General features: G+C 42.7%; 48 protein-coding genes, 2 tRNA genes and 4 pseudogenes (1 of these 54 cut by a window edge). 32 read left to right on the forward strand and 22 right to left on the reverse strand.

Features of this window, described 5'->3' with window-relative positions; genetic code table 11:
• Nucleotides 1–8 precede the first annotated feature (8 nt).
• On the reverse strand, nucleotides 9–392 hold the full coding sequence (locus V7K46_RS11935; RefSeq protein WP_335113267.1) for a DUF4359 domain-containing protein: 384 nt from the start codon (nucleotides 390–392) through the stop codon (nucleotides 9–11).
• 124 nt (nucleotides 393–516) lie between these two features.
• Here V7K46_RS11935 and V7K46_RS11940 point away from each other — a divergent pair.
• The 3 genes and pseudogenes from V7K46_RS11940 to V7K46_RS11950 all read left to right on the forward strand — a co-directional run bounded on the left by V7K46_RS11940 (nucleotide 517) and on the right by V7K46_RS11950 (nucleotide 6,705).
• Nucleotides 517–589: transfer RNA gene (locus V7K46_RS11940), tRNA-His, on the forward strand.
• Between the two features lie 308 nt (nucleotides 590–897).
• On the forward strand, nucleotides 898–4,647 hold the full coding sequence (locus tag V7K46_RS11945) for a PAS domain S-box protein (protein ID WP_335113268.1): 3,750 nt from the start codon (nucleotides 898–900) through the stop codon (nucleotides 4,645–4,647).
• Nucleotides 4,648–5,024: 377 nt separating this feature from the next.
• Nucleotides 5,025–6,705: pseudogene (locus V7K46_RS11950) on the forward strand (glycosyltransferase).
• Between the two features lie 128 nt (nucleotides 6,706–6,833).
• On the opposite strand, the gene V7K46_RS11955 reads toward V7K46_RS11950, so the two are convergent.
• From V7K46_RS11955 to V7K46_RS11995, 9 genes are all read right to left on the reverse strand, one after another.
• Nucleotides 6,834–7,382 carry a peptidoglycan-binding domain-containing protein gene (locus tag V7K46_RS11955; protein ID WP_335113269.1) on the reverse strand — a complete coding sequence of 183 codons (549 nt, stop codon included), beginning with the start codon at nucleotides 7,380–7,382 and terminating at the stop codon, nucleotides 6,834–6,836.
• Nucleotides 7,383–7,614: 232 nt separating this feature from the next.
• Complete coding sequence (locus tag V7K46_RS11960) at nucleotides 7,615–7,779, reverse strand: hypothetical protein (RefSeq protein WP_335113270.1); 165 nt, start codon at nucleotides 7,777–7,779, stop codon at nucleotides 7,615–7,617.
• A 75-nt stretch (nucleotides 7,780–7,854) separates the two neighbouring features.
• Nucleotides 7,855–8,346 (reverse strand): DUF4174 domain-containing protein, encoded by a 492-nt coding sequence (locus tag V7K46_RS11965; RefSeq protein WP_335113271.1) that lies wholly within the window; start codon nucleotides 8,344–8,346, stop codon nucleotides 7,855–7,857.
• A 221-nt stretch (nucleotides 8,347–8,567) separates the two neighbouring features.
• Entirely contained in the window at nucleotides 8,568–10,301 is a 1,734-nt protein-coding gene (cobJ, locus tag V7K46_RS11970; RefSeq protein ID WP_442939834.1) for a precorrin-3B C(17)-methyltransferase, read from the reverse strand.
• Nucleotides 10,302–10,631: 330 nt separating this feature from the next.
• Entirely contained in the window at nucleotides 10,632–11,033 is a 402-nt protein-coding gene (locus V7K46_RS11975; RefSeq protein WP_335113273.1) for a hypothetical protein, read from the reverse strand.
• 586 nt (nucleotides 11,034–11,619) lie between these two features.
• A complete protein-coding gene (locus tag V7K46_RS11980) occupies nucleotides 11,620–12,021 on the reverse strand; it encodes a VOC family protein (RefSeq protein ID WP_335113274.1) in 402 nt (133 codons plus the stop codon).
• Nucleotides 12,022–12,141: 120 nt separating this feature from the next.
• The gene (locus V7K46_RS11985) at nucleotides 12,142–12,639 is read right to left on the reverse strand and encodes an SRPBCC domain-containing protein (RefSeq protein WP_335113275.1); all 498 of its coding nucleotides are present in this window, start codon (nucleotides 12,637–12,639) and stop codon (nucleotides 12,142–12,144) included.
• Nucleotides 12,629–12,973 (reverse strand): ArsR/SmtB family transcription factor, encoded by a 345-nt coding sequence (locus V7K46_RS11990; RefSeq protein ID WP_334794659.1) that lies wholly within the window; start codon nucleotides 12,971–12,973, stop codon nucleotides 12,629–12,631. Before V7K46_RS11990 ends, V7K46_RS11985 begins: the two co-directional genes overlap by 11 nt.
• Nucleotides 12,974–13,180: 207 nt before the next feature.
• On the reverse strand, nucleotides 13,181–14,683 hold the full coding sequence (locus tag V7K46_RS11995) for an acyl--CoA ligase (protein WP_335113276.1): 1,503 nt from the start codon (nucleotides 14,681–14,683) through the stop codon (nucleotides 13,181–13,183).
• A 261-nt stretch (nucleotides 14,684–14,944) separates the two neighbouring features.
• Here V7K46_RS11995 and V7K46_RS12000 point away from each other — a divergent pair, with 261 nt between their 5' ends.
• The 10 genes and pseudogenes from V7K46_RS12000 to V7K46_RS12045 all read left to right on the forward strand — a co-directional run bounded on the left by V7K46_RS12000 (nucleotide 14,945) and on the right by V7K46_RS12045 (nucleotide 21,289).
• Nucleotides 14,945–16,087 carry a BMP family ABC transporter substrate-binding protein gene (locus V7K46_RS12000; RefSeq protein ID WP_335113282.1) on the forward strand — a complete coding sequence of 381 codons (1,143 nt, stop codon included), beginning with the start codon at nucleotides 14,945–14,947 and terminating at the stop codon, nucleotides 16,085–16,087.
• Between the two features lie 400 nt (nucleotides 16,088–16,487).
• Nucleotides 16,488–16,658, forward strand: a complete 171-nt coding sequence (locus tag V7K46_RS12005) for a hypothetical protein (protein ID WP_335113284.1) — start codon at nucleotides 16,488–16,490, stop codon at nucleotides 16,656–16,658.
• Between the two features lie 32 nt (nucleotides 16,659–16,690).
• Nucleotides 16,691–17,038 carry a hypothetical protein gene (locus V7K46_RS12010; RefSeq protein WP_335113286.1) on the forward strand — a complete coding sequence of 116 codons (348 nt, stop codon included), beginning with the start codon at nucleotides 16,691–16,693 and terminating at the stop codon, nucleotides 17,036–17,038.
• 139 nt (nucleotides 17,039–17,177) lie between these two features.
• Nucleotides 17,178–17,876 (forward strand): annotated as a pseudogene (locus V7K46_RS12015) (efflux RND transporter permease subunit); the annotation flags it as partial.
• A 173-nt stretch (nucleotides 17,877–18,049) separates the two neighbouring features.
• Nucleotides 18,050–18,328, forward strand: coding sequence for a hypothetical protein (locus tag V7K46_RS12020; RefSeq protein WP_335113287.1), 279 nt, complete (start codon nucleotides 18,050–18,052; stop codon nucleotides 18,326–18,328).
• A 622-nt stretch (nucleotides 18,329–18,950) separates the two neighbouring features.
• A complete protein-coding gene (locus V7K46_RS12025) occupies nucleotides 18,951–19,148 on the forward strand; it encodes a hypothetical protein (RefSeq protein WP_335113289.1) in 198 nt (65 codons plus the stop codon).
• Entirely contained in the window at nucleotides 19,123–19,332 is a 210-nt protein-coding gene (locus tag V7K46_RS12030) for a hypothetical protein (protein WP_335113291.1), read from the forward strand. Before V7K46_RS12025 ends, V7K46_RS12030 begins: the two co-directional genes overlap by 26 nt.
• A gap of 12 nt (nucleotides 19,333–19,344) precedes the next feature.
• Nucleotides 19,345–19,755, forward strand: a complete 411-nt coding sequence (locus V7K46_RS12035) for a class I SAM-dependent methyltransferase (protein WP_335113442.1) — start codon at nucleotides 19,345–19,347, stop codon at nucleotides 19,753–19,755.
• A gap of 452 nt (nucleotides 19,756–20,207) precedes the next feature.
• Nucleotides 20,208–20,804, forward strand: a complete 597-nt coding sequence (locus tag V7K46_RS12040) for a Uma2 family endonuclease (RefSeq protein ID WP_335113294.1) — start codon at nucleotides 20,208–20,210, stop codon at nucleotides 20,802–20,804.
• Between the two features lie 152 nt (nucleotides 20,805–20,956).
• The gene (locus tag V7K46_RS12045) at nucleotides 20,957–21,289 is read left to right on the forward strand and encodes a hypothetical protein (RefSeq protein ID WP_335113296.1); all 333 of its coding nucleotides are present in this window, start codon (nucleotides 20,957–20,959) and stop codon (nucleotides 21,287–21,289) included.
• Here V7K46_RS12045 and V7K46_RS12050 read toward each other — a convergent pair.
• The 4 genes and pseudogenes from V7K46_RS12050 to V7K46_RS12065 form a co-directional block, all read right to left on the reverse strand.
• Nucleotides 21,255–22,376, reverse strand: a pseudogene (locus V7K46_RS12050) (peptidase domain-containing ABC transporter); the annotation flags it as partial. The gene V7K46_RS12045 and the pseudogene V7K46_RS12050 overlap by 35 nt on opposite strands.
• A 122-nt stretch (nucleotides 22,377–22,498) precedes the next feature.
• Entirely contained in the window at nucleotides 22,499–22,714 is a 216-nt protein-coding gene (locus V7K46_RS12055) for a hypothetical protein (RefSeq protein WP_335113298.1), read from the reverse strand.
• A 220-nt stretch (nucleotides 22,715–22,934) separates the two neighbouring features.
• Nucleotides 22,935–23,684 carry a cobalt-precorrin-6A reductase gene (locus V7K46_RS12060; RefSeq protein WP_335113300.1) on the reverse strand — a complete coding sequence of 250 codons (750 nt, stop codon included), beginning with the start codon at nucleotides 23,682–23,684 and terminating at the stop codon, nucleotides 22,935–22,937.
• Nucleotides 23,681–24,097: a DUF1636 family protein gene (locus V7K46_RS12065; RefSeq protein ID WP_335113303.1), complete on the reverse strand. Its 417-nt coding sequence runs from the start codon at nucleotides 24,095–24,097 to the stop codon at nucleotides 23,681–23,683. Before V7K46_RS12065 ends, V7K46_RS12060 begins: the two co-directional genes overlap by 4 nt.
• Before the next feature lie 340 nt (nucleotides 24,098–24,437).
• On the opposite strand from V7K46_RS12065, the gene V7K46_RS12070 reads away from it, so the two are divergent.
• The 3 genes from V7K46_RS12070 to V7K46_RS12080 all read left to right on the forward strand — a co-directional run bounded on the left by V7K46_RS12070 (nucleotide 24,438) and on the right by V7K46_RS12080 (nucleotide 26,796).
• Nucleotides 24,438–24,511 (forward strand) — tRNA-Val (locus tag V7K46_RS12070).
• 88 nt (nucleotides 24,512–24,599) lie between these two features.
• On the forward strand, nucleotides 24,600–24,740 hold the full coding sequence (locus tag V7K46_RS12075) for a hypothetical protein (RefSeq protein ID WP_335113305.1): 141 nt from the start codon (nucleotides 24,600–24,602) through the stop codon (nucleotides 24,738–24,740).
• Between the two features lie 133 nt (nucleotides 24,741–24,873).
• Nucleotides 24,874–26,796 carry an RNA-binding domain-containing protein gene (locus V7K46_RS12080; protein ID WP_335113307.1) on the forward strand — a complete coding sequence of 641 codons (1,923 nt, stop codon included), beginning with the start codon at nucleotides 24,874–24,876 and terminating at the stop codon, nucleotides 26,794–26,796.
• A gap of 85 nt (nucleotides 26,797–26,881) precedes the next feature.
• On the opposite strand, the pseudogene V7K46_RS32025 reads toward V7K46_RS12080, so the two are convergent.
• Nucleotides 26,882–28,027, reverse strand: a pseudogene (locus V7K46_RS32025) (ISH3 family transposase).
• A 211-nt stretch (nucleotides 28,028–28,238) separates the two neighbouring features.
• Between V7K46_RS32025 and V7K46_RS32030 the strand changes: the two are divergent.
• The 3 genes from V7K46_RS32030 (at nucleotide 28,239) to V7K46_RS12100 (ending at nucleotide 31,173) form a co-directional block, all read left to right on the forward strand.
• Nucleotides 28,239–28,616, forward strand: a complete 378-nt coding sequence (locus tag V7K46_RS32030; protein ID WP_442939833.1) for a helix-turn-helix domain-containing protein — start codon at nucleotides 28,239–28,241, stop codon at nucleotides 28,614–28,616.
• A 39-nt stretch (nucleotides 28,617–28,655) separates the two neighbouring features.
• The gene (locus tag V7K46_RS32035) at nucleotides 28,656–29,114 is read left to right on the forward strand and encodes an IS630 family transposase (RefSeq protein WP_442939835.1); all 459 of its coding nucleotides are present in this window, start codon (nucleotides 28,656–28,658) and stop codon (nucleotides 29,112–29,114) included.
• A gap of 862 nt (nucleotides 29,115–29,976) precedes the next feature.
• Nucleotides 29,977–31,173 (forward strand): acyl-CoA dehydrogenase family protein, encoded by a 1,197-nt coding sequence (locus tag V7K46_RS12100; RefSeq protein WP_335113314.1) that lies wholly within the window; start codon nucleotides 29,977–29,979, stop codon nucleotides 31,171–31,173.
• Nucleotides 31,174–31,249: 76 nt separating this feature from the next.
• Here V7K46_RS12100 and V7K46_RS12105 read toward each other — a convergent pair whose 3' ends face one another.
• From V7K46_RS12105 to ssuD, 5 genes are all read right to left on the reverse strand, one after another.
• On the reverse strand, nucleotides 31,250–32,281 hold the full coding sequence (locus tag V7K46_RS12105) for an ABC transporter substrate-binding protein (RefSeq protein ID WP_335113316.1): 1,032 nt from the start codon (nucleotides 32,279–32,281) through the stop codon (nucleotides 31,250–31,252).
• A gap of 379 nt (nucleotides 32,282–32,660) precedes the next feature.
• Nucleotides 32,661–33,608: a D-2-hydroxyacid dehydrogenase gene (locus tag V7K46_RS12110; RefSeq protein ID WP_335113318.1), complete on the reverse strand. Its 948-nt coding sequence runs from the start codon at nucleotides 33,606–33,608 to the stop codon at nucleotides 32,661–32,663.
• A 375-nt stretch (nucleotides 33,609–33,983) separates the two neighbouring features.
• Nucleotides 33,984–34,754 (reverse strand): ATP-binding cassette domain-containing protein, encoded by a 771-nt coding sequence (locus tag V7K46_RS12115; protein ID WP_335113320.1) that lies wholly within the window; start codon nucleotides 34,752–34,754, stop codon nucleotides 33,984–33,986.
• Between the two features lie 140 nt (nucleotides 34,755–34,894).
• A complete protein-coding gene (gene ssuC, locus V7K46_RS12120; protein WP_335113322.1) occupies nucleotides 34,895–35,719 on the reverse strand; it encodes an aliphatic sulfonate ABC transporter permease SsuC in 825 nt (274 codons plus the stop codon).
• Nucleotides 35,720–35,852: 133 nt separating this feature from the next.
• Nucleotides 35,853–37,001 carry an FMNH2-dependent alkanesulfonate monooxygenase gene (gene ssuD / locus V7K46_RS12125; RefSeq protein WP_335113324.1) on the reverse strand — a complete coding sequence of 383 codons (1,149 nt, stop codon included), beginning with the start codon at nucleotides 36,999–37,001 and terminating at the stop codon, nucleotides 35,853–35,855.
• 1,072 nt (nucleotides 37,002–38,073) lie between these two features.
• Between ssuD and V7K46_RS12130 the strand changes: the two genes are divergently transcribed.
• The 3 genes from V7K46_RS12130 (at nucleotide 38,074) to V7K46_RS12140 (ending at nucleotide 41,691) form a co-directional block, all read left to right on the forward strand.
• Nucleotides 38,074–39,642, forward strand: coding sequence for a hypothetical protein (locus V7K46_RS12130; RefSeq protein WP_335113326.1), 1,569 nt, complete (start codon nucleotides 38,074–38,076; stop codon nucleotides 39,640–39,642).
• Between the two features lie 214 nt (nucleotides 39,643–39,856).
• A complete protein-coding gene (locus V7K46_RS12135; RefSeq protein ID WP_298906841.1) occupies nucleotides 39,857–40,567 on the forward strand; it encodes a TVP38/TMEM64 family protein in 711 nt (236 codons plus the stop codon).
• Nucleotides 40,568–40,674: 107 nt separating this feature from the next.
• A complete protein-coding gene (locus tag V7K46_RS12140; RefSeq protein WP_335113328.1) occupies nucleotides 40,675–41,691 on the forward strand; it encodes a glycosyltransferase family 2 protein in 1,017 nt (338 codons plus the stop codon).
• Nucleotides 41,692–41,724: 33 nt separating this feature from the next.
• Here V7K46_RS12140 and V7K46_RS12145 read toward each other — a convergent pair whose 3' ends face one another.
• Nucleotides 41,725–43,473: an iron uptake porin gene (locus V7K46_RS12145; protein WP_335113330.1), complete on the reverse strand. Its 1,749-nt coding sequence runs from the start codon at nucleotides 43,471–43,473 to the stop codon at nucleotides 41,725–41,727.
• A 1,076-nt stretch (nucleotides 43,474–44,549) separates the two neighbouring features.
• Between V7K46_RS12145 and V7K46_RS12150 the strand changes: the two genes are divergently transcribed.
• The 3 genes from V7K46_RS12150 to V7K46_RS12160 are packed head-to-tail and all read left to right on the forward strand — an operon-like array spanning nucleotide 44,550 to nucleotide 47,819.
• Nucleotides 44,550–46,175 (forward strand): FAD-binding protein, encoded by a 1,626-nt coding sequence (locus V7K46_RS12150; RefSeq protein ID WP_335113332.1) that lies wholly within the window; start codon nucleotides 44,550–44,552, stop codon nucleotides 46,173–46,175.
• A complete protein-coding gene (locus V7K46_RS12155) occupies nucleotides 46,172–46,501 on the forward strand; it encodes a 4Fe-4S dicluster domain-containing protein (RefSeq protein ID WP_273764792.1) in 330 nt (109 codons plus the stop codon). The genes V7K46_RS12150 and V7K46_RS12155 overlap by 4 nt, the downstream gene beginning before the upstream one ends.
• A gap of 19 nt (nucleotides 46,502–46,520) precedes the next feature.
• Nucleotides 46,521–47,819, forward strand: coding sequence for an ABC transporter substrate-binding protein (locus V7K46_RS12160; RefSeq protein WP_335113334.1), 1,299 nt, complete (start codon nucleotides 46,521–46,523; stop codon nucleotides 47,817–47,819).
• A 2-nt stretch (nucleotides 47,820–47,821) separates the two neighbouring features.
• Here V7K46_RS12160 and V7K46_RS12165 read toward each other — a convergent pair whose 3' ends face one another.
• A complete protein-coding gene (locus V7K46_RS12165; RefSeq protein ID WP_335113336.1) occupies nucleotides 47,822–48,136 on the reverse strand; it encodes a hypothetical protein in 315 nt (104 codons plus the stop codon).
• Nucleotides 48,137–48,210: 74 nt separating this feature from the next.
• Between V7K46_RS12165 and V7K46_RS12170 the strand changes: the two genes are divergently transcribed.
• The 7 genes from V7K46_RS12170 to V7K46_RS12200 form a co-directional block, all read left to right on the forward strand.
• Nucleotides 48,211–49,692: an amidohydrolase family protein gene (locus V7K46_RS12170; protein ID WP_335113338.1), complete on the forward strand. Its 1,482-nt coding sequence runs from the start codon at nucleotides 48,211–48,213 to the stop codon at nucleotides 49,690–49,692.
• Between the two features lie 123 nt (nucleotides 49,693–49,815).
• Nucleotides 49,816–51,297, forward strand: a complete 1,482-nt coding sequence (locus tag V7K46_RS12175) for an amidohydrolase family protein (RefSeq protein WP_335113340.1) — start codon at nucleotides 49,816–49,818, stop codon at nucleotides 51,295–51,297.
• Between the two features lie 200 nt (nucleotides 51,298–51,497).
• Nucleotides 51,498–52,679 carry an acyl-CoA dehydrogenase family protein gene (locus V7K46_RS12180; protein ID WP_335113343.1) on the forward strand — a complete coding sequence of 394 codons (1,182 nt, stop codon included), beginning with the start codon at nucleotides 51,498–51,500 and terminating at the stop codon, nucleotides 52,677–52,679.
• An 86-nt stretch (nucleotides 52,680–52,765) separates the two neighbouring features.
• Nucleotides 52,766–53,587: a class I SAM-dependent methyltransferase gene (locus V7K46_RS12185; protein WP_335113345.1), complete on the forward strand. Its 822-nt coding sequence runs from the start codon at nucleotides 52,766–52,768 to the stop codon at nucleotides 53,585–53,587.
• 597 nt (nucleotides 53,588–54,184) lie between these two features.
• A complete protein-coding gene (locus V7K46_RS12190; RefSeq protein WP_335113347.1) occupies nucleotides 54,185–55,291 on the forward strand; it encodes an aliphatic sulfonate ABC transporter substrate-binding protein in 1,107 nt (368 codons plus the stop codon).
• 37 nt (nucleotides 55,292–55,328) lie between these two features.
• Nucleotides 55,329–56,192 (forward strand): TauD/TfdA dioxygenase family protein, encoded by an 864-nt coding sequence (locus tag V7K46_RS12195; RefSeq protein WP_335113349.1) that lies wholly within the window; start codon nucleotides 55,329–55,331, stop codon nucleotides 56,190–56,192.
• A gap of 406 nt (nucleotides 56,193–56,598) precedes the next feature.
• Nucleotides 56,599–57,671, forward strand: partial view of a sulfonate ABC transporter substrate-binding protein gene (locus V7K46_RS12200; protein ID WP_335113351.1) — the 5' portion only. Its footprint extends 16 nt past the window's final position; the window shows 1,073 of its 1,089 coding nt (coding positions 1–1,073); the start codon lies at nucleotides 56,599–56,601; its stop codon lies off the right edge, out of view.

The raw sequence follows: 57,671 nt of genomic DNA on the forward strand, positions 1-57,671 counted from the left end.
TGCTTGTCTTATTCTTTTTTGGCAGTGTAAGTATAAAATTGATTAAAGGCTCCCACCGTTTCAAATTTGTAAGAAGGCATCCAAGAATTTATTTTTAAATCTGTACGATAAATGCTAAAAATCATGTAATTTTGTCTTTCTGTAGTCCTGGCAATAATTTCTTGGATTTGCGGGTTAGCCGAGTCAACCAACTTATCACAATTAAAACGAATTAAATTTTCGATAATATTCGTGGTTTTTTTGCATACATCAGTTTTTAAGTATTCTGTTAGCCGTTGCACTGCATATTCTTCATATTCAACCTGACTGGGATTAGTCTTTGCCATTGTCACACCCAATGCAGCGAGTCCTGCTGCTGCTCCAGTATATGCAATGATGGTTAGGGGTTTCATATTTGCCAAGTCAAATTCCTTGTAATCGTTAGATTTCAGAGACTCTAAATCAACTGAGTCCGTTCCTTGAACAAAAACTCTTGATCGCTTGCCAAATAATTGCTATAATTCAAATTGTTGAATGGCGAGCGTAGCCAAGTGGTTAAGGCAGTGGTTTGTGGTACCACCATTCGTGGGTTCAATTCCCATCGTTCGCCCTAAGTAATTTAATATCAATATTATGTATACTCCTATAAAAGGTGGGTTGCGTCGTGTTAACACTCATAACCATCACTTTAACAAGGATCTGTCATTTATAGCTTTATAGACTTGAAGATTGCAAGGCTACTATAATTGATTAGCTTATCAGCTTATCTTATAAAAAATGATGCATATAAGCAACATCTCTCGTTAGGATAAGACAGGAGGCAGGAGGCAAGAGGGTTTTAGCCTCGTTTAAGCCTATCGAACGAGTTCTCAATCCCTACTGCTCGATTACTTTGGCGGAGCATGAGCGAGGGAATGGATGCTGAATTTTCAAACCTTATTTGAATCGATACCGGGATTGTATATCGTCTATTCACTCGACTTTGTGATTGTCGCGGGAAGTGATGCTTACTTCCGGGCAACGAAGACAAAACGAGAACAGGTCGTTGGTCGTCCTTTCTTTGAAGTTTTTCCAGACAATCCCGACGATCCAAATGCGAACGGCGTTCAGAATTTACGTGCCTCGTTGTCAAATGTAATCAAGCATCGCTTGCCTCACACGATGGCAGTGCAGAAGTATGACATTCGCCGCCCGGAATCAGAAGGGAGTGGCTTTGAAAAGCGGTACTGGATGGTAACCAACTCGCCAGTCTTTGGTGAAAACGGTGAGATGACGCACATTATTCACCGAGCCGAAGATGTCACCGAGTTGGTGCGGGTGCAGCAGCAGCAAAATGAACAGCGTCAACTAAATCAATCACTCCAAACTCGTAGCGAGCAGATGGAGATGGAAATCTATGTCAGAGAGCAGGAGTTAAAGCAGGTCAACGAACAACTACAAGCCAACGAACAGCAGCTAAAACTTGCCCTTAAGACTAGCAAACTCGGCTCTTGGCAATTTGATCTCAAGACACAGGTTCTGTCTACTTCTGACCAGTGCAAAGTGAACTATGGTTTACCCATTGACGCTGATTTCTCGCACCAAGTTTTGATGGAGCGGATTCATCCAGAGGATCGGACTTGGGTGCAAGCAGCAATTCAAGACTCGATTACCAACCGTACCAATTACGATGTGGAGTACCGCAACGTTTGGGACGATGGCAGCACGCACTGGGTAATCGTTCGGGGTTGTATAATTCACGATGAGGCGGGCAATCCTGAGCGCATGGTCGGGATTTCACTCGATATTACCGATCGCAAAATTGCCGAAGCTGACCTACGGGAAGCCCATGTGCAATGGGAGTCCGTTTTAGCGGCAGGAGCGATTTACACATGGCGGTGGAAGATTCCCGATAATCTGGTGATCGTGAATGCAGCCTTTGCTCACTTGTTTGGCGTTGACTCAGCGAAGGCGACGATCGGCTTACCAATTGAACTATTTATACAGGCGATGCACGAAGAAGACCGCCCAAGAGTGGTTGCAGCCATTAACCAAGCGATTGAAACCGGCGAAGGATACGTAAGTGAGTACCGCATTTATACGGCAGTGGGCGAGGAGCGCTGGGTTGCGGCACGCGGTTGCGTTGAATATGATGCTGATGGCAAAGCGATCGCTTTTCCTGGGGCACTGGCAGACATAACTGAACGCAAACAAGCCGAATCCGCTTGGCAACAGATTTCTGCCGAACTCGAACGACAACTGCGAAAGTTCGATGCGATCGCTTCTTCCGTACCCGATTTTATTTATACATTCGATCTGTCTGGACGGTTCACTTACATCAATCAGCCGTTGCTCGACCTCTTACAGAAAACGTCGGCACAAGCCCTCGGCAAAAACTTTTTTGACCTAGATTATCCAACCGATTTAGCAACCCGACTTCAAAATCAGATTCAGCAAGTCATCGAGACGCGCCAACCGCTCAAAGATGAAACGCCGTACACAAGTGCATTAGGCATACACGCCTATGAATACATTTTTGTCCCGCTTTTGGGCATAAATGGGATGGTAGAAGCGGTGGCAGGTGTAACGCGAGACATCACTGATCGCAAAGAGTCGGAACAAGCCTTGCAAGAACAAGCAAAGTTAATGCAAGTCATTCTGGACAGTATTGGCGATGGTTTGATCCTGGCAAACCCACAGGGCAAGTTTGTGCTGTTTAATCAAGCGGCTGAAAGAATCTTTGGTCGGCTATCGAATGAGGAATCGTGTGATGAATGGTCGAGAACCTACGGACTATTTTTACCAGATCGACAAACACTCTTCCCCGATGAACAACTCCCGCTATATCGAGCAATCCAAGGAGAATACGCCAACGATGTAGAAGTCTTTGTGCGTCGCGCTCCGGCTTTTGAAGGACGGTGGGTCAGTATCAGTGGTTTTCCCGTCATGGATATGAGTCGCAAAATCACAGGCGGAGTGATTACCAGTCGAGACATCACCGATCGCAAACAAATTGAAGCGACTGTCAAAGCCAGCAATGAACGGCTCACACTGCTTTCACAGGTCGCCAACGATCTCTTGCTCAACGAAGATCCCAAGGCATTTTTAGCGACTTTATTTGAAAAGGTTTCGACTCATTTGGGACTCGAAGTTTACTTCAATTACTTATTTCAAGAAGACCAGCAACGTCTTGAACTCAATACTTATGGGGGCATATCAGAAGACGTTGCTTTATCCGCTAAATTTTTGGAGTTAGGGCAGGGGGTGTGTGGTTATGCGGTGCAACATCGCAAGCCAGTTATCGTTGAAAATGCCCTCTCAACGACCGATCAACTTCCTATTCCAGTTGAGTCAAGCGGCATCAGAGCTTATGCTAGTCATCCGTTAATCGTGGGCGATCGCGTTTTGGGCACTTTGGGACTGGGAACTCGTCAACGCGATCGCTTTACCCGTAACGAACTCGACCTCATGCAAACGGTAGCCAATCAAGTCGCGGCTGCCTTAGAACGATCGCGCCTATTTGCAGAGTTACAAGCACGCGCCGAAGCGTTAGATCAAAGTAATCGCATTAAAGATGAGTTTCTGGCGGTTCTCTCCCATGAGTTGCGTACTCCCCTGAATCCAATTCTGGGATGGTCAAAATTGTTGCAGCAGAAAAAGCTGGATGCTACAAAAACAACTACTGCGCTTGCCACCATCGAGCGCAACGCCCAACTACAGGTGCAACTGATTGATGACTTACTGGACATCTCCCGAATTCTGAGCGGCAAAATGAGCTTATCAACCTCACCCATTGACCTGAATGCAGTAATCTGTGCCGCGCTGGAAACGGTTCGGCTAGCCGCAGAAGCTAAATTAATCCAAATCCAGGCGACCGTCTCGCGCGTTGTCGGAGTGGTAGTCGGGGATGCAGGACGATTGCAGCAGGTTGTGTGGAATGTTCTGTCGAATGCCGTGAAGTTTACTCATATTGGGGGGCAGGTCACAATTGCGCTATCCCAAGTTGAAAATCACGCCCAAATTCAAATCACCGACACTGGAAAAGGGATTCGTGCCGATTTTCTGCCCTACGTGTTTGAGCATTTCCGGCAAGAAGATAGCGCAACCACCCGCAAATTTGGCGGGCTAGGGTTGGGACTGGCGATCGTGCGCCAAATTGTCGAGATGCACGGCGGAACGGTTACAGTAGACAGTCCAGGTGTTGAGCTAGGAGCAACATTCACAGTTCAAATTCCGCTTGCACCTCAATTAACTGAAGCACCAACCTTAAAACAATCACCCGTTAAGGAGAGTGATTTGAGCGGCATTCACATTTTAGTCGTCGATGATGAAACAGACTCGCGCGAGTTCATCGCTTTTGTTCTAGAGCAACATGGCGCGATCGTCACTGCTGTTGCATCCGGGGCTGATGCACTGCAAGCATTTACTCAACCCATTCCCAACATGATCATCAGTGACATTGGGATGCCAGAGATGGATGGTTATATGCTGATCCGGCAAATTCGCGCCCTTCCACCTCAGCAAGGGGGACAAATTCCCGCTATTGCCTTAACAGCTTATGCGGCAGAACTGGATCAGCAGGAAGCGATCGCCGCCGGATTTCAACGTCACGTTGCCAAACCCATTGATCCAGAAGTTTTGGTGGCGATCGTCATCGAAATGTGGACTTGTATATATTCCCTAAGTTGAATATGCCGGTAAAACTATGAGCAGATAAACAAATTGCTGATGCTGACAACCAAACTAGGAGTGCAGGCGGTAATTTGCCGATGTTGTACAGCACTTGATGAAGATTGGTAAGCCACTTCTCTGTGATTGTTTTAATCATAATTTAATTGTCATATTTTTGACTGAGCGTTAATAAATCAATATAGTGTTTTCTTATGATTACTTAAGATTGCTATAGCAATGATTAAAAAAAATAACTGGAAACAAACATGTAAATATTTTGAAGAAACTGGTGTCAAATTTATGCGAGTTCTTTGGTGCGATAATGCTAACATTTGTAGTTCAAATATTTAAAGTATGCTGTAACAATGCAAACATCATCTACTACTGAAGTTGCTATGTCTGAATTGCTTCAAGCAGTCTTAGATAGTGAAGAAAGAAGTGATTTGCGTTCTTTCATTAGTGAATTACGCCAACAAGAAAAGAAGTACTTGCTGCGGAACGACATACTTAATATATATAGTGAGTATTGCTCAAAATCCCAGAAACCTGAGGATTTTTCCACTTCCTCTGAGTTAGGCAAACTTATTTACTATACTCAGGAAATTATTCAAGAGGACTCAAACTTATGTTTCATCATCCGTTCTAAGATTGCCAGCCAAGAAGTTTATTGGTTGACATCAGACTTGAACATTGAGCCGATGACAGTACAGGATCTGCTGGATCTGCGCGATCGCTTGGTGAACAAATTTCATCCTAACGAGGGTGGCCTGCTAGAATTGGATCTCCCGATTTGAGTTTTGGCCTTATCTAGAAACCTACGCCATTGACTCCGAAAGAGAACTGCGGGCAGAATTTCAAGGCAGACCTGACTTAATAGTTGGTAACTATTCCGATGGAAACTTAGTGGCGTTTTTGCTGGCGCGGCGGCTGAAAGTTACCCAATGCAACGTTGCCCATGCGTTGGAAAAATCTAAATACTTGTTCAGTAATCTGTACTGGCAAGAGTTGGAGGATAAATATCATTTTTCTTTACAATTCACCGCCGATTTGATTGCGATGAATGCAGCCAATTTCATTATTAGCAGCACCTACCAAGAAATTGTCGGTACACCGGATAGTGTGGGACAGTATGAGTCTTACAAATGCTTCACCATGCCGGAGTTATATCATGTGACTAATGGGATTGAATTATTTAATCCCAAATTTAATGTCGTACCGCCTGGGGTAAACGAGAATAATTACTTCCCTTACTCGCAGACTAAAGATAGAGTAGATAGCGATCGCCAACGACTTGCAGAAACACTCTTTACTCTGGAAGACCCGGTGCAAATCTTTGGCAAACTCGACGATCTTAACAAGCGTCCTCTGTTCTCAATGGCGCGTCTTGACCGCATCAAAAACCTCACAGGTTTAGCTGAATGCTTTGGTCAAAGTCGAGAATTACAGGAGCATTTCAACTTAATTTTGGTGGCGGGTAAGTTGCGCGTCGAAGAATCAGGTGACAACGAAGAACGTGACGAAATTATCAAACTCTACCAAATCATTGAGGAGTACAATCTCCACGGGAAGATTCGTTGGCTGGGTGTGCGCCTGACTAAAACTGATTCTGGTGAAATTTACCGAGTAATTGCGGATCATCAGGGAATTTTTGTCCAACCAGCTTTATTTGAAGCATTTGGTTTGACAATTTTAGAGGCGATGGTTTCAGGATTACCTACTTTTGCTACACAGTTTGGTGGCCCACTGGAGATTATTCAAGATCAGGTTAATGGTTTTTACATTAACCCAACTAATTTAGGCGAGACATCTGCAAAAATTGTGGATTTTGTCATTAAATGCGAACAGAATCCTAACTCTTGGAATGAAATTTCCCAGCGAGCAATTAACCGAGTTTACAGCACCTATACTTGGAAAATTCACACTACGAAGCTGTTATCATTAGCACGAATTTATGGCTTCTGGAACTTTACCTCCAAGGAGAATCGGGAAGATTTGTTGCGTTATCTTGAGGCTTTGTTCTATTTAATTTACAAGCCAATATCTCAACAGCTATTAGAGCAGCACAAGTACCGATAATAAGTTAGGAGTGAGGAGTTAAGAGTGAGTTAATTATGAAAATTATAAATTTTCTTAACTCCAAACTCATGTACAGACGCGATTAATCGCATCTCTCCAAACTCATGTACAGACGCGATTAATCGCGTCTAAATTGTCAACGCCCCCCAAGTACGTTGACCAACTATTCCATCTGTTGCTAAATTCCGCTGGTTTTGAAAGGCTTTGACAGCAGTCTCTGTCAGTGCGCCAAAATCCCCATCTACTCTTACGCCATAACCGTTAGACACTAAAAGCCGTTGTAAGGCTCTGACAGCAACACCAGAGCTACCGAAATTAAGAGTAGGTAGTTGGCTACTAAACTTCTGGAACCGTCCTGTAGCCTTTGCACGGACTTTACCTCCAGACTGAGAATACTTCTTAGACTCACCTAACTTAGAAGAAGCTAGGAACTGATTCTTTTTACTGATTTTCTTAAGTATGTGTTCTTTATCCACTGCGATCACACAGGGAGAAGCCTGGTAAATTCCATCTGTCTGGATGAATTCAGGTGGTGTGGCTTGAGCCGTTATCTCTAACTGACTCCGTTTTGACTGCTTTACGTCATTTTCCATCTGAAATAATTGCTGCTGTGGCAAATTGGCCCCAGATGCTTGTCTTATTGTTAACACGTCCATCATCAGGCCAATTTCAGTCATTGTAGTTCATTTTAGGGACTTCCAAATAAAAAAATATTCCAAAACTGACGCAAAAATCCTCTTTATTTCTCTTCTCTGTGTTCTCTGCGCGGCAGTCGCTCATGGGGGAAACCCCCAAGACCGCGCTGCCTTGTCTCTGTGGTTCGTTTATTTGTACATTAGTAGAGGCGCAAGGCCTTGCGCCCCTACTACTAATTTTTTCAGATAATATTGAATTCCCTCCTTAACCGCTTTAGCAGCGCTGCCCCCTCTCCATAGCGAACATTTCTTGGGTGATAGCAACATTCTGGTAAGCGGACACCGCTTTGGCATAGTGGGGATTGAGTAAAGTTAATCCCTGATCATACACAGAAATCGCTTCTGTGATATTGTTTTGAGCTTGGTAAACCTGACTCAATACGAAGATGCGAAGAAAAACCTTATTTTTATGCCTACACTTTGAAAGGGCTAATCTTAACTACAGCAATTCTAGTTACTTTCGGCCTCGCTTTTGCATTTCTTGCTGACGCATGGGCATAGCGTCAATTTCCTTAAAAATTGCTGTCGCCTGGACTGGTGTAGCATCACTGCGCTTAACACCACCATCTTTGCCCACCAAAATCACGCGGAAATTTCCTTTGTCAACCCCAAAGCGATCGCGCAACTTGGCAGCAGAAGACTCATCTATTGGCTGTCTGTTGGCATAGCTTTCATCTGTTGCCAAAACTTGAACAAGAACTAAATCCCGATCTGCAAAACCGCTGTTATGCTCTTGCAATAGTTGCATTTGCTGCTGATAGGTATGGTTATCAATAGACGGTGCAAAGACTAGTAGGACGCGGTTTTTCCATTTTTGGGAACTGAGGTTAAATGAAGACATTTTGATGGCATGATTGGTTGAACCTTGGGCAATATCAGCTTTGCTAACTGGTGACAGGATTATACATGCTAATAGGGGTAAGGCAATTAATATTGAATTCTTCACAATGGGTTGTTACTTGTTTTCTATCCTTTCAAGCTATCATTGGTTTCCCTACTTTTCCTCTATCTGTTGATGGTTTATCTTCGTATTAGGTTTGGTGAAAAGGTGGGTGAGAATTACTCAAACTATAGCAGGCTGATGGTTTATTAAAATCTAGCCTGAAAACTTATCCTGCCTCTCCAACAAAAGAGAAGTTTTGCTTGTGTTTACAGCGCTGATTATGCCTATTGTTCGGGATAGCGACGCGGCGTATAAACCCAGATATTACCATCGCGGCGCTTGATGGTTCGGGTTTTTGTGGAACCAATGAGAATAATTGTCCGCATATCAGCGGTTGCTGGTGTTAACTGGTCAAGTGTGATCGCTTTCACCGTCTGTCCTGGTCTGCCGAGATTTTGCGCCAACACTACTGGTGTATCTGGTGTTCTATATAGCAGCAAAATCTTTCTCGCTTCTGCCAGTTGCCAGGTACGCTCTTTGGAAACAGGATTGTAGAAAGCAATTACGAAATCAGCTTTAGCAGCAGCGGCAATTCGTTGTTCAATTGCAGACCAAGGCTTCAAGATGTCAGAAAGGGAAATAGCACAGAAGTCATGCCCAAGAGGCGCACCAATCGCTGCTGCTGCTGCCTGCATTGCTGAGATGCCTGGTGCTACATGAATGTCGATACTATCCCATTCGGGTTTGGCATAGCGATCGCATACTTCAAAAACCGCTGTTGCCATTGCATAGATACCGGGATCACCAGATGAAACTACAGCTACATATCGCCCAGATGCTGCCAAATCAAGGGCCATTTTTGCCCGTGCTTCTTCTTCGCGGTTGTCGGACTCATGCCGTTGCTTACCATCAGCCAGAGAACCAACTAAATCTAAATAAGTTTTATAACCTACTAAATCAGTTGCGGACTTGAGTATCTCCTTCACTTCTTTTGACATCCATTGCGATCCACCAGGGCCCGTGCCTATAATCGCTAACCGTCCGCGTGGCTGACCGATGGTGTTGGGGTCAATTGGTTGAGGGGCAATGGCGATCGCCAAATAGGGAGATGAGGGAGATAAGGGATATGTGCCTGTCGCGGCGATCGCTGCCGCTTGGGCGGGGCTATAACCTGCTGATAGCTGGACTTCTAGCTGATTTGGGGTAAAAAAGCGGGCAGGCACTCCCAAGGCGCTAGCTACGGCGTGGATTGCTGGATCGGCAGCAGCGGTGATCGGTGCAAATATCCCGGCGACTGATGCTCTTTCTAGTCTGGCATCAGCTAGTAGCTGCTGTACTAAAGCGACTGCATCATCTGCATAGCCAATCATGCCACTAATTGCGATCGCTATAGTTGCAGGGTGGTAGATAAGGCAGTTGGCTCTATGAGTCACCAAACGTTCGGTAACTTGGATAGTCAAATCTCCCTTTGGATCTATGGGCAGTTTACTATCGCTCAACCAAGCTGCTATACCTTCTAATTTGACTTGCGCCCCGGCTAGCAAATCTGAGATAAATTTCTTCGCATCGTCTGGGTTTGCTAAATGGTATCCAGGGGGAGGAAACAATAGCGTTGTGCCCAAACGGAGGTCACCCGTGGTCGTAATTGCAGGCTTGACATCAAGCGCTTCGGCAATGCGGCAGGCCAAATCGTTTACTCCAGCAAGTCCGCCCAAGAGGGGTACAACAGCACTACCATCTTCAGCCACAGCTAGCACTGGTGGTTCCTGTTGTTTATCCGAGAGTACGGAAGCTAGCGTCCTAATTAGAATGCCGGCGGCACAAATGCCAATCAGTGGCGTTCCTTGGGCAAATAACTCGCGCAACGTCTTGCCAAAATTAGTAAAGGTGACGTCAACTCCTGATGTGCGACCCGCTAGACCGTATAGCGTCGCCCCTGGTAGGACAGTGATTATTTTGCGTGCTACTGTCACACTATTTTGACCTAGTACTACAATGGCAGGTGCAACATTGATCATCATAAGTAGATATCTTGCAAAATTTGATATCCTTCAAATGAAACCACAGATTTAGACATGTAGCGACTTCGTGTGAAGTGCGTAAGTACAACCCGTGTAGACATCGCTTGATAATAATAGGACTTACGCAAAATATCTCTCAAACTCTGATTTCTCCGTGCCGCGCCAGTTGCTTCTCCTAAGGGAGAAGACCGCGCTGGCTTACCGCTGTGTATCTACGCATTTGGGTCATTAGGGGTGCGATCGCATTTTCTTAAAAAAGGCGACGCCGATAGCGTAGCGTTAGCGACGCAGGAGCGTCACAGCCCGTCATAGACATCGCTTCTTGTTTCAACTAGCTTTACGCTCTTTGAGGACTTGATCTAGCAAATTTCTAGCAGGTTGTGCTTTAGTCAACGCTGCTTGATGGTCATTATAAGCACGAACAAGGCGAGAAAGACTGCTCACACCTACCTTGAGTTGCTCAAGTTCTTCACCAGCAACCACTTCCCCATCAAGCATCCGCCCGATCAACGGTTTGATGTCGCCCACTTCCTGCCGGACTTTTTGCAGCTTTTCTAGGTTACTCAGTAAGCTTTTGAGTGAGTTCAAGATGTCGTCAATATCCTGGACATCTTCCACTGGTTCGGCCGAATCTTCAGGCAAATCTTCAATTGTCACTGTATCTTTATCTGAAATTGTCGGCAATTCCTGTACAGATGTTTCATTTTTAACCCCGTTTGACCGTGCCATCAACGCTTCCTCAAGGAATTTTCCTTAGTGTATCGCTTATTCCAAGTTAGTAAAAATAGTATTGTTATAATTCGTTAAACTTAGTGAGTATTAATACAGTCCAGAATCAGGTTCACTTTCAATCGTTCAACAAATATGGAGGGTTAAATCTACTTCTGTTGCCGAAGAATCCACGGTTTTCTTATTCAGTTATATATCCCTGTTATCAAAAGTATTTCTGTTTCTTATAATAGGCAGAAAAAACTCCTATTTTCTTTTTTAAAAAACTCAGTACAATTTTAAGATACTTCTTGAATGTTGCCTATTACCTGCCTATGCAAGTAAGTTTAGAGGGAGCATCCCAATTTGGCAAAAATAAAAGAAGAAAGATTATTCGCGAGTTTAGATCACGAATAATCTGGGGATTCAATCTTGTGGTTCTTCCTCCTCTTGCTCAGATCCAGAAGTAACAACAGATGATCTCCAAATGCTGCCCTCAGCGGTCACTCAGGCAGCATAACGCCCCAGTTTAGCCGACGTTTTGCCGTAGCAAAGCCTAGGCAAGACGGTCGCCTGGAGCGCGCATTGTGTCATTGCATTTTCAACCTTAATTTATTGCGCTTGGCTCCATATAGATAATTTCCCAAATATGGCCATCTAAGTCACTAAAACCATGTCCGTACATAAAACCGTGGTCTTGTGGTTCATTGTAGGTTGTTCCGCCGGCGGTGACTGCCTTACGAACCATTTCATCGACTTTTTCTCGGCTTTGGGAAGATAAACACACAAGCACTTCTGTGCTTTTCGTGGCATCAGAGATTTCTTTGGGAGTAAAAGTCTTGAATTTTTCGTGAGTCAATAGCATGACGAATATGTCATCGCTCACGATCATGCAGGTAGACGTCTCGTCAGTAAATTGGGCGTTAAAACTGAAGCCAAGTTTAGTAAAAAACTCGACAGACCGATTGAGGTCTTTTACTGGGAGATTCACAAAAATTTTAGTAGCCATGTTTTCTCCTTTTGAAAGCTCATTTATGTGTATGAAGTATCGGCTTGCCGATATTAATGTTCCGCTTGAGTCGTTTCATGCAGACCGCTAGTTGACCGTCTCATCCGTGGCAAGGAAGACTCAAACCTTCGCCAATAACTCGTCGAGGCAGTCAAAGCTGGAGTTCCAGCCTTCGATAACCCCCATCTCTTCATGCTTGCGACGGTCCTCGGCAGACTCATGCATAATTCGGAGTGTGAGTTTGGTATTACTGCCCAAATCCTCGAAAACCGCCGTCGTAACCATTCCCCTTGGCAGATCAGCGTTCATGACCTTTTCAAAGCCTTCATCAAATTCATCGCTGGTAACAATCCGTTCATAGGGCACGATTTCGCGGAAGACACCTTTGACCGGGTACTCCGTGCCGTCTGGACCAATCATGACGTAGCGCCATTTACCGCCCGGACGCAGATCCAATTCAGTTACCCGAGTCGTAAAGCCTTTTGGTCCCCACCACTGCACTACGTGTTTCGGATCAGTCCATACCTTAAACACGAGTTCGCGCGGTGCGTTGAAGACGCGGGTGATGACGATCTCGCGTTCCGATTGAGCATCAGTGGAATCATTTTCATTGCTCATTTTGTTTCTCCTGGGTTTGTAATTCGTGCAGGTAATCATCCAGCCGATCAAGACTCTCTTCCCAGAATTGGCGATATTGATCGATCCAATCTGCCGCGTCCTTGAGCGGCTGTGCTTCGATCTGGCAGGGTCGCCATTGAGCCTCACGACTCCGCGTGATCAGTCCGGCACGCTCCAGCACCTTCAGGTGCTTAGAAATTGCAGGCAGACTCATCTCGAAGGGCTTGGCTAACTCAGTGACCGATGCCTCACCCTTGGCGAGGTGAGCCAGGATCGCACGCCGTGTGGGATCGGCAAGGGCGGCAAAGATGACGCTCAGTTGATCGCTAGACATTTTTATTTAACCGGCCGGTTAATTAAGCATTAGTTTAAATGTACTATTGAAGAATGTCAAGCACTGACTTAACTTTTCGTTTGAACTCTTACATTGAAATAGGGTTGCCTTGTAGCCCATCAAGAAGACAATATCTTCTGGTATGCATACAATAAGCGTCCATTGACCGAAGCTAGTCGTAGATGTAACAAATGATTGCTCATCTTACTACTGCCCGATGTTAAGCAATTTTGCCATAGCCAACCGTTGCAGTTTCCCGGTAGCACCACGAGGTAGTTGATCCAAAATGTGAACTTGTTTGGGAACTTTGAAATCTGCCAGCATGGTTGAACAGTGGGCTAAAAGTTCTTTTTCGCCAGCTTCTGCCTTAAGGACAACAGCGGCGTGGATATCTTCTCCTAAAGATTTGTGGGGGACGGCAAAGGCCAAGGCTTCGGCAACAGCGGGATGGCGCAGCAAGATATCATCCACTTCTAAGGGAGAAATTTTTTCCCCACCCCGGTTAATCAATTCTTTAATGCGTCCAGTCAAGCGGAGGTAGCCGTCTGCATCCAGTGTGCCCTGATCCCCTGTGCGGAACCAACCGTTTACAAAAGCTGTGGCGTTAGCTTCTGGGTTGTTTTCGTAACCATCTATGACATTAGGTGCTTTTACCACCACCTCACCCAAGCTTCCTTGAGATAGCAGATTGCCTTCAGAGTCCATAATGCCGACTTCCACACCGAAGCCATAACCTACAGTACCTGGTTTGCGAATTTTTGGCGGTAGAGGGTTGGTGGTCATTAAGTGAGATGCTTCAGTCATACTGTAAGATTCCACCACGGGAGCATTAAGAGTTGCCTCTAGTTGTTCAATGATAATTGGGGGCAAAGAAGCGCTACTAGAGCGAATGAAACGAAAGCGATTAGCTTTGACAATTTCTGTATTGCGGGTAGCGCGGACCAAAATTGTCTGGTGCATGGTTGGCGCTGCGGAGTACCAGCTAGGTTTGTAGGTATCTACCAGTTTCCAAAACTCTAGGGCATTAAAACCATTGGGACAAATTAGTGTACCGCCCGATGCTAGGGTTGCCAGCAAACAGCCCACCAATCCGTGAATGTGGAACAGGGGCATTAGGCAAAGTGTAGTGTCAGCTGCTGTGAGTGAGTAAGCACCAATGATATTGCCGGCTGAGGCGATTAAGTTGCGATGACGAATCGGCACACGCTTGGGACGACTGGTGGTGCCGCTAGTGTGGAGAATCATTGCCAGATCATCGGCGTTGGGGGCTACGGGATTCGAGAATTCTGCTAGTTCTGAGCCTGTTTTGACTAATTCAAAGCTCAATGTGCCGTCAGTGTTTACCTTGGCATTAATCAGCATCATGTCGGATGTGACGGCGGCAATGGCTGCTTCTGGCCCCTCAGACAACGTAATCAGTGCATTTGCTTGGGTATCTTCGTAGTAAAAGGCAAATTCTTCTTGCTTGTATTTGGGATTCAAAGGTGCAGCAGTGCCACACAGGGCGGCAGCCAAAAAGGTAATAGCCATTGGTGAACCGTTAGTCATGGCAATGGCAATGCGATCGCCCCGTTTCAATCCAAAGCTGTTGAGTTGGGATACTAGTCCAACAACATTCTCGCGCAATTGCTTATAGGTTAGCGATCGCCCCCCAGGTGTAACTAAGGCTGAATGATTGTCTTCCCCTGCTAAAAGCTCAAATAAGTTCATTAAAAACCTCCAGTAAACCGCATCCCTTTGTGGGAGTTGTTAGTAAAAGGGACTGGGCATTGGGAAAGAAACTCTTTCCTTGTCCCCCTTATCCTCCTTGTCCACATTCCCCATGCCCAATGCCCAATTCAACCATTATTTGCTTTCTTTTGTCAGTAACTTGATGGCAAAAAACAAGAGCTAAAATTAATTAAATAGAGTATCTATCGTTACTAGAAATCAGAAAAATCTTTTTCAGCAACTAAACCCCATCGATAAAATATGGATCGTCGGAATTTTCTAAAGTATGTCACTTTAGCAGGATCTAGCTTTGCCTTAACGAGTTGTGTTCAAGGCAAAAATTCCAAATCGCAGGGTGAGGTGTCTCCCTCAGCGTCGCCTGTGGCGGTAAATGAACCTCTCAAGGTGGGATTTGTTTATATGGGGTCTGTGGGTGATTTTGGCTGGACTTATGCCCATGATTTAGGTCGCAGAGACATGGAAGCCAATCTTAACGATAAGGTAAAAACTACCTTTGTCGAAAATGTCAACGAAGGTGCTGACGCCCAAAGAGTGATTCGCCAACTAGCATTAGATGGTAACAAGTTGATTTTTACAACTTCCTTCGGGTACATGAACCCAACAATTAAAGTTGCCAGGGACTTTGGTGATGTTGTCTTTGAACAGTGTACAGGATACAAACGTGCTGCCAATGTTGGCACTTATCTGGGACGTTTTGAACAACCGCGTTACTTAACTGGCATGATTGCTGGCAAAATGACAAAATCGAATGTAGTTGGTTTTCTTGGCGCATACCCAATTCCAGAAGTGATTCGGGCAATCAGTGCATTCACTCAAGGAGTGCGGCTAACAAATCCTCAAGCAAAAGTTAAGGTACTTTGGGTACAAAGTTGGTACGATCCAGCTAAAGAAAGAGAAGCGGCTCAAGCTTTGGTCAATTTAGGTGCGGATGTACTAACGCAGCATACCAACTCTAGTGCCGTTATCCAATTGGCACAGGAAAAAGGCATTTATGCTTTTGGCTACAACACTGATATGAGTAAGTTTGGTCAAAAAGCCCACCTGACATCAGTTATTTACAAATGGGGCAAATTCTATACAGATAAAGCCTTGGCTGTAATGAGTAATACTTGGAAGTCGCAAGAAGTTTGGGATGGCATTGGTGAAGGGATGGTGGATATTTCCCCAATGAATCAGGCGATTCCGGCGGATGTGCAACAATTGGTGAATGCGAAGCGCGATGAGTTTATTCAGGGTACTGCACATCCTTTTGATGGCCCGGTGAAAGACCAAAAAGGAGTGGTGCGAATCCCAACGGGTAAGGTGTTGGATGATCAGGGACAACTGGCGATGGATTGGTATGTTGAGGGAATTGAAGGGTCGATTCCTAAGGGAAAATTATAGTAAGCAATTCAAACCAGTTATTACCCGACAACGATTTGAATCCAGATTAGTAAGAATTGCTTGACCTAGATTAATCAGAAGTCGCCAAAATCCGATCAAGCCGGTGGCGATATTCGACGTAGTATTAATCCAGAGATTTATTCAAAGATGAGTTTGTTTGATGTAAAGCCGCGATTGTGACGAAAGATGTATCTAATGATCAACAAAATATCTAAACATCTAGAAAATTTACTGCGGTAAAGCTGGAGTTGTTAAGCCTTCTCAAGCCAAGGGAGTGAGACGGAAAAATTATGCAGTGTATAAATTTAGCCGCTCAACATTTTGTTTCATATTAAAACGTTATTTTCTACTTAAATACTTAAGCGTATTACTTGCAAATCCAGTATTAGTTAGCATACTAATGCTCGCAGCATTGACAAGTGCTTGTCAAAACAGCGATCCGGCAGCAAAGGCACTCAGCCTCCCAGCATTGCCGGTGAAACTTCAGAAAATTGATGCAGGCACGCTCGAAGAAAGTTCTGTATTTGTAGGAACGTTAGAGGCACAGCAAAAAGTCACGCTTCAGCCATAAACTCAGGGTAGAATCGAATCGAATCGATTCTCGTGTCTAGCGGTCAGCAGGTGCAGCAAGGTACAGAAATCGCATCGTTGAGCTTGGATCAGACGCAGGCAAATGTTGCGAGTTCGATCGCTGCGGCTAGTTCAGCCCAAGCAGCATTGGGAACGACTCAAGCACAACTTCAACAAGCCGAAGCCCAGCGCATTAAAGCCGCTGCAAATGTTCAGCTGCAACGGACACAATTCAATCGTAACCAACAATTAGTCAAGGAAGGAGCCATAGCCAGGCAAGAGTTAGACGTTGCCAGAAATAATTTACAAGCAGCGATCGCGGATTTGCAAGCCGCAAACAAACAAGTTGCTGCATCAGGCGCAGCGATTCGGCAAGCATAGGCAAATGTGCGCTCTGCCCAAGCCAGTACCGCTCTGCCGCGCATGTTAGACCGTTTCAAGCGTCGATTGAGGCAATGGATGAACTCACTGGAGCGATCCTTGCAACGTCGCTTGTGTTGATGGCGGTGTTTATTCCAGTATGTTTCTCACACTTGCCGCTCAGTATGAAAGTTATATCGATCCCACGATTATTTTATTGACCGTACCGTTAGCGTTGTTGGGTGCGTTGAGTGCGCTGGCGTTGCGCGGTTTGGTAAACGATGTCTACACGAACGTGGCGTTGGTGATGCTGATCGGACTCGCCTCGAAAAACGCCATTTTGCTCGTCGAGTTTGCTAACCAAGCCTATAAACAAGGCATGACGATTCCACAGGCAGCCTTGACCGCAGCCGAAGAGCGGTTTCGACCAATCGTCATGACTTCGAGTGCTGCACTGCTGGGATTTTTCCCTCTGGTAATCGCTACAGGAGCGGGTTCTGCCTTGCGCTGGTCGTTGGGAACGGCGTTGTTTGGGGGGTTACTCGTGGCAACGATCTTAAGTTTGCTTTTTGTTCCAGTGCTGTACGTAATCATCAAGACTTTGGAAGATCGCTTCTTGAAGCACAAACCTTCTAATCGCTCCCAACCGCCTGCCTCAAATGCAGATGAGGATGCACAATCAACAGCGATACCTTCTCCTGTCGGAGACGGTGCGCCAACGGCAACGTCTTCTCCTTCTCCTATCAAAGACGCTGCGCGAACGGAGACGCTAACGCGAACGACGAACGCTGATCAACATTCATCTATAGTTGTGAAGCGAAATGTTGATGATAACAGACCCAATGATTCGAGTAATTGAAAAAGGGAATAGGGAGTTGGGAGTTATTATCTTCATTTCCCTCATCCTCCTCATTCCCCACTCTGCCTTCTATTACAACAGGTAAAGATTAAGTTACAACTTTGGGAGCTGCTGAGACAATGTAGAGTATCTTCTAATAATTTAGCAAAGTTATAAGCTTTGGAGGAAAGTAAATGAATGTTAGACTAATCGCTTTCTCTGGCTTTGTGACAGCATTTGTGGGTGCAGGAATTGGTTTTATTGCTGCTGATTTATTTCCTTGTCCCTACACAAGTCAAATGTATAAAGACTTGGATCAAAAATATGCCATTGTCGGTGCAGTTACTGGTTTGGTGATTGGTGCGAGTCAGGAAATGATTCGAGAACTCAAGCAAGAGCGGGATGCGGAAGAAGACTTGCTGCGGGATTTTAACAAAGCTATTCACTCAAGTAGAGATAAAAAAAATTACTGATTTGTTAGTGCAAGACATAGTTCTTTCAAAAGACTTCCCTACTACAACACACTACTGTGGTGAAAGAAGTTGAATAGTTGTGCTGCCTAAATTTCCGTCTAAAAAGTTGATACACAAGGGGGCAAGAGTCAAATTAAAAACGCTCTTGTTTTCAATACTTAATACTGCTTAGAGTTTAAGCGAACTGTATTGGCTCGAAAGCGGAGTGGCTCAGACTGCGCTCAGTTTCTGTCTGGGTTTAAATAAAAGCCTGAAACTCTCTTCACTTCTCTACGAGAGGCTGCGCCAACATAACGCTGCGCGGAAGATTTTGAATTTTGAATTTTAAATTGTTAATGGTGTTGTGCATCTAATGCGATCGCAATTTGCATTTCCGGTCGCTTTTTGCAATCACGTGTACCAAGTTAAAAGAGAAGTATCAAGCTGACTTTTTACACTAACGATGAACTATCTGAGAAGACTAACAGGGCACTTCAGGCGCATAATCAGCCTGACATCGTAATGAGTAGCAGTGCTGAAAGGGAATTGATACCGCTTTGGCATCTTAGCTGATTTAAATTTAGACCGAATAGATCAGATTGTCCGAGAACGTACAGGCTTAGGTAATAGTGGTGAAACTTATTTGGTTGGTTCTTTAGTAACCAAAAATGCTTTTATTTCTAAAGAAAAAGGTAAAACACCGGACTTTTCTAAAGGAGTTAGCAGCCAAGGTATTGATGCAGCAATGAGTGGAATTAGTGACCAAGGACTTTATCCAAACTATGCCGGAGTGCTAGTAATTGGCAGTCGGCGGGGTGGATTATATTACCAAACCTTTTAGTGAAGAAGAGGTTTTTGCCCGTGTAGAAAATAATTTGACTATCCGAAAGCTACAAAAGCAACTGACTGAGCAAAATGTCCTCTTGCAACAGGAAATTAGCGATCGCCAAAAAGCAGAATCAGCACTGCGGTTAAGCCAATTTTATTTAGACTCTTTTAGTAGCTGCTCTAGAGTTACTGTTTGATGTCCCAAGTTCATTACTGATGTTTCGCCTTACATGCTGGTGATCAGTCAGCACAAGTTTAACAAGGTTGGATTTAGTGAGCGGGCTGAGTTTGAGCAGGTGGACGCTCGTCACACTGGCTACCCTGACAACTCCTTTGATCTTGTCACGTCATCACTACTCTTGCACGAGACGCCTAAAGAGTGGACGCCTAAGATTCTTAAAGAGATGTACCGGATTACCAAACCCGGAGGTTGGGTACTATACGCTGACACCTATCGGGGTGAATACGCCTTGAGTGCTTCTTTTCAAGAACCGTGGTTGGATGACTTTATTCATTTCAACTTCGAGTCCGAGTTTGCGAAAGCAGGTTTTACAGAACTCAATTACATCCCCTATGCCGTGGGTTTGTGGTATATGGTTGGCCGGAAGTTGGAAATGTGAGGATAAAACAAGCGCTTTAAGGCAGAAGAGTTTTAAAAGTTTGCCTGTCGTCGTAGAACTTGTGACAAAGATTCAGATCCAACTTGAAGACAAGATTTTAACGAGGGAGTAGAGAGTAGGGAGTAGGGAGTAGGGAACCAGCTACTTAAAAGTAAGGGATTTAATATTGACGTTTTGTGTGTCGGGCTAATTCCTATACTCCCAAATTTTCCCATCTTTCCATGAATAAATTCGGGGGCTTCAAACCACCTGGGAGTAGGGGACTTTCGTCTTTCCTCTACTCCCTACTCCCTTACCCCTACTCCCTGTTCTGGTGATGTATAGGTTCTGTAACCCAAGAAACGCAGGAATTTCTATCGATCGCGATCATATCTCTCAATGCAAGTAGAATAATGAAACGATCGCCCTCCAAACCTGATTATTTCTAATCTGGAAACAAACTGGAGACTCAAATGACCCCAGCAACGATAGCAACACCAAAAAAAGAATCACCTCTTCTGTTTGAGGGAATGACCTGGAGAGAGTTTAAAGCAGTTGAGCAATTGTTAGACCGTCCAGGATATCGGCTCTCTTTTCTGGATGGAGTTCTGGAGATACGACGAATGCCTGGAGAACCCCACGAAACTGTTAAAAAGAGGATTGCTGCATTATTGGAACTTTACCTGCTCATGGCAGGGTTCGACTTTACTCCAACTGGCTCAATGACTCTGGAAAGTGAAACAGTCGCCGTCAAGCGAGAGGCGGATGAATCTTATAAACTTGCTCCTGGTCGGATGCTACCCGATCTGGCGATCGAGGTGGTGTTTTCCAGTGGCGGCATCAATAAACTGGACGCATACAAGCGGTTGAAGATCAAGGAAGTGTGGTTTTGGGAAGATGGTGTGTTAGAAGTCTATCATCTGCGAGGAGAAGGCAATACACTTCACTATGAAAAGGTTTCTAGTAGTGAAGAGGTGAAAGGAATCGATCTAAATTTGTTGTTACGTTGCATCAATATGGTGAATCACGTAGAGGCGATCAAGACTTTTCAACAGGCCCTTCAGAAATAGGCGATCGCTCGTGACCAAGTAGATGTCTGTTGTAAAAGTACTGGTTGATCAAATTTATATTGAATATTCATAGGTCAAAGTGCTGTGTTCTATGTTCTAAGCCTGAGTTTCCAAGTTATAATCTCGACATTTCGAGTTCTGAGGTTGAGGTTTTGAGTTCTGAGGTTGAGGTTTTGAGTAAAAAGGTTGAAGTTCCAAGTTCAAAAGTCGAAGTTCCAAGTAAAAAGGTCGGAGTTTTGAGTAAAAAGGTCGAAATTCCGAGTTCAAAGGTCAAAGTTCCAAGTTCAAAGGTCGAAGTTCCAAGTTCAAAGGTCAAAGTTTTGAGTTCAAAGGTCGAAGTTCCGAGTTCAAAGGTCAAAGTTCCGAGTAAAAAGGTTGAAGTTCCGAGTAAAAAGGTCGAAGCAATAATATTTCCTCCTAACTCCTGCCCCCTGCCTACACTTTCGCTTCTTATTGCTGATACAAACAGTAGTAATAACCTTTGAGCGCCATCAATTCTTCATGAGTTCCCTGTTCTACCACAGCACCTTGATCCATCATCAAAATGACATCGGCATTGCGAATTGTGCTGAGGCGATGAGTAATGAAAAACACTGTTTTATCTTGGAAAGCTTTCGCTAAGTTACCGCAGACTTGGGCTTCAGCATTGTAGTCCAACGCACTAGTAGCTTCATCAAGAATCAGTAATTGCGGATTTTGCAGAACAGTACGAGCGATCGCTACTCGTTGGCGTTGTCCTCCAGACAGTCCCGAACCTCGTTCGCCCACACGAGTGTTATAGCCACTGGGTAGAGACATAATAAAGTCGTGGGCAAATGCTACCTTAGCGGCGGTAATAATTTCTTCATCGCTAGCATCAGGATATCCCAAGGCAATATTTTCGCGGACTGTGCCATCGAATAGTAGGGTATCTTGTAACACCATACCAATTTGACGACGTAAGGAATAGAGTTCTACTTTACTGATATCGTAGCCATCAATCAAGATTTTGCCGGACTTGGGTTCATAAAGTCTGGGTAATAATTTTAGCAGTGTGCTTTTACCGGAACCGCTTTGACCAACAATTCCGATAAAGGAGCCTGTAGGAAAATCTAAATTAATATTAGATAGTTGCATCGGCCCATGTTCCGAGAAACTGAAGCTGAGATTTTCAAAGCGGACACTACCTTGAATACTGGGCATGAGGATATTTTGACAGTTGCCGATTTCTGTTTCTTGGGGAGTGTCTAAAATATCAGCAAGGCGTTGCAGAGATAAAGCGGTTTCTTAGAAGTTCTGCCAAAGTTGCATCAGGCGTAACAAGGAACTGGTGACATAACCAGCCAGGATGCGGAAAGCAATGAGTTGTCCCAAGGTGAGTTGCTGATTGAGGACGAGAAAAGCTCCCACCCACAGCACTAACATACTAGAAAACTTGTTGAGAAAACTGCTAACAGAACTGGCGGTAGTTTGGGTAGAGACTGTTTTGAAACCAGCGCTGATGTAACGAGCATAGCGTTCTTGCCATTGCCAACGCGATCGCATTTCTAAATTTTGCGCCTTGACTGTCTGCATTCCCCCCATCAATTCGGCGGCGGCGGCGCAAAATTGCAGAGATATACTACCTTTGTGTTCGTGCTGCTTTATCAACACCCGTCCTAGTGTATCTCTGCGCCAGGAAATATTAAAGTATTGGCTTAACATCTGGAAGCAAGCTAGGGAAGCATCGCAGTTTCAGATGGAATACCCCGTACATGACTTACCCAACCCAAAACCTCTCCTGGTGAGAGTAACTTCAGTGTCGCCGGATTTTGTGCTTGGGAATTGTAGCTTAATAAACGCGCTTGTCCTTGGTAAATAATGCTAATTTGATCGGGCATAGCTTCCCGTGCTACTATTACCTGACCGATCCGGTAGCGGAAGAATTGCACCTTGAAAAAGTCTTATAACTCACCGTTCGCGTCATTGAGAATGAATTTAATGAAATAAGGGATGTGTGAACAATCAGGCGAAAGCTTGCGTGAGGCGATCGCTTGACGCTACTTTGGCCAGAAACCATAGTCCCTTACAATCAGTGGTAGTTCCTGTACTTTCCATTGTCTTGTTGACCACTAAATTTTTGATGCGCGTGTGGGCTGCTGTACAGTGTCTTTAATTATGAATTATTCGGTCAAATAGCCATGCCAAAGCACCATCAACATCAGTAACCTGCTCACCTGGCGGTATGGCTGGACGATTTACCATAACAACCTTCACGCCCAGTTCTCGTGCTGCAATAATCTTGGGCTTTGTTGCATCACCACCGCTATTTTTACTCACTATGGTATCAATCTTGTGATCAATCAGGATTTGCCTTTCATTATTGAGAGTAAAGGGCCCGCGATCGCACAATATCACTCCCGGTGGCACTAAAGCATCATCGGTAGGAGGGTCAATCATCCGCATCAGAAACCAAATTTTCTCGCAATAAGCAAAGGCGGCGAGTTCTTGCCTCCCGACTGTCAAAAATACGCGCTGTGCTTGGTTTGCTACAGATGCGGCGGCGGCTTCAATACTGTCAACTTCAATCCAGCGATCGTCACTTCCTTTTTCCCAAGGCGGGCGGATTAACATCAGACGGGGTACTCCGACTTCAGTTGCAGCATCTGCCGCATTCAAGGATATCTGAGTAGCAAAAGGATGAGTTGCATCAATTAATAAGTCGATTTGCATTACTCGTAAATAGGTAGCCAATCCAGCTACACCACCAAAGCCTCCAACCCGTAAATCGCCCAATGGAACTGATGGTTCACGGGTACGCCCGGCTAGAGACGTGATTGCTTCTAACCCTTGGATAGTCGCCACTCTGGCTGCTAGTTCTGCGGCATCTCCCGTCCCACCCAGAATCAAAACGCGGATCATTGAGATAAAGGTGGAATCTTTGCCAAAATGCCCTTCTTCAGAGCTTCTGGACGCTCTGACCAAGGCAGTAAACCATCTGCTTTAACATAGTATTGACTAGCACATTCTAGTACCGCAGATGCACTACTATCGACGGCTAAATCACCAAATAAATATGTTAATTTGCCTTTGGCAGCAAAAGCAACTACACAGGAACGATTACAAGCACTCATGCATTCAACTTCCTGAATTGGGAATTGATCTCGTAAATCCCAATCTTGTGCAAGCTGCTGAAGTTGGTGTAGAAGTTTTTGACCACCACTTTCACCTAAGCGTTTTTTATCTTGCCAAACGCTAGCACAAGTTTTGCAAACAAATAAAGTATGGTCAGCAACACCCAAGGGACTAGTTGGGGAAATATTTTCAGTAGTCATCTGTACCTCGCACATATGTGGAACTGATAAATCTATTTCGGCGGACATCCTGACTCACTCAATTTGGGATTTCCGATTACATCTCAAATTGGTTCACAGTTGCTCCCAAGCGCCGGATTTGCACCGAACTTTAAGAGTTACCTCTGGTAGCTGCTCCCTACCAGAACCGAATAACCTTATTGATCATACACTAGGCTCATCTAGCAAAAGGATATTACCAATCCTAGAAACCCGTTGTTGCTACAGGTGCAAGATGTCAAATTATAGAGTTAGCCTGATTTTGGTCTTTATCTTGCCCTCTCAGAGGAATATATGCTATTATTGATAATTGTGTGGTTAAGGACGTATAGCTCAGTTGGTTAGAGCGCTACGTTGACATCGTAGAGGTCACTGGTTCGAATCCAGTTACGTCCATTTGTGTCCATATTGACAGATAAATGTCCGCGTTGACAAATTAGTTGTACAGTGACTAATTATTTGTCATCTGCGGCTTCAACCTAATATGCAAAACCAAGTTGTAGCTCGTTTTCGTCACCGTAGTGATGCAGAAGCTCATCTACAAGTTTTACACCGACTAATCCCAAATGTGAGTTTTACACTAATTTTCAATGTAGTGCTGGAACAGCAAGACCAAACCGCATAAAATACTACTTGCAAAACTTAATACCTTCCTCAATTGCCGAAATGCCGTTTAGTAGCGATCGCCACTGTTAATATTGACTAACAGATTCTTACAGAATTGGTGTGGGTATATTTTGGCAGTTTGAGGATTCACGATGGCAAGCCTATCGATACTGGACATCGAAGAACTAGCAGAGGGCTGTGACGTTGAGGCCAAACGGGCATCAGGTAGGGATGGACAAGGTGAACTACCTAAAAGTTTCTTTGAGTCTTATTCCGCAATGGCTAACACCTACGGTGGTGTTATTTTTTTAGGTATTGAAGAAAAACCTAAAGGGAAATTTAGTCTCACAGGTATTGCCGTTCCAGATCGCGTCCTCAAAACCCTTTGGGATGGGCTTAATAATCGCCAGCAAATCAGTATTAATTTGCTGACTGATAAAATGGTTGAAGTAATCGCAGTACAAGACAAGCAAGTAATTCGCATTGCCGTTCCGCGAGCCAAGCGATCGCAGCGTCCAGTGTATGTAGGGCAAAATCCTTTAACAGGTAGTTATCGAAGGAACTACGAGGGAGATTACCTTTGCGATGAAGAAACTGTTAAACGGATGCTCGCAGAACAAGTGGAGGAAGTGCGGGATGCTCGGTTACTCGAAAACTACGGTTTTGATGATATTGACCCGAATACCCTTAAAGCATACCGAAATCAATTTAAAGCTACTAAACCCGATCATCCTTGGCTCGATCAAGATGATAAGGAATTTTTACAATCGATTGGGGGTTGGCTACGCGATCGCCAAACAGGCAAAGAAGGATTGACTGTAGCAGGCTTGTTAATGTTTGGCAAACTCCCGTCAATCCTTGAGGGAGTGCCTCACTATGTAGTGGATTATCAAGAACGTCCAGAGCCAAGAACAGAGGCTCGCTGGGTCGATCGTGTCACTACAGATGGAACATGGTCAGGAAATTTGTATGATTTTTACCGTCGAGTTATCCAAAAACTGTTTTCAGACCTCAAAGTTCCTTTCAAGCTTAAAGGAGCAAAACGAGTAGACGATACACCAGTACATGAAGCCTTACGTGAAGCGTTAATAAACACACTAATCCATGCAGACTATACAGGGCGAGTGCCAATACAGATTATTAAACTCCCCGATATGTTCTTATTTCGTAACCCTGGAGTAATGCGACTGCCTCTTGAAGATGCATTACAAGGTGGTACAAGTGATTGCCGTAATCGTAAATTGCAGAAAATGTTTCAGCTTATTGGTTTTAGTGACCAAGCAGGTTCAGGTATTCCCAAAATTTATTGGAATTGGAAACGAGAACATTGGCGATCGCCTGATTTGTTGGACAAAGTTGAACCCGATCAAACAATCTTGAGAATGCTTATGGTAAACGTGTTACCAGAAGAAACCCTTAAAGAGCTTGATGAGCGTTTTGGCTCTTCATTTAGAGAGTTATCTCATGACCAGCAACTTGCTTTAGCAACAGTGGCAATTGAGGGCAAAGTTACCCATACTCGACTCAAGTCGATGACAACAACTCATCCCCATGATTTAACAAAGGCTTTATGTGCGCTAGTAAAAGATGGTTTACTCGGCTCTGCTGGTGCTACTCGTGGCACATTTTACTTTTTTCTGGGGGAAGCATCAGACGCGGAAGTTGATTTGGTTGCTCAAAGCTATAGGTTAGTAGAACAAACCAGTCCGGATGATTTTTTCTCAGAACTAATAGCGGATGAAACCACCTCCGATGATTTGCCGTCAAGCTCCGATGATTTGGGGTTAAGCTCCGATGATTTGCCGTCAAGCTCCGATGATTTGGGCTTAAGCTCCGATGATTTGTCGTCAAGCTCCGATGATTTGGGCTTAAGCTCCGATGATTTGCCGTCAAGCTCCGATGATTTGGGCTTAAGCTCCGATGATTGGGAATTACTAATGGCGATCGCAGCAACTGTAAGAAATAAGGGCAAGGTATCAACAGATATAGCAGTAGCCATATGCGTTAGGACATATAACAGTAAACCAAAAAGTTTTTCCTCAAACAGCGCTCACTACAACCTTTGTAGCTTATGATACTTGGGAATACAGGAAACTCTAACAAGCAGACAGAGTACGTATTAAGATTACTTATAATTAGCTGATTGATGTTTTGTTAATGCTAACCAGATGGAATATAAATGCTTTCAACCAATTGATATTTACGCTGAATAGCTTGACATAAGAAGGCTAACATCTGTTTGAGTACAAAAACTGTGCGATAAATTAATCGACTACCTTTTCTCTTGCGACTGATTCTGAGCCAAAGAAGACTCACCCAGATATTAACTAGAAGAAAAGATCTGCCAACGAATAATAATCTGAAGACTGGATTTTTATTATTAGTTTTAATTCGACAAATATTTTGGAGTCGATAACTAGTTTCAATACCAAATCTTTTTCTATAATCTTGATAGATGTAATCTAGATTTGTTTTGACATTGTGAACAACATAAACAAAGTATTGAACTCCATGCTTTTTCCCCTTACCCTTCCTATATTTGCAGATAATCCATCAGTTAAATGTGACTGAATCATCTTGGTTTCTTGTAATCGTATAGGTAGTTTTATAACTTGTTCTGCCCTTTAAAAATTGTTTAATCCCCCCCTTTTTTCCCGTTTTAATAGCAGGCATCATAAATGGAATATCTAATGCTTGCAACCATCTAATTACAGAAGTATTAAAAAATCCCCTATCCAAATAGAGTTTTTTTACATTAATTTTAAGGGATTCAAGTTCTGCCAATAAATAAGTAATTATCGCAACACTGGTATCTAGTCGGCGAACACCCCTAACTGCAAAGGTTACACGCTTATTTTTGTTAATAACATATAAAGTTGCATAGGCATAAAATGAATGAGTACCAGATTTGGCTTGACTTCGATATATGTAGGGTAATTCTTCTGATGTTGGCTTACCATAATAGCAAATTAAATTTAAATCAATCGCTATTTTTAAACACCCTTTTTTTAATCATAAAGGAATTCGACTTTTTAAAGATTGATTTATTTGCGTTTCTAATTCATCAAAATTATTGATTTTATTGAGATGATATCTAATATCGTTGGCTGTAGGAACGTTCTTTAATAATTTGGCTGTATTCTCAATACTATCTCCACTGCTAGCAGCATGAGTCAGAATCTCAAACAAAGTTTGCTGGTCACATCTCCCCTGAGTTTCAATGGAGAAATTTTCTATTAAACACTCAATAACCTCATCAAGGGTTTCTGAGGCGGTTATTGCTAGTTCTTCTGATGAAACGATCAATTTTTTTAGTCAATATGCTACACACTACTCTCATCATTTCATTTTTGGAAATCTTTCAGGATGCTATAAGCATAGTTCATATTTTAAGTATTATATAGCACTTAATAACACGTAAGCTGAATTAGCGATCGCTCTTTGGGAAAAACTTTTTGGTTTACTGATAATATGATTAGCAGTGTTAAATATGTAGTTGAAATCTTTGCTCGATATTATGGCTAAATCCTATAGTTATGATTTCCGTCAAAAAGTGATTCAAGCAATTGAACTAGACGGCTTGAAAAAAAGCGAGGTGAGTGAACTGTTTAATATAAGTCGTAATACAATCAATTTATGGCTAGAGCGCAGGGCTAGAACAGGAGATTTTCAAGCAAACAACAAAAAAACACTCAGAAGCGATCGCAAAATAACTGATTCGCAGAAATTTCGTTCTTTTGTAAAAATGCATGGAGATAAGACCCAGAAAGAAATGGCTGAACTTTGGGAAGATGATATTAGTCAGAGGACTATCTCAAGAGCATTGCACAAAATTGGATTTACGCGAAAAAAAAGACTTATGGTTACAGCGAACGCGATGAACTCATGCATATAAAAGTTTTTAGAACAATTAGCTACTTGGTGTTCAACAGAAATAGTTTACGTAGACGAATCAGGAATGGATAACCGTGATGATTACGGTTACGGGTGGAATGAGCGAGGTGAGCGCTTTTATGATTTAAAATCGGGACAACGCAAAGGAAGAGTTAATATAATTGCTGCTTTGTGTAACCAACGCTTATTCGCACCATTTACTGTAGAAGGAGCCTGTAACCGAACAGTATTTGAGACTTGGCTCCAATCATGCTTAATTCCGAGCCTAACTCCTGGACAGGTTGTGATAATGGATAATGCAACTTTTCACAAAGGAGGAAACATTGAAAATTTAATTACAACAGCTGGATGCTTCCTTGTTTATTTACCTCCCTATTCACCTGACTTAAACAAAATTGAAAAATGTTGGTCATGGCTCAAGAGTCGAATTCGCAAGCAGATAAAAAACTTCGATAGTCTAGGAACTACAATAGAGGATGTCTTGCGTTTAGCGTCCTAATCTATCTGGCTACTGCTATATCTTGGAAACAACAATTCTCAAGCTTTGTCAAGGAAGGTTTTTGAACCATAAACAACTGAAAGAATTGTTAAATCGTTCACATAACACACTACGCCTTGGCTACCTGAGCAAGATGCAAAAGAAAGGTCAACTGGAATTACGATACCCTGAGAAACCTACTCACCCCAATCAGGGATATCGTACCAAAAAGTCAAGCAGTAGTGATTTTTAGGACTTAAGCACTTTTTTGTTACTTAGCCATCTCTGCAAACGGTGTTCGATACCTATGACAACACCCATCCTCCCATAAAGCTGGTATCTTAAACCTAGCCTCACACTTAGGATACTTGGAAAGTAAACGCAAATTGTGGCGATCGCATCCCCCCATTTCCTATAGATTCTCGTGTTAAGCTCTGGAGCGATCGCTAAATCCTCTGGTTGGCTTGCTCTTAGAAAGCTGTTTGTATCATACTTACAAAACTTACTAATTACTAAATTCCGAGCGACTTTAAGTAGTATACTTAAGGTTGACCAGAAGACCTGAGTTTGAGGTCAGAAACTGAGGAAGAAAATAAAGCAGGATTTAGGCTATAAGTAGTTGCGATCGCTTAACTCCAATGGAAGCATCTCAAATTTGTAAGAACATCAAATCTTCTGAAGATGGAGTCTCGTCCATCTTCAGAAGATTTGAGTTTACTCTCGGCTACAAAGTTATGTCCTTCAAAGGCGAGGTAAAAATTCAGATACATTCAAAGAGATGAAAAATTAGAGATTAAAAGAATTCTTTCCCAGTCCACAATCCCTTTTTATTGCAAAATATTTCTGATTCAGTAGTAGTAAAGTGAGTTTTGAAGGAGTATTTATGTCACAGTTGGAGCAAGCAGTGCCAGACACCTTTGTAGCCAAAGGCTTAGAAATCCCCAATATTTTCGACCGGGTTGAGGTTCTGGCCAAGGACTTTGCCACCCGTGCAGGAGTACACGACAAAGATGGTTCCTTTCCCTTCGAGAATTTTACAGCTTTACATAAGGCAGGATTACTCAGCCTCACCATTCCCCGTGAATTAGGTGGTCAAGGTTTAGGGCTACCAATTATCTGCCGAGTGATTGAAGGGATAGCGCGTGGCGATGCTTCGACCGCGTTAGTACTGACAATGCACTATCTCCAACATGCTCATGCCGCCCACAGCCGTCGCTGGCATCCAGAAGTATATAAGCGGCTGTGTCGTGAATCGATTGAAGGCATTGCCCTGCTCAATGCGGCCCGTGTCGAACCTGAGTTAGGGACACCAGCTAGAGGCGGATTGCCTGCCACAATTGCCGAACGGACAACAGAGGGTTGGCGTTTAACAGGCCACAAGCAATACACCACGGGCAGTCCTATCCTCAGTTACTTTGTTGTTTGGGCCCGGACAACTGAGGATGAACCACAAGTTGGGAGTTTTCTGGTTCCGCGCGATCTGCCCGGTTTGCAAATTGTCGAAACTTGGGATCACTTGGGGATGAGAGCTACAGGCAGCCACGATCTCATTTTGGAGAATGTATTAATCCCCTCAGAGTATGCCTTGAATATCAGCCCCATATCTGCTGCGCCATCCTTTGATCCACTGATTTCGACTTGGGGCAGTTTGACAGTGAGTGCTTTATATCTCGGTGTTGCTACTAGTGCGCGAGACTGGCTTGCTAAGTATCTTTGGGAGCGATCGCCTTCTAATCTCAAAGAGCCACTGGCAACTCTGCCACGCTTCCAAACTGCCGTGGGTGAGATAGAAGCACTGCTGTTTGCTAACAATAGATTGATTTATAGTTTGGCTGAAGATATCGACAAAGACGAGTATCAGCCTAACGTAGGATTACAGGCACAAGCTGTTAAATATCTAACTACAACTAACTCGATTCGGGCTGTGGAGATTGCCTTAGAACTGACAGGTAATCCTGGTCTATTAAAAAGGAATCCTTTAGAGCGTCACTACCGTGACGTTCTGTGCAGCCGTATCCATACACCGCAAAATGATGTTATTTGCCAATCATTAGGTAAGTCGGTGCTGAAAGTCAAGTGATTGGAGATCGAGGATTGGGGACTGAGTAAGAGTTTTAGCAGTCCCCAATGCCTAAGCCTCGATACCTAGTACTTTGTCAAATACTGCACTTAGCAATCGCATCATTAAAAGTAGTGTCCCACAGAGGTTTCACCCTAACCTTAGCTGGGAGGACGCCAGCTTCGGCAAAGGTGTCAGCTACTTCTTGCTGTGAGGCGATCGCTTCATCGGAGGTAGGGAGAACCTGAACATGGCGTTGTTTTTCTTCCTGCTTTGCTTGTTCTAGGACAATGCTTTCATCTATGCCGATAGCTGAAGCATAACTTTTTGCCCAGGTTTCCAAATTCGATTCGCGCCAAGCTTGCGACTTTTTAATCCTACAGAGGAAGTCAGCAATCGCAGCATTTTTGCCTGGATCTGCGATCGCGCTGGGAGCGGCTACAATCATGAAGTTACCACTCAAGATATCCTTTGCAGACTTCAGTTCCCTGGCACCATCCTTTTTAGCTTGGGGGATCGAATAACCGTAGGTAGCCCAGCCATCTAGATCACCTTTCCTGAAGGCAGAAAGTCCGTCGGGGATCGAGAGAGCGATCGCATCAATATCCTTCAAAGTCAGACCAACTTCCTTCAACATCTTGATTAAGAAGTAATGGGCTGTCGTAGCTTTGATGTAAGCAACTTTCTTACCTTTGAGGTCTGCGATCGTTTTAGCTGGAGAATTCTTTGGCACAAGCACAGTTTGTCCGATAGTTGGGCCTTTAGTGGCTGCAATAATCTTCACCGCATCCTGAGTCCCGATCGCAAAAATCGGTGGAGTCTCACTACACGATGCAATATCAATGGCATTGGCATTGATTGCCTGCACCATAAGATTACCTCCAGTAAACTCCGTGAACTGAGTTTTGTAGGGAAAATTATCTAGTCCAGCTAACTTCAACTGGAGATCCCAACCACCCTTAAACTTAGCAATGTGGAGAGTCACCCCCGATAAATCAACTGTTGGGTTGGAGGAAGTTTGAGTGGAAGTGTTAGTACAACTAGTTGCGGTTGCAATCAGTGCTGTAGTAGTGCCTGTCATCGCACCAAGCCACCGGAGTATCTGACGACGTTTATAGCGGGTAGTCACATGAACCTCGCATGACTAAATAGATCATTGTAGAGACGTTGATAATTGCTAGTACAGGTAGGCTTCAGTTTGCCTACCCTTAACAAGGGGATTTTGTCCCTTGTCTGCTGAATTGAGATGGTAGCTAGATTTACGCCCCCGCTGTACTAGTACAGCGGGGGCGTAAATAAACCACCCCTTCGGGTGACGCTCGCAGGCTCGCTCTAAGCGAAGCCATGCCGCAGGCTTTACGCTGCGCTAACGGCAGTTCCTCATGGGGGGAACCCCCTTGGCGCTAGCCTCTCCCTTTGGGAGAAGACCGGACTGCCTCACCATTCAAAATCAACAAAACCCTTATGCTGTATTCATTTTTAATTTTTAATTTTTAATTTTTAATTTTTTAGTATCCGGCTTCTTTGTTTACTACATTTCGTAACGGCTGACCAGCTTGGTAGCGCTTCAGATTATCGATAAATAACGCTATTGAACGTTGTTTACTTTTTGGTGAATGAGCGGAAGTATGAGGTGTGATAAAGATGTTAGGAAGTGACCACAAAGGACTTTCTGGTGGTAGCGGTTCTGAGTTAACTGTGTCTAATGCTGCACCTGCAATCCAACCTTCTGTGAGCGCTTTTATTAATGCCGATTCATCGACTACGCCACCACGAGCAATATTAATTAAATAGGCATGTTTTGGCAGCGATCGCAATACCGATTCATCAATAAATTCTTTGGTTTCTGGAGTTAGTGGTGTGGCAATAACTACATAGTCTACAGATGGAAGAAGCGATCGCCATTCATCAGCACCCACTACTTTATCAAAATTTGGTAGCTCTTGGGGATGACGGCGACTGCCAATAATTCTTAAGCCAAAGGGTTTAGCACGGGCGGCGATTTCTTGACCAATACCACCAGCACCAATAATTAGTAAGGTTGCATCTGTCAACTCTTCGATAGCGAAACCTCTTTTCCAGTGACGTTCTGCCTGTAAAGCATATAATTCTGGCAGGTGTTTGGCATGAGCCAGTATATAAGTGATTACAAATTCTGCGATCGGAATCCCATGCACTCCGGCTGCATTTGTGAGGATAATATCTCTTGACAAATAAGTTGGTGTCAGGATGTGATTCACGCCTGCATTTGGTGCATGATGCCAACGCAGTGCAGGTGCTGCTGCTATTATTTTATGCAGCGTCGGACTTCTGGATAAAAACCAACTAAAATAAACTTCAGCATCGCTAGCATCCCCGTCTAAATTTCCTTCAGCATCTACACTGACAACCTCTGTATCAGGTGGTAGATGAGGCTCAATATCAGCAACGAGTTCGAGCGGTAAAATCAATTTCATGGTAGATTACCTCTTTCCTATTTACAGGACTATTTATAGAAATTGCTTCTGTCTGATTAAGTACTTTTTGCTACTAATACAAATTTTGATAATTATTTTTAATTATAGATAAAATCCCTATAAATAAAAATGCCACCATGACATTTAACAGCCCCTTTCAACACTAGAATATACTCAGCTATAACAATCCTAAATCATTCGTGAAAATCTCTCTTTATTCTCTCTGCGTTCTCTGCGTCTCTGTGGTTTATTAGAAAAAAATTATTTTTCACAAATCATATAAAATTGTTATATTAGCAATATTGAGTCTCGAAGTAGCCTATTTTACCGCAGCTACCTCAAGCATTATATTAATCAATTAACAAAAGCTAAATCTCAACTACTAAACTGCAAAAATTGGTTATTTGGCTGAGAACCTTCATGGCTCATTACTCGCTGGAGAACTGCTTCTCTGATATTCACAAACACTTCACTACTTCTATTTCGTGGGCGTGAAATTCTCACAGGCAAATCCAGAGAAATCTGTCCTTCTTCAATCACTATTATTCGGTCTGCCAACGCCACAGCCTCTTCCACATCATGAGTCACCAAAAACGCAGTAAATCTCCGCTCTTGCCACAAGTTCTCAATTAAACTCTGCATCTCTTGGCGAGTTAAAGCATCCAATGCTCCCAAAGGTTCATCTAGCAACAACAAACGGGGCTGACTAACTAATGCTCTTGCCAATGACACCCGTTGCCGTTGTCCACCAGATAAGACATATGGCCACTCATCAGCCCTATCCTTGAGTCCGACTTTATCGAGTGCCCACAAAGCTTTTTCCCGCCAATTACCTTCCAAACCCAACCCCACGTTCTGAACAACGTGCTTCCACGGCAGCAAGCGGGGGTCTTGAAACATCACTGTTACAAAGCGGCTGAGTCTATGCAGGGGTTCTCCATCTAGTAGTATTCCGCCTGAAGTCGCTTTATCTAATCCTGACACAAGACGCAATAAGGTACTCTTACCGCAACCACTACGTCCGACAATAGCGACAAACTCACCTGCTTTAACTTCTAAATTCAGCGAGTTTAAAACAGTTTTCTTACCAAAAGCCTTCGTCAAATCCAAAATACTTAGTTGTGTACCCTGTATATTAGAACTCACTTGCAAAATCTCCTTTTTTAGAACAATCGGGATTTAATTATTTGATGAGACGTTGAAGAAAGCAAATCACATTCAAAATGAATAGAAGTCAAAAGTTAAAATAAAGAATATTCAACCTTTGATGGTAACTTTGGCATTTACTAATTTTGATAATTGGGGTTCCAAGCCAAGAATTTTTTTTCTAATCCTCTGGCAACAGCATCTGCTAATTTACCCAGTAGTGCATAGATCACAATACTCAAGACCACAACATCAGTTTGCATAAACTCACGGGCATTCATTGCCATATAACCAAGACCAGAATCTGCTGCGATCGTTTCTGCCACAATTAATGTCAGCCACATAATCCCCAAAGAAAAACGGACACCAATCAGAATCGAAGACAACGCTCCTGGAAAAATGATTTGCCACAGAAGTTGTGGTGTTTTCAATCCATAGACTTTTCCCATCTCAATCAGTCCTGGGTCAACACTACGGATGCCATGAAATGTATTCAGATATAACGGAAAAAATACCCCTATAGACACTAGAAATAATCTAGCTTGTTCGCCAATACCAAACCAGAGAATTACCAGCGGAATTAATGCCAAATTAGGGATAGTCCTAAGCATTTGTAGGGAACTATCTAATAACTTTTCTGCTACACGGGAAAAGCCATTGAGCAATCCCAAACCGAACCCAATGCTGCCACCAATTAGAAAACCAGATATCGCCCGCCCAGCACTAATTCCTATGTGGTGAAAAAGTTCTCCGGTGGAGGCTAGTTTAATCGCTGTAGCGATTACACCGCTAGGGGCTGGTAAAATTCTAGTTGAGAGTAAACCAGTTCTGGAAGCAAGTTCCCAAAGTACTAGCACTAGAACGGGGACAATCCAGGGAACTATTTTCTCGATTTGCGGGTTGTTTAACACCTCGCTCAGGGATATATTATTGTTGCTTTTGGTGTGTTTAAGGGTAATAGTCATGGAATTCTGGATTTTAGATTTTAGATTTTAGATTGTCCACAAGCATAAATCTAGAAGCATCAAATTTTAGACTTTAAATTTGGTGTTTTTGCTTAATCCAAAATCCCAAATCCAAAATCTAAAATTGGCATAGTCATGAGGCACTCGTTAGTTGTTTAGTAAATTTTTCATTGCCAAGTATTTCGCTAACAGTACTCAAGACTGGTGGTGTTAGCGGTGTAGATTGGTTCTGCAAAGGTAGACGTGGAAATAATAATTCAGCAGTGCGATATGCTTCTTCTAAATGGGGATATCCAGAGAACACAAAGGTTTCTATGCCCAAATTGCGATATTCCAGCATCCTAGCGATAACGGTATTGGGATCTCCAACTAGGGCCGTACCAGCACCACCCCGCACCAATCCAATTCCTGTCCACAGGTTGGGACTAATCTCTAAGGCTTTTCGACTACCACTATGTAGTTGACTCATGCGCTGCTGTCCTTCAGAATCAGAACTAGCCAAGTTTTTCTGAGCTTTTGCGATCGCATCCTCATCCACATACTTAATTAGCTCATTAGCAGCATCCCAAGCCGCAGACTCGGTTTCTCGCACAATTACATGCAAGCGAATCCCAAAACTTACTGTTCTACCTTGTTCAGCTGCCAATCGCCGAACTTCAGCAATCTTTTGGGCCACTTGTTGTGGAGGTTCGCCCCAAGTTAGGTAAACATCTATATGTTTAACAGCAACCCGCTTGGCAGCAGCAGATGAGCCACCAAACCACAAGGGTGGATAGGGTTTTTGAACTGGTGGGAATAGGAGTTTACCGCCTTTGATATCCAGGTAGTTTCCTTTAAAATCGACTGTTTCCCCACTGACGATACCCCGCCAAACTGTGAGAAATTCATCGGTTAAATCATAGCGATCGTCATGACTAAGATGCAAGCCATCCCCAGCCAGTTGTACAGGATCTCCACCTGTAACCACATTAATCAACAATCTTCCTTTAGAAATCCGGTCAAATGTTGCTGCCATCCGTGCAGCAGCACCTGGGGAAGTAATTCCTGGGCGAATTGCCACCAGAAATTTCATCTGCTTGGTGACAGATATAAAAGCGGCAGCAGTTATCCAAGCATCTTCACAAGAACTCCCTGTGGGTAACAATGCGCCCGTGTAGCCTAAATTATCTACAGCTTGGGCAATTTGCTGCAAATAATCAGGTGTGGCAACACGAGAGCCAATATCTGTGCCTAAATAGCGTCCATCATGAGATCCAGTAGGAATAAACCAAAGAATTTGCATGTTTGTCAGGGTATGAGGGCTTAAAACTACTATAACTCGACACAATTACCGTAGTTTTTAATCAGTATTTTACAGGAAATTATTTAAAAAACCAGTGTAGATTAACGATTCATAAAAAATAACTACCCACAAAATTTACTTTTTTGCGGATAATCCTGGTAATCATTACACTTTTGGAGCAAAGATGGCTGTCGTGGAGAATACAAGTTTTGTCAAAAACTTATATTGTCGGATGACCTTCATCTTCAAAGTCTACTCCCCAAGGTCTGTGCTTGAATAAAGGTTATGGTTACGAGAAGTCTGTGACCAAGCAGTAGAGTTTGAATACACAGATCATATCCGAACAGGAATAGTTAAAGGAAAAATCTGGTGATATGTATTGATGGATACAATATCAAGACAAGGTATCAGCTAAAGAAATAAGTTGGGACTTATGCTTTGACAGGAAAGACCAAATATAGATGATTTGAAAAATCATATCTGTCGTAGGGGCACAGCAATGCTGTGCCCATAGGGCGCGGATCTATTTAGCATCAAAAAATGATTAATAAAAGCCTTAAACGACCTATGGATGGTAAATGCATACCATGATTAATTTGTACAGTGCGTAAGTCTTATAGGTGTTTCAGTTTATCGAAAGTTATCAAACATTTGGCTGGTCAAATTAGTCCTCTTTTATCACTCTAGGAAAATAAAAATAAAAGCCACTTTTTCAAGTTGAGATTGAGCGAGAATTTGAGCGTTTATTTTCTAACAGAATGGCTGAAATCAGAGTTGATGGTAAAAGTCTTATGCTATAAGGGTTAGAGATTATTGTCTCGCCAATTTGATAGAAGAGGGTTAGGTTGAAAGCTTTTTGTGATCATCCATGCGATCCAGAGAAAGAGCAGCCAAAGCACACCTAACTCAAAAAAAGCCCCATATTTCTCAAATTTTAGCTGATAAAAAAGATGTAAATCAGACACCTTCAAAAAGCTGGTTACTTGACGATATAACTCAATTTTTAGTTAAAAATATTTTGGAATTTAACTCTCTATGGTAGAGTTACAATGAAGTCTGTTACTGAACAGTTATGAAACAACAAAATAATACAACTGTATTAATTGTAGCTTTATTAGGGTTAGCTAGTATATTTTACCTAACGATTGTATACAAAGCTACTTTTGGTGAGAGAGATACTTTCCGCATGGCAATGGGTGTTATTGACTCGATCACATCTAATAAACCATTAGGAAGCAGTATGCTTTATGGTCGTGATATCTCTTTTGCATACTTTGTATTATTAGATTTTTTTAGGCCAATTTTTCAAACAAATTTGGCTCTGATAATTCCTTTTATGAACTATATAAATGCCTTGAGTGCTATTTTGATGGTTATACCTTTATTCTTTTTAGTTAGGAGATATTGGGGAACAACTATAGCCTTATTAGCAAACATATTACTAATATCGATCCCAGCTTGGAGGGCAACCAGCCAATATGGACATCCCATGACTGAAGCTGTATTATTCATGTTCATAGGATTAGCCTTGATTGGTTATCGCTCGTTTCTAAGATCATTGAGATTAGGATGGAATAAATTAATTTTATTGGATGTACTAATTATTGCTGCTTTTGCTTTATGTTTAATGTTCAGGCTTGATGCAATCCTAATGTTTCCTCTAATTCCAGCCTGTCTTTTTCTCGAAAATTATCCTTTTAAAAAGATTGTTTCTACTTCTATTTTATATAGTGTTTTTCCAATAATTATTTTTAAAGTAATGCAATCACAACTTCCAGTGATTGTTGGTCAAGAAAGTAATGGAATACTTGATCAACTTTTATTATGGAATAATCCTGTTAGATACGTTGATAATTTTTTGCGTGGTAACCTACTTTTTATTTGGGGCTTAAATCCTTTAATTTGTCTGATATTTGTGATAGCCTGCATTTATTTGGTGTATAAACAACGTAATTATTCAAATTTATTTTTTATCTTACCAACAGTCTTATTAAATTACATATTTTGGCTACCCAATGCTGCTCCACCCCGTCATTTTATCTATTTAGCTCCTGTTGCAGCAATTAGTATGGCAATTTTCTTAGCAGATATTTTCCCAAGAGTAAAATCCTTTGTAAAAAATAATAGAAATACAGGAGTAGCACTCGCAGCAATTTTAACATGTTCTGTTTTGATCAGCTATAAATATTCCTATCCTGTACCAATGTCGAAGAAATACTCTTACACAGTGCAACAACTAGGTAACAAATTACAACAATTAGAGCCAAAAAATAAGCCAATTTTTGTAATTGGGGATACGATTCCGGCAGTGGTTCAAATGCAACTTCTGTCAAAAGATACAAAGGTAAAGTATGAAAAAACAAATCTTCTTACAGACGATGCTATTGAAGCTCAAGAAAAATCTGCTTTTAAACCTAAACCTGTATATATAAATGTCATCGTTGTAGAGAATAAAAAGAATAAATTTATATGTTATTTCCAAGGTTGGAAAACAAAAATAAATGAAATAAAGAGATTTTTCTTGGCAACAGACAAATATTCCCAAGGTTATCTTGTGTTAGATATGTTAGATAGAAATGCTAATAAGATTGATATTGACCCATCTAGCTTGACTAATAAATTAGAGGTTTTAAAATTATAATTATAGTTTTAAAACCTAAAAAAAAAGATAAAAGAGGAGTTTTGGCGATTATTCTGAAGGCTGTATTATTTAGCTGACTAAAGTAGCGAATAGCTTCACTTATTTTTTAATTCATTAATTTATTCTGCTTTCCAGAAGCAAGATTTTCAAAAATTAATGAAAGGGCAAATTGAGAGAAATTAGATTGTGTTAGAAAAAAAGTAGGAATATTCTAGTGTGGAACTTAAAAACTGGTATTTTATTACTCACATTGAGCTGCATTATTGCAACTGGTGTAGCACTATATCTGATTGGCGGTATTGAACCAGCAAAAATTCAAGCATTACTGAAATCTTCTGGAATTTGGGCACCTATTATTTATGTTGCCTTGTACGTTGTGGCAACTATGTTAGTTTTGCCCTCAACAGTGCTTAATTTGACTGGAGGTGCAATTTTTGGCCCTTGGCTGGGTACTTTCTGGACTAGTGTTGGAGCAGTTATTGCGGCAATAATTGCCTTTATTTTTACTCGGACTATTGGACGCAAAACAGTTGCGAACCGACTAGCAGGACGCTGGCAAGCTATGGATGCTGAGGTGCGTCGTGGAGGGCTTTTTTATATGTTTGCCATCCGACTAGTACCGATCATGCCATATGGTTTGGTCAACTTTGTCGCTGGACTGACTTCGATCAGCTTTAAAGATTATGTTCTAGGTACGACACTTGGTACTGTTCCTAGTGTCTTACCTTTTGTACTATTAGGTAGTTCTGGTCTGAAGGCAGTCAATACAGGCGATTTCTTGCCGTTACTACTCGCCTTAGGCTTATCTGGAATACTGGTAGGAGGGTCTACTTGGTACCGCCATCGTCGGACTTTTCCCAAAAAAGCTGTAGAAAACCTGAAAAAATCAGAATCTTCAGATTACACAAATCCGAAGAATAAATAAATTATGATAATCTGACTTGAGTCTTGCTAGGTATACTGAGAACCAAACCTTTATGATGACAAGCAGTGCGCCAGCTTGTCTGTTCAAAAATTAAACGGGATTTCTAGATGATACCAAAGTATTCATTGATTGTTCCAATTTATAATGAAGAAGAAATTATTCCTGAACTTTACCGCAGACTCAGTGCAGTAATGAATCGGATGGATGGTCCTGTAGAATTAATTTTAATCAATGATGGTAGCCGCGATCGCTCCCTACAATTACTACGAGAACTCCATCAAAAAGACCCGCGTATTTGCTATCTGAGCTTTGCTCGCAACTTTGGTCACCAGATTGCAGTCACTGCTGGTCTTAATTTTGTCCGGGGTCAAGTTATCGTCATCCTTGATGCTGACTTACAAGATCCACCAGAACTAATCCCAGATATGATTGAAAAATGGCGACAGGGCTATCAAGTCGTCTACGCTCAACGTACTCAACGCCTCAAAGAAGGATGGTTTAAGCGTTTTACTGCCTACTTTTTTTATCGCCTTCTCAAGAAGCTTGCAGATGTAGAGATTCCTACTGATACTGGTGATTTTTGTTTAATGGATCGGCAGATCGTAAATATTCTCAATTCTATGCCAGAACGCAACCGCTACATTCGTGGTCTGCGTTCTTGGGTTGGCTTTCAGCAAACAGCAATTCGCTTCGAGCGCAACCCCCGCTTTGCTGGGGAAGTTAAATACACTTTCAGCAAATCCTTGGCGCTTGCCATTAATGGTCTAGTATCCTTTTCAATAGTGCCACTGCGGTTATCAACCTACTTGGGGTTAGTAGCAGCGGTGGCGGCTATCTTCATGGCTTTATTAGTCTTGTATTGGCGTCTTTTTGTCCCCCATTCGCCTTTAACTGGGTTTACAATTATTTTGATGGCAATTTTCTTTCTGGGATCTGTGCAGTTAGTCAGTGTTGGCATCTTAGGCGAATATATAGGGCGGATTTACGAAGAAGTTAAAGCTAGGCCCCTCTATACTTTGGCTGAGGTAGGTGGTTTACATTACAAATCCTCCAACTTAACGAACAATTCTGACAAACTAGATAATTTAGAAGATGCTACTCTTCAAAATCTAGACAAGTATTGACCTTGAAGTAGGGGGAGAGAAAAAAGTCTATAGTTAGAAATTAAATGTACTACGTATAGCACCTACCCAAATTGGATCATTGGTAGAATTTCCTTCGGGGTTGAGAATTACATACACAGTTGGAGTAACACTAATGTTGTCATTCACCCTATAGGTATAAAAACCTTCTAAATGAAAGGAGGTATCTTTGTTTACACGAGTTGTTATGTCATTGCTAGTGACTATAGGCGGTACACCAAAGACCAACCCACCTAGATTCGCTTCTTTAAACAGGTCTGGAAAAGCTAAGGTAAGCGCACCATTAATTATTGTTGCATCGTTATTGGTACCTTCTTGATGGGCAAGGGTATAACCAAACCAACCACCTACATTAACTACACGACTGGTTTTCCAATTGAATTGCAGTCCGAAGTTATCGGATGAGGTGGGAGCGGCAGCAAAAGGACGAATAGCGACAGTAGTACCTGTACCACCAGTGATGTTATAACCAGATCCAAAAGCAGCAGTTGGGCCAGTACCAACGGCGATAGGGGCAGGGAAGTATTTGCGGGCGTAGGCGAAACTAATATCTAGATTGCGATTGGGTGTAAAGGTTAGTTGACCAAGCGCCTCATAGGAGTTACCAAAGAGTCCTCCTCTATTGGTTGCGTTGCCTGCGGGGTTACCAGCTAGACCGTCATCTACTATGTAACCTGCGTTGAGTTGGAGTTGATTATTAAACTTATAAGCAAAAGCTGCACCAGCACCGTCAAAACCGGGTCGGTAAATTACAGGGTTGAAAAGTCCAAACCGCGAGAGAGTACCAGTTTGGGCGTTACCAACCAAGGGATTTAGCGTCGGAGCAAAAGTAACCGGTTGGAGTGTTCTGGCGCCTATCCACACAGTGGTTTTAGCTCCAAGTGGGAAACGATAGAACAATCTGTCAAGATAAACAGAACTGTCCGTGTAAAAAGTATTCCTTTCAGTATTAAACCGGGTCTCTGGAGTTCCTGTAAAAACTCCTGTCAAACTAGGAACATTAGCTGCTGTTAAACTAGTGGTCAACTGGTCTTTACCAGTAAAACTACTTTGTAGGGCAAGTGTAGCACGGTAGCTAAAAAAGACGTTGGTGTTATCCCTGTTACTACTGGCACCATTGCCAAAAGTATCACCTATAAAGAATTGGGCAATGCCTAGCAGTTTGGTAGTTGTAGAGAATTGATTAGCTTCTACCTTAGCTTGACGCGTTTCTAAAGCATCTATCTTTTTGCCTAAGGCGGTGAGTTCAAGTGCAAATTGTTCTTGCAGCTTTTGCAGAGTAGCCAAGTCTTCCTTTCGTACCAACTCTCCACTGCTAGTAGCAATCAATTCCTTAAGGCGATCGAGGGCTGCATTTAAGCCTGCAGCAAATTCATAACGAGTCAGCGCCCGATTACCTTTAAATGTGCCATCTGGATATCCCGTAATCACACCATAACGCTCAACCAAAGACTGTAATGCTTGAAATGCCCAATCTCTAGGATTAACATCAGATAATTGCGAAACAGATGTAACTTGCTCCATGCGATCGCTAGGGACTGCTAAAACTGGAACTTTTGATGTGCTAAGAGAAGGTTCAAAAGATGATTCAGGTGAAGTACTTTGAGGAATGGCAGTTGGGTTAATCTTTTCAATTGGTATTAATTGCTGTGTCGGCTGTGTTGTCTTTTTTACTTCAGCAGCGAGTGTAGCTGAAGACAGGACTACGAGTCCACCGAACAAAGTAGGAATCATTAGCAAATAATTCCACAAAACTTTAGACATGGGTTGTTTGTTCCTCACACAATATCAACTAAATTCCGCTGCTCAATCTTCTTCGGTAGCTACAAGACCTTGTGCAAGAGCGAACATCTGTATATATAATTATTGGAATTTCTTCGATTTCTAAGTAGGGGCATACATCTGTACGCTCCTAGAGCTAATTCATTTGTTGCAAAGACTTAGCGCTGTTTCACCGCTACACATTTACTTTCAAAAAAGTAATTTTTTTTAAAAGACTTCTGGTAAAAACTTTTGACATATCATCCAATTCGGCTATGGGACTATAGCGGTTCTCACTTCGGTGCAATACTGTCGTCACCTCACCCCGTATTTGAGTAAAGTAAACACTCCCCTCTCCAAAGCATCAAAGAGGGGTTGGGGGTGAGGATAACTAAAAATCCAGTCGGCTGTAACCAACTGTAAGTGTTAGTTCTGGGCATTTTGTAACTTTTAGTCTTTTACAGATTTTTGCCAAATGGTTATTCCCAGAAACCAGATATTTCCGATTCCTTCTTTGCCAATGCACTTCACCAATTTTTACCCTCGCCAAAGATGGCTAAAGTTTTGGAATTTATAAACTTTAGACGCTAAACAGCTGATCAGCTATTAGCTACTTTCACTCTTGCTCGAACTCTGAAAAACATTGGTAGATGCCTTGAGCCGGAATGGGATTCCTTGCTCTTGTTTGGAAAAATATATTAAACACCGGTAAGTCTATCGAAGTTTAGTACTTTATAGACTAATATTGGATAATTTCACAAAATACTGTAAAAAGCAAGTCTCTTGGGAGAGATAATAAGATTTATTTTACATAACTTTACGTTTGAATTTGTTTGCTAAAAAGCTTGCTTTTTGTCGAAAACTGTGAAAAGCTTTGTTATATTACAAACTACGGTTTATTTATCAAGATAAAGTATTTAATTTGATGCCAATCTGGTGGCAACCTGTCTTAAGGAGCCACAATTTAAGGCTAGTAGTAAGCCCTATAGAAGATAGATAAACAGATTCGTGAATATTTTGCAGCATCGATGGGGTGAAGACTTGATGCTTAAGACTTTATCGATGGGGGGAAATTGTAAATGCTGAAGACGTTAACAATCGATTTTGAACTCGACTTAGAAGCAGATGTGCTTGTAATTGGAGGTGGGCCAGCTGGAACTTGGGCGGCATGGAGTGCTGCATCAAGTGGAGCTAGAGTTGTCCTTGTAGACAAAGGATATTGTGGTACGACTGGATGCGCTGCTGCATCTGGTAATGGTGTGTGGTATGTGCCACCCGATCCAGAAGCACGGGAAACAGCAAAGGCAAGTCGGGAATCGTTGGGTGGGTTTTTATCCGATCGCAACTGGATGGATCGAGTCCTGAATCAGACCTATGTAAACGTCAATCAGTTAGCACACTGGGGTTATCCCTTTCCCACCGACGACGAAGGCAAACCCTATCGGCGATCGCTGCAAGGGCCAGAATATATGCGGCTGATGCGGCGGCAAATTCAACGGGCAGGAGTAAGAATTTTAGACAATAGCCCCGCCTTAGAACTACTGGTAGATGACGATGGTGCTGTTGGTGGTGCAACGGGTGTAAACCGTCAAACTGGTAGTAAATGGATAGTGCGATCGCCAGCCACGATCATTGCTACAGGCGGCTGTGCTTTCTTGAGTAAAGCGTTAGGATGCAACGTCCTGACAGGGGATGGTTATCTGATGGCGGCTGAAGCAGGTGCCCAGATGTCGGGTATGGAATTTTCCAATGCTTATGGCATCTCCCCCGCCTTTTCTTCAGTTACCAAAACCCTGTTTTATAATTGGGCAACCTTCACCTACGAAGACGGGACTGTGATTCCGGGGGCAAGTTCTCATAGACGTTCAGTAATTGCCCAGACATTGCTGCAACAGCCAGTTTACGCCATCATAGACAAAGCGGCTGAATCGATGCGCTCATCTATGCGTTTAGCACAGCCTAACTTCTTTTTACCCTTTGACCGTGCAGGCATTGATCCATTTACCCAACGTTTCCCTGTGACTCTGCGCCTAGAGGGAACTGTGCGCGGTACCGGAGGAATTCGGATTGTAGATGAGAGTTGTAGCAGTTCTGTACGGGGACTCTATGCTGCTGGAGATGCAGCCACACGCGAACTGATTTGTGGCGGCTTTACTGGTGGTGGTAGCCATAATGCGGCTTGGGCAATATCTTCTGGCTATTGGTCTGGGAAATCGGCTGCTGAATATACGCGCAGTTTGGGGGAATACAAAACTCAACGCCGCCTTCAGGGTGTTGGAGAGGTAGTATTACAGAGTGGGAGCGATCGCTCTCAAACCTTGGCAACTAATGAAATTATTCAAGCAGTCCAAGCTGAAGTATTTCCCTACGAAAAGAACTATTTCCGTACAGAACAAGGCTTAACCGAGTCTTTGGGTAGGCTAAATCATCTTTGGCAAGAACTCCGCAGTAGCCAGGTAACGTCAGATAAAGAACTAATCCGGGCGCGAGAAGCTGCCGCGATGGTAGCCACAGCCCGATGGATGTACAGCAGTGCCATTGAACGTAAAGAAACTCGTGGTATGCACAGACATCTAGACTATCCAGAACTTGATGCTAACCAGCAACATTATCTGATTAGTGGCGGATTAGATCAAGTCTGGGTGAAGGTTGAGCCTTTAGAGAGTACAGAAAAGTTATCATCCAAAATAGGAGCATTAGTGTGATTGAGTTGGTCAGCGAGTCACGGTGCATAAATTGTAATATCTGCGTAAATATTTGCCCGACTAACGTGTTTGACCGTGTACCTGATGCACCGCCAACTATTGCTAGACAGAGTGACTGCCAAACCTGTTATATGTGCGAATTGTATTGTCCAGTAGATGCTCTTTATGTTGCACCAGAAAGCGACATGCAGACTTCAGTCAACGAGGCAGAATTGGCAGAAGTTGGGCTACTGGGTAGTTACCGTGAAAACATTGGTTGGGGACATAAACGGACTTCAACAGCAAAAGTCGATCAAACATTCCAAATTTTGAAGCAGATGAAATAGTACAGCGGAGAAAAGAGTCATGCTGTCGTTCAAAGCAGGAACAGGTTCTATCGGTAAAAATATAGCCATTTTCAATTTGGTGAGGTACAGGTGTGCAGACAGACCTAACCCCTTTGGGGAAGTCAAAAGTCAAAAGTCAAAAGTCAAAATTGTACTTCACGCAATCGAGAACCGCTATAGGTATGCAGACAGACCTAACCCCCTAACCCCCTTCCCGATGCGGGGAGGGGGAAAAATTCAAAGCCTCTCTCCTTTTAGGAGAGAGGTCAAAATTGTAACTCACCCAATCGAGAACCGCTATAAACTTCCTTCAAAATTATCAACCTCATTAACTTGTGTCCTGTTGCTACTAACTACAGCATGTAGCCAAGGCGAAACTAAATCTGCTCAATCCATTCAGGGTATTAATACCAATAGTGCTGTAGCTGTATCTAACAACATTTCTACCCTACGAATAGGTTATGTAGGTAGTGTAGAACCTACAGGGCCACTTGGTTGGGCAAAGAAAAAGGGAATATTAAATCGTGAACTGCAAAAAGCTGGGTTTAAAAACATTACTTTTGCACGATTTCCTAACGGGCCGGATCTAAATGAGGCGCTTGTCGCAGGTCAACTAGATGTCGGTTCTTTAGGAGATACACCAGCTATAGTTTTGAGAGCGAGGGGTGTTGAAACCCGACTGCTGCGGATCACCCAATTTAATACAACCGCCTGGTTAGTGGCGAAAAAGAATGGCCCGCGATCGCTCGCTGAACTGAAAGGTGAGAAAATAGCTACCCAAAAAGGTTCTTATATGCATCGATACCTGTTGGGTCTGTTAGCTGAGGCTAAAATTGCCAAAGATGTAAAAGTTGTCCACTTGATGACTACTGAGGCAAAAGCAGCTTTAGAACGTGGTGATGTAGCAGCTTATGCAACCTCAAGTGATCTGGGGCCTTTTCTGAAATCACAAGGGTTTCCAGTGATTGATTCTTCTGCGAATCATCAAGGTCTTTCAGGTACATCATTAGTTGTAGCGACCGAAAGCTTTCTGGCTAAACAGCCTGATTTTCCTCAGAAATTTAACGCAATCTTGACAGAAGCAACCAAGGATTTAAAAGCTAATTCTGAAGAATATTATCAGTACCACGCCCAAATTACTAAATATCCCGTCGATATCATCAAAGTATCGTTCCCACTCAAACAGGTGTCAGAAGAACCATTACCAGCCGAGGGTGTGAAACTTTTAGAAGGCACCAAGAATTTTTTAGTTTCGCAGAATTTAGCAAAGTCGAATTTTAAATTAACAGATTGGGTTGTGAACAAACAACAGCGTTAATTTTATCTGTCATCCCAGATGCGGGAGTAGGGGAAGCAGGGAGGGAGGTAGAAAGCAGAAATCAATGACTTTTCTAAGCAAGAAAAACAGATTTTTGTAATTAAGTTTTTCAAAAACGCAACTTCCAGGCTCAAAGGCTTAACCTCTAAGCTCAAAGGCTTAACCTCTAAGCTCAAAGGCTTAATCTCTAAGCTCAAAAACGCAACTTCCAGGCTCAAAGGCTTAACCTCTAAGCTCAAAGGCTTAACCTCTAAGCTCAAAGGCTTAACCTCCAAGCTCAAAGGCTCAACCTCCAAGCTCAAAGGCTCAACCGTCATATTTCAAAACCTTCTTGCTTCCCTCCTGCCTGTTGCCTCCTGACTAATCCATTTAAAAATTCAGGTAAAATGCTATGACTATTGCACTAGACCGTCCACAAAAAACTAAGTCTGCTCAAATTCGGGAAAAACTGGGTTATCCTATCATTGACACCGATGTACATACCCAAGAGTTTCCCCCAGCATTTTTGGACTATTTAGAGCAAGTTGCTGGAAGTGCGATCGCACAACGTTTTCAAGAACACTTACCTGGCGCATCTCGCTCTAAATGGTTCAACCAATCTTGGGATGAACGCCGTACTCACCGCACAGCCCGCCCTCCCTTCTGGACTCGTCCCACTAACGACGCTTTAAATTTAGCTACCGTTAGTTTGCCGAAGTTGTTGCACGAACGCTTACAAGAAGCTGGTACAGACTTTGCAGTTGTGTACCCCAACTTGGCAACGATGGCACCGCACATCGGTAATGAAGAAATGCGGCGGGCTGTTTGCCGTACAGCTAACACCTACCACGCTGATATTTTCCGTCCTTATAGCGATCGCTTAACACCCATTGCTTCCATTCCAATGAATACGCCCGAAGAGGCGATCGAAGAATTGGAATATGCGGTGAAAGTGCTGGGACTCAAAGCAATTCAAATCCCTGGACATATCCGCCGCCCGATTCCCGCTTTCGAGAAGTATGGCGAAGAAGTAGCCAACGAAGCCATTTGGATTGACACCTTTGGCTTGGATAGCAAATATGATTACGATCCCTTCTGGGCGAAGTGCGTAGAACTGAAAGTTGTACCCACCACCCACTCTTCCGGTATGGGCTGGATAAATCGGCGTTCGATTAGCAATTACCAATACAACCATATTGGTCACTTTGCATCGGCTGCGGAAGCACTATGTAAATCTCTGTTTTTTGGTGGTGTAACTCACCGCTTCCCCACACTCAAGTTTGCCTTTTTAGAAGGAGGTGCAGCTTGGGGTGCTAGTTTGTATACCGATTTGATTTGGCACTGGGATACCCGCAATAAAGATCATATGGTAGAAAATAATAATCCTGCCAATGTTAATTATGAAGAACTGCTAGAATTCTATACCCGCTATGGTGATGAATTAGTACATGATCGTTTGGATCAGCTAGGCAGTGGTTTAGGTTTCCACGCTGACTTAGTATCTCCCCTAGAACCAGGTGATTTGGATGAATTCGCTCTAGCAGGAGTAACGAAGCCAGAGGATATTCGCGATCGCTTCTTGAATCATTTCTACTTTGGTACAGAATCAGATGATACTCGTGTAGCTCAAGCCTTTAACCGGAAAGCTAATCCTTATGGCGATAGTGTTAAAGCATTTTTAGGTTCCGATTCTGGTCACTGGGACGTACCTGATATTACTGCGATCGCAGCTAATACCTATTCAATGGTAGAACGCAAGATTATCACTGAGGAAGATTTGCAGTATTTCTTGTCAATTCATCCCTTGGAGTTATACACCAGCTTGAATCGTGACTTCTTCAAAGGTACGGCTGTGGAAAAAACCGCAGATGAATTTTTGGCTGGGAAAAGGTAAGAGACGCGATGAATCGCCGTCTCTACAAAGGATTGATTCTTGTAAAGACGGCGATAAATCGCGTTTTGGCGATTTATCGGGTCTTTGCCAATGCCTATAAACATTTGATGAGGGTAAAATATCATGACGATCGCTCTAGACCGCCCACAAAAAACCAGGTCTGCTCAAATTCGGGAAAAACTTGGTTATCCAATCATTGACACCGATGTACATACCCAGGAATTTGAACCAGCAGTTTTGGATTATTTAGAGCAAGTTGGTGGAACTGCGCTTGTCGAACGTTTCAAAGAAAATTTACCAGGATCTTCCCGCTTTAAGTGGTATAAACAAACTTGGGAAGAACGTTTTGCTTATCGTAGCAATCGCCCTAACTGGTGGGGTCGTCCCACAAAAAATACTTTGAATTTGGCTACTATTAGCTTACCCAAGTTGCTGCATGAGCGCTTGCAAGAAGCAGGTACAGACTTTGCGGTTGTGTACCCCAACTTGGCAACTTTGGCCCCGAATATCGGCAACGAAGAAATGCGGCGGGCTGTTTGTCGGGCAGTTAACACCTACCATGCTGACATTTTCCGCCCTTATAGCGATCGCCTAACACCTATTGCCGCGATTCCACTGCACACTCCCGAAGAAGGAATTGAAGAGTTGGAATATGCGGTGAATGTTCTGGGACTCAAAGCGATTCAAATCCCCGGTTACGTCCGTCGTCCCATTCCTGCCTTTGAAAAATACGGCAAAGAAGTAGCTAACGAAGTGGTTTGGATTGATAACTTTGGCTTAGATAGCCAGTATGATTACGATCCATTCTGGGCTAAGTGCGTAGAATTGAAAGTTGTACCCACAACTCACGCTTCTAGCCAAGGTTGGACAACTCAGCGTTCTGTTACCAACGCCCAGTATAATCACATTAATCACTTTGCCTTTGCAGCAGAAGCATTATGTAAATCGCTGTTCTTTGGTGGAGTGACTCGCCGCTTCCCGCAATTAAAGTTTGCCTTCTTAGAAGGTGGTTCAGCTTGGGGTGCTAGTCTATACGCTGATATTATTTGGCACTGGGAAACCCGCAACAAACAACATTTGTTGTCAAATAACAATCCTGCGATTATCGATAAGGAAGCATTAGTAGAGTTGTACACCCGCTACGGTGGCGAACTTGTAGATGGACGCTTAGATCAAATTGGTGACGGTTTAGGATTCCACCATCAACTATTGTCTCCAGAAGATCCAGGCGAACTCGATGAATTTGAACTAGCAGGAATTGATCAGCCAGAAGATGTGCGCGATCGCTTCTTGAATCATTTCTACTTCGGTACGGAATCAGACGATACCCGTGTATCCCAAGCTTTTAACCGCGCTGCTAATCCCTTTGGCGACCGAGTTAAAGCCTTCTTAGGTTCCGATTCTGGTCACTGGGATGTGCCTGATATCACCGCCGTTACTGCCAACGCCTACTCAATGGCAGAACAGGAAATCATTACCGAAGAAGACCTCCGCTACTTCCTTTCAATCCATCCCTTGGAGTTGTACACCAGTCTTAATCAAGACTTCTTCAAAGGTACAGGTGTTGAGAAAGCCGCATACGAATATCTGGCAGCTAAGGGTTAGGGGCTAAACTCTTCCCAATGCCCAATGCCTAATCTTTACAACGTTCCATGTTCCATTTCCTCTGTTCACTTGTGGGGTGGGTCGTTGCCCACTCTACATTTATCCTAAAATTCTGTCTCTGATTGCTACCTAATTGTTGAAACAATAACATGTCATCATAGTTTATCCTCATTATTTCAAGAGTTAAGGATGATTTGATTATGGTGCTAGATATTACAAAACCAAAGGACTACATTGACGTAGCATCTTCATTGTCCAAAGAACTTGCTCAATCCGCTGTTGAACGGGATGCCCAAGCTGGAGTTCCAGAAGAAGAAATTAATAAACTGCGTGAAAGTGGTTTGTTACCGCTGATTGTCCCCAAGCAATATGGTGGGATTGGCGCAACTTGGATTGATGCCTTAAAAATTGTCAGAAAACTGTCAAAAGCAGATGGTTCAATGGGTCAGTTATATGGTAATCATCTGAATTTGACGACTTTGGGTCACGTTTTGGGCACACCAGCCCAAAAAGAAAAATATTATAGAGAAACTGCTAAAAATAACTTCTTTTGGGCAAACGCCATGAATCCGCGGGACACTAGGCTGAAAATTAACCCAGAAGGCGATAATTTTCGGGTTAATGGTGTTAAAAGCTTTGGCACAGGAATTTCCGTTGCAGATTTGCGGGCATTCTCCGCTTTGGAAGATGGCGTAGAATTGCCCTTCATATTCATAATTCCCAAAGACAGGGAAGGGGTAGTTTCTAATCAAGATTGGGACAACATCGGGCAACGTCGCACTGATAGTGGTAGTTATACATTTAACAATGTCCTAGTAGAGAAAGATGAGATTTTGGGGCCACCCAATTCCCCTGATATTGCCTTCTCAACTTTTCTTGCTATTATTGCCCAGCTAACAAAAACCAACGTTTTTCTGGGAATTACTAAAGGAGCCTTCGCCGCTGCTCGTGAGTACACTAAAACTACTACTAAACCGTGGATTACATCAGGCGTAGATAGTGCTACTCAAGACCCATATATTCTGCATCATTACGGTGACTTTTGGGTGGAAATCCAAGCTGCGATCGCTCTAGCCGACCAAGCAGCCGAGAAGCTGCAAGCAGCATGGGACAAGGATGCAGCGCTGACTCATCAAGAGAGGGGAGAAGTAGCGATCGCAGTTTTCGCAGCCAGAGGATTAGCTAGCCGTGTAGGTATAGATATTACCAACCGCATCTTTGAAGTTACCGGAACTCGCGCCACAGCAACCAAATATGGATTTGACCGTTACTGGCGGGATTTGCGAACCTTTACCCTCCACGATCCTGTGGACTACAAATTGAAAGCGATCGGCGATTGGGTACTCAACGATCAGCTACCCGTAATTACGCAATATTCTTAGGTCATTGGTTATTTCTCTTTCCACCTTTATCCTCGAAGACGCGATGAATCGCGTCTCTACTTACCAATCCAAAATCCAAAATTGATATGACTCAATTAAAAACACTTCCTACCTATGACCCAAGTTTATTTGAGGGAGCTGCTGAGGGCTACGCTCAATATAGAACCAAATACCCACCGATTGTATTCGACAAACTAGCCGAAATATTTAATCTCAATGGTCAAGGACGACTCCTTGATTTGGGTACTGGGCCAGGATTAATTTCAATTGCTCTACGAACCAAATTTGAGGAAGTAGTTGCGATCGATCCTGATCCAGAAATGATTGCAGAAGCTAAACGACAAGCAGCAGCAGTAGGAGCAAATAATATTACTTGGTTAGAACAAAGAGCAGAGTTAATCGACTCTAGTTTCGGGACATTTAAGTTAGCCACTATTGGTAGAGCTTTCCACTGGATGGAACGCGAACTAGTGCTTGAGAGCCTTTATGAATTGCTTGCTGATGATGGGGGATTAGCACTGCTTCAAACTAGTGATAACCCTTGGGAAAGTAATCTACCTTGGAAACAAGCTGCTGTTGGAGTAGTGAAAAAATGGTTAGGTGATGAGCGGCGGACTGGACAACGAGGACAAGGCATTCGTAAGCCAGTCGATCCTCCCCATGAAGTCGTAATTGCAAATTCGGCTTTTGTTCGTCAAGAAGTCTATGAAGTGCCATTTGAAAAATCTTGGACTCTCGATAGCTATCTCGGTTACTTATACACTACAGCATTCTCTCTCAAAATTTTCTATGGCGATAACGCCCCAGCATTTGAAACGGATCTTAGAGAAGCGCTACTAGCAGTTGAGCCGTCTGGACATTTTACAGAAGAACTCAAAGCTACAATCCTAGTCGCTTGGAAGCACTAGCAAAATTGAACACAAACAAGACAGAGTTTCACTCACAAATTTTAATCTTCCACTAGCACGACATTGGAGTGGGTCTTTCTCACTCCACTTCCTAAATTTTTTCCTCCTAACTATTAAATTTTCAGTTCATCAAGTCCCTTATAGTGTGGGTTATACCCACTCTATTTCCTAACTTCAGGCATGACAAAAAATTATTTTGATTTATTAAAAAGTTATCCCCGATGACGCCTATGCATTATAAAAGTGAGTTTAACCAATTCAAAAAACTGAGCCACAAAAAATTTGAATTTTACAATGAAGTGTCATAATGTCAAAGCAAATGCACTTGGCTGGCTTCATGCACGCTTCCCATGTTGTTCACAGCCATGCCATCTGGCGTCATCCCAAAACACATTAAGGAAGGTATAACAATGGGCTAAAGCTAACCCCCATGAAGTTGCTAAGTTCTTGACAGCGCAAACTAGACAAGAACCAGAAGTCTGGAATTTAATTAGTCTGATTTTAACCTAAATTAATAGACAAGACTTTTTTGGTTATTTAACTCACAATTAATCATAATTGTTCTAACCATCTAGAGGAGAATAAATAAAACAACTTATGCCATCTTTAAAAGCAAAGTTTGAATTCAGGAAAAGCCAAAGAACAACACGTCGTTCTTTGTTGTTTGCTCTAGGCTATTGCTTAATGCTATCGACGGCCCTATCAAGTTGTAGTGAAGCAAAAAATAACACTCAGCAGTCAGCAGCTTCCCCTGAGTCGGTGGCTTCATCTAGCATTACAGAGAAATCAACTGAGAAACAAGTAGTGCGGATTGTCCGTTCAAAACAACTTACCCCTTTAGCAGTTTTAGAAAAACAGGGTTCCTTAGAAAAGCGATTAGAGCCTCTAGGTTTTAAAGTACAGTGGACTGAGTTTGCGGCTGGCCCACAACAGCTAGAAGCCCTGAATGCAAATGGATTGGATATTGCATCTACAGCAGAATCGCCTCCTGTATTTTCCCAAGCAGCAGGAGTGCCTCTTGTTTATCTAGCTACTACACACCCTAGTGGTAAATCTATTTCACTTTTAGTTCCTGCAAACTCTCCGGTTAAAACTGTTAGCGATTTGAAGGGTAAAAAAGTAGCTTTTCAGAAAGCTTCCATTGGTCACTATTTATTAGTTAAAGCATTAGAAGATGCAGGGTTGAAACTGAGCGATGTCAAATCAGTTTTTTTACCACCGGCAGATGCAAATGCGGCATTCAGTCAGAATAAAGTGGATGCTTGGTATATTTGGGAGCCATTTGGTACTAGAAATGTACAAAATAAAATCGCCCGTGTTTTAGCAGATGGCGGAAAGTTGAGGGATACGGGTAACTTTTACTCAACCTCACGCCAGTTTTATCAGGCTCATCCTGATGTAATCAAAGTTTTTTTAGAGGAGCTAGAAAAGAAAGAAATCTGGACTAAGGATCATCCCAAAGAAGTAGCACAACTACTCGCTCCTGTAACTCAGCTAGATCCGCCGACTTTAGAAATAATGCATAAGAAATATGATTATGGGCTAGTATCAATTACCGAGAAAACTATTATCAAGCAACAGGAAGTTGCAGATAAGTGGTACAGCCTCGGACTTATCCCCAAAAAGGTAAATGTTAGAGATGGCTTTTTAACGCCTGAAGAGTACGCCAAAATTACTCCCTCAGAGGTGTTAGCGAATAAGTAGTTATCCCCAAGAAGAAACTAAAACATAGGAGAATGTTATGCCTACCTCGACTTTGACAGAGGTTAAAATTAGGTCTATTGATGCCCCTTTGGGAGCGATAGTTACCGATCTTGATGCCAGTCAACCTATTGCACCTGAAGTCATATTACAACTTAAACAAGCTCTGCGCGATCGCCATATCTTGATCTTCAAAGAGCAACAACTCTCTGATGAACAGCTTTTGAACTTTTCGTTATACTTTGGCGCACTCTTTGTACCATCTGATGAGACTCCAGTACTCGCTTCTAAACCAGGAGAAACTCCGGTGGTGATTCCGATTTCCAACGTCGATGGTGGCTATACCGGTACTGGAGAACTAACTTTCCATTCTGACCACAAATGGACTCCCACCCCATCTAGTGGTTCGCTTCTTTATGCTTTGGAAATACCTTCTCAAGGTGGAAATACTTATTGGTTAAATACCAATTTGGCTTATGAGGCGTTAGACGAAACCACCAAAGAACGGATTGCAGATTTACAGTTAATTACCTACAACCCATTCTTGCGAGATCGGAATGCACCCCGCTCTTTATATCGTTTAGACAAGAATATTCCCTTAATAAGTCCTATCTTTCCCCATCCTCTAGTGCGGACACATCCTGAGAGTGGCAAAAAGCATCTTTACTTAGATGCTGCTACTGAAGTAGAAATTGTAGGATTAGCAGCTCAAGAAGGATCTAAACTGATTGAACAGTTGCGTCAGCATTTGAATCAGCCCCGATTCTACTACCAACACAAATGGTCTGTAGGCGATATTGTCTACTGGGATAATCAAGCTACCTTGCATTATCGTCAAGCATTCGATCCGAATGAGCGACGGGTATTAAAGCGGGTTAGCCTTGCAGGTAGTCGTCCCTTTTAGTCTCTATATCTGAAGTAGAGATGCAATAAATTGCCTCTCTACAAAACCAGAATCATAAGTGAAAATTATCCACCCTAATTCATAAATCAGATATAAGAAAAACTTGAGTTATTAGGTAAAAGCATTTCCCAAAAATCAAATAGATGAGATATTAAATATATATTAAAAAATTAGAAAATAATAAATTATTTTCTAAAGTTGTATTGCATTGAATTATCTTAATATATATTATTTATAAAAATAAGAATAGTGTTTATGAACACTTCATTAAAGTTAAATAATAGATAAAGTTTAGACATAAACTAATAGTTTTCAAACATCATATGTAAAATTGAAAGCAAAAATTTATTTAAGATTTGATTATTTTTCTTTAAATCAGAGATTAGTTTAACCTGAAGGTCTAAAAATGTTTAGCAATCCCGTTAAAATTAAGTCACCAGTAATCAGAAAAGTAGCATTATTTGTAATGCCTGGTTTTTTGGCTTTATCTACCACATTAATAAGTTGTACGTCAACTAGCAATAATACAAATACTGCAATCGGCTCAAAAGCAGATCCAGCAGCGATAAAAACCATTACTTTTAAAACAAAAGTGCTGCGAATTGGGTATCAAAGCTCTGGTGATTTAGTTAGAGTAACAGGAGTTTTAGAAAAACGTTTAGAACCCTTGGGTGTCAAAGTTGAATGGGCACAATTTGCCCAAGGGCCGCAACTCATGGAAGCGATGAATGTCGGCAAAATTGATATTGGATCAGTTGGAGAAACTCCTCCCATTTTTGCTCAAGCTGCTGGTGCAAAAATCGTCTATCTTGCTGGTAGACGAATTACTGCTACTTCTGGAAAAGGGAGTGCGATCGCAGTTCCTAAAGGTTCTCCAATTAAGACTTTAGCCCAAATAAAAGGACAAAAAGTCGTCTTTCAAAAAGGTTCAGCTTCTCACTATTTCATTATCAAAGCTTTAGAAGAAGTGGGCTTAAAATACAGTGATATTACAGTTTTGAGTATGCCCAATGTCGAAGCCCGTGGTGCATTTATTCAGGGAACTATTCCAGTTTGGGTAACTGGTGATCCTCACTTAGCTTTGGTAGAAAAACTTTACGGTGCGCGTGTGCTACGAGATGCCACAAATATTGGTACTCCAGGAGGATACTATGTAGGAACACGCGACTTTGCTAGGGAAAATCCGGAATTACTTCGGATTATCTTGGAAGAGATTGATAAAAACGGTCAATGGGCAGAAGCAAATCGTAAAGAGGTAGCCAAACTCATAGCACCTGTACTTAAAATTGATCTACCCATTCAAGAAATAATTTCTGGACGCGCTAACTATCGACTTAAAGGAATTACTCCAGAGTTAATGAAAGCTCAACAAAATGTGGCAGATTTATTTTATAGCGAAAAAATCTTGCCTAAAAAGATTAATGTTCAGGAAGCACTACTCACACCTAAAGAATATGCAGCTATCACTCCATCAACACT

Origin of the sequence: Nostoc sp., from assembly GCF_036917395.1 — a bacterium.
Classification (GTDB): Bacteria; Cyanobacteriota; Cyanobacteriia; order Cyanobacteriales; family Nostocaceae; genus Nostoc.

Bases quoted from the DNA above. Each gene is read 5' to 3' on its own strand.
- V7K46_RS11935 (WP_335113267.1), bottom strand. From the start codon at position 392: ATGAAACCCCTAACCATCATTGCATATACTGGAGCAGCAGCAGGACTC.
- V7K46_RS11945 (WP_335113268.1), top strand. From the start codon at position 898: ATGCTGAATTTTCAAACCTTATTTGAATCGATACCGGGATTGTATATC.
- V7K46_RS11955 (WP_335113269.1), bottom strand. From the start codon at position 7,382: ATGACTGAAATTGGCCTGATGATGGACGTGTTAACAATAAGACAAGCA.
- cobJ (WP_442939834.1), bottom strand. From the start codon at position 10,301: ATGATCAATGTTGCACCTGCCATTGTAGTACTAGGTCAAAATAGTGTG.
- V7K46_RS11975 (WP_335113273.1), bottom strand. From the start codon at position 11,033: ATGGCACGGTCAAACGGGGTTAAAAATGAAACATCTGTACAGGAATTG.
- V7K46_RS11980 (WP_335113274.1), bottom strand. From the start codon at position 12,021: ATGGCTACTAAAATTTTTGTGAATCTCCCAGTAAAAGACCTCAATCGG.
- V7K46_RS11985 (WP_335113275.1), bottom strand. From the start codon at position 12,639: ATGAGCAATGAAAATGATTCCACTGATGCTCAATCGGAACGCGAGATC.
- V7K46_RS11990 (WP_334794659.1), bottom strand. From the start codon at position 12,973: ATGTCTAGCGATCAACTGAGCGTCATCTTTGCCGCCCTTGCCGATCCC.
- V7K46_RS11995 (WP_335113276.1), bottom strand. From the start codon at position 14,683: ATGAACTTATTTGAGCTTTTAGCAGGGGAAGACAATCATTCAGCCTTA.
- V7K46_RS12000 (WP_335113282.1), top strand. From the start codon at position 14,945: ATGGATCGTCGGAATTTTCTAAAGTATGTCACTTTAGCAGGATCTAGC.
- V7K46_RS12005 (WP_335113284.1), top strand. From the start codon at position 16,488: ATGCTCGCAGCATTGACAAGTGCTTGTCAAAACAGCGATCCGGCAGCA.
- V7K46_RS12020 (WP_335113287.1), top strand. From the start codon at position 18,050: ATGAATGTTAGACTAATCGCTTTCTCTGGCTTTGTGACAGCATTTGTG.
- V7K46_RS12040 (WP_335113294.1), top strand. From the start codon at position 20,208: ATGACCCCAGCAACGATAGCAACACCAAAAAAAGAATCACCTCTTCTG.
- V7K46_RS12060 (WP_335113300.1), bottom strand. From the start codon at position 23,684: ATGATCCGCGTTTTGATTCTGGGTGGGACGGGAGATGCCGCAGAACTA.
- V7K46_RS12065 (WP_335113303.1), bottom strand. From the start codon at position 24,097: ATGACTACTGAAAATATTTCCCCAACTAGTCCCTTGGGTGTTGCTGAC.
- V7K46_RS12075 (WP_335113305.1), top strand. From the start codon at position 24,600: ATGCAAAACCAAGTTGTAGCTCGTTTTCGTCACCGTAGTGATGCAGAA.
- V7K46_RS12080 (WP_335113307.1), top strand. From the start codon at position 24,874: ATGGCAAGCCTATCGATACTGGACATCGAAGAACTAGCAGAGGGCTGT.
- V7K46_RS32030 (WP_442939833.1), top strand. From the start codon at position 28,239: ATGGCTAAATCCTATAGTTATGATTTCCGTCAAAAAGTGATTCAAGCA.
- V7K46_RS12100 (WP_335113314.1), top strand. From the start codon at position 29,977: ATGTCACAGTTGGAGCAAGCAGTGCCAGACACCTTTGTAGCCAAAGGC.
- V7K46_RS12110 (WP_335113318.1), bottom strand. From the start codon at position 33,608: ATGAAATTGATTTTACCGCTCGAACTCGTTGCTGATATTGAGCCTCAT.
- ssuC (WP_335113322.1), bottom strand. From the start codon at position 35,719: ATGACTATTACCCTTAAACACACCAAAAGCAACAATAATATATCCCTG.
- ssuD (WP_335113324.1), bottom strand. From the start codon at position 37,001: ATGCAAATTCTTTGGTTTATTCCTACTGGATCTCATGATGGACGCTAT.
- V7K46_RS12130 (WP_335113326.1), top strand. From the start codon at position 38,074: ATGAAACAACAAAATAATACAACTGTATTAATTGTAGCTTTATTAGGG.
- V7K46_RS12140 (WP_335113328.1), top strand. From the start codon at position 40,675: ATGATACCAAAGTATTCATTGATTGTTCCAATTTATAATGAAGAAGAA.
- V7K46_RS12145 (WP_335113330.1), bottom strand. From the start codon at position 43,473: ATGTCTAAAGTTTTGTGGAATTATTTGCTAATGATTCCTACTTTGTTC.
- V7K46_RS12150 (WP_335113332.1), top strand. From the start codon at position 44,550: ATGCTGAAGACGTTAACAATCGATTTTGAACTCGACTTAGAAGCAGAT.
- V7K46_RS12160 (WP_335113334.1), top strand. From the start codon at position 46,521: ATGCTGTCGTTCAAAGCAGGAACAGGTTCTATCGGTAAAAATATAGCC.
- V7K46_RS12165 (WP_335113336.1), bottom strand. From the start codon at position 48,136: ATGACGGTTGAGCCTTTGAGCTTGGAGGTTGAGCCTTTGAGCTTGGAG.
- V7K46_RS12170 (WP_335113338.1), top strand. From the start codon at position 48,211: ATGACTATTGCACTAGACCGTCCACAAAAAACTAAGTCTGCTCAAATT.
- V7K46_RS12175 (WP_335113340.1), top strand. From the start codon at position 49,816: ATGACGATCGCTCTAGACCGCCCACAAAAAACCAGGTCTGCTCAAATT.
- V7K46_RS12180 (WP_335113343.1), top strand. From the start codon at position 51,498: ATGGTGCTAGATATTACAAAACCAAAGGACTACATTGACGTAGCATCT.
- V7K46_RS12185 (WP_335113345.1), top strand. From the start codon at position 52,766: ATGACTCAATTAAAAACACTTCCTACCTATGACCCAAGTTTATTTGAG.
- V7K46_RS12190 (WP_335113347.1), top strand. From the start codon at position 54,185: ATGCCATCTTTAAAAGCAAAGTTTGAATTCAGGAAAAGCCAAAGAACA.
- V7K46_RS12195 (WP_335113349.1), top strand. From the start codon at position 55,329: ATGCCTACCTCGACTTTGACAGAGGTTAAAATTAGGTCTATTGATGCC.